56 protein-coding genes (1 of these 56 only partly in view) are annotated in these 57,300 nt (G+C 69.7%); 44 read left to right on the top strand and 12 right to left on the bottom strand.

Annotation, left to right across the window (positions count from 1 at the left end; genetic code table 11):
- Positions 1-151: 151 nt before the first annotated feature.
- On the top strand, positions 152-574 hold the full coding sequence (locus HNR30_RS18290; protein ID WP_181611036.1) for a MarR family winged helix-turn-helix transcriptional regulator: 423 nt from the start codon (positions 152-154) through the stop codon (positions 572-574).
- A gap of 790 nt (positions 575-1,364) precedes the next feature.
- Here HNR30_RS18290 and HNR30_RS18285 read toward each other — a convergent pair.
- The gene (locus HNR30_RS18285; protein WP_220133637.1) at positions 1,365-1,805 is read right to left on the bottom strand and encodes a pyridoxamine 5'-phosphate oxidase family protein; all 441 of its coding nucleotides are present in this window, start codon (positions 1,803-1,805) and stop codon (positions 1,365-1,367) included.
- 33 nt (positions 1,806-1,838) lie between these two features.
- Positions 1,839-2,423, bottom strand: a complete 585-nt coding sequence (locus HNR30_RS18280; RefSeq protein WP_181611035.1) for a helix-turn-helix domain-containing protein — start codon at positions 2,421-2,423, stop codon at positions 1,839-1,841.
- A gap of 440 nt (positions 2,424-2,863) precedes the next feature.
- Between HNR30_RS18280 and HNR30_RS18275 the strand changes: the two genes are divergently transcribed.
- Positions 2,864-2,989 carry an NAD(P)H-dependent oxidoreductase gene (locus HNR30_RS18275; RefSeq protein WP_181611034.1) on the top strand — a complete coding sequence of 42 codons (126 nt, stop codon included), beginning with the start codon at positions 2,864-2,866 and terminating at the stop codon, positions 2,987-2,989.
- A gap of 138 nt (positions 2,990-3,127) precedes the next feature.
- Positions 3,128-3,298 (top strand): hypothetical protein, encoded by a 171-nt coding sequence (locus HNR30_RS18270; protein WP_181611033.1) that lies wholly within the window; start codon positions 3,128-3,130, stop codon positions 3,296-3,298.
- A 148-nt stretch (positions 3,299-3,446) separates the two neighbouring features.
- Here the strand turns inward: HNR30_RS18270 and HNR30_RS18265 are convergent, their stop codons facing one another.
- The gene (locus HNR30_RS18265; RefSeq protein ID WP_312894478.1) at positions 3,447-4,337 is read right to left on the bottom strand and encodes an alpha/beta hydrolase; all 891 of its coding nucleotides are present in this window, start codon (positions 4,335-4,337) and stop codon (positions 3,447-3,449) included.
- Positions 4,338-4,734: 397 nt separating this feature from the next.
- On the opposite strand from HNR30_RS18265, the gene HNR30_RS18260 reads away from it, so the two are divergent.
- Both HNR30_RS18260 and HNR30_RS18255 read left to right on the top strand, forming a co-directional pair.
- Entirely contained in the window at positions 4,735-4,887 is a 153-nt protein-coding gene (locus HNR30_RS18260) for a hypothetical protein (RefSeq protein WP_181611032.1), read from the top strand.
- Positions 4,888-5,491: 604 nt separating this feature from the next.
- A complete protein-coding gene (locus tag HNR30_RS18255) occupies positions 5,492-8,269 on the top strand; it encodes an AfsR/SARP family transcriptional regulator (protein ID WP_220133636.1) in 2,778 nt (925 codons plus the stop codon).
- A 196-nt stretch (positions 8,270-8,465) separates the two neighbouring features.
- Here the strand turns inward: HNR30_RS18255 and HNR30_RS18250 are convergent, their stop codons facing one another.
- Positions 8,466-8,909 carry a hypothetical protein gene (locus tag HNR30_RS18250; RefSeq protein WP_181611030.1) on the bottom strand — a complete coding sequence of 148 codons (444 nt, stop codon included), beginning with the start codon at positions 8,907-8,909 and terminating at the stop codon, positions 8,466-8,468.
- Positions 8,910-9,070: 161 nt separating this feature from the next.
- A complete protein-coding gene (locus tag HNR30_RS18245; protein ID WP_181611029.1) occupies positions 9,071-10,273 on the bottom strand; it encodes an ROK family protein in 1,203 nt (400 codons plus the stop codon).
- An 89-nt stretch (positions 10,274-10,362) separates the two neighbouring features.
- Between HNR30_RS18245 and HNR30_RS18240 the strand changes: the two genes are divergently transcribed.
- From HNR30_RS18240 to HNR30_RS18130, 26 genes are all read left to right on the top strand, one after another.
- The gene (locus HNR30_RS18240; protein ID WP_181611028.1) at positions 10,363-11,637 is read left to right on the top strand and encodes an ABC transporter substrate-binding protein; all 1,275 of its coding nucleotides are present in this window, start codon (positions 10,363-10,365) and stop codon (positions 11,635-11,637) included.
- Positions 11,637-12,560: a carbohydrate ABC transporter permease gene (locus tag HNR30_RS18235; RefSeq protein ID WP_181611027.1), complete on the top strand. Its 924-nt coding sequence runs from the start codon at positions 11,637-11,639 to the stop codon at positions 12,558-12,560. Before HNR30_RS18240 ends, HNR30_RS18235 begins: the two co-directional genes overlap by 1 nt.
- Entirely contained in the window at positions 12,557-13,429 is an 873-nt protein-coding gene (locus tag HNR30_RS18230) for a carbohydrate ABC transporter permease (protein WP_181611026.1), read from the top strand. The genes HNR30_RS18235 and HNR30_RS18230 overlap by 4 nt, the downstream gene beginning before the upstream one ends.
- Before the next feature lie 23 nt (positions 13,430-13,452).
- The gene (locus HNR30_RS18225; protein ID WP_181611025.1) at positions 13,453-14,421 is read left to right on the top strand and encodes a Gfo/Idh/MocA family protein; all 969 of its coding nucleotides are present in this window, start codon (positions 13,453-13,455) and stop codon (positions 14,419-14,421) included.
- Positions 14,418-15,425, top strand: a complete 1,008-nt coding sequence (locus HNR30_RS18220) for a Gfo/Idh/MocA family protein (protein ID WP_181611024.1) — start codon at positions 14,418-14,420, stop codon at positions 15,423-15,425. Before HNR30_RS18225 ends, HNR30_RS18220 begins: the two co-directional genes overlap by 4 nt.
- Entirely contained in the window at positions 15,422-19,081 is a 3,660-nt protein-coding gene (locus HNR30_RS18215) for a carbohydrate-binding protein (RefSeq protein WP_181611023.1), read from the top strand. Before HNR30_RS18220 ends, HNR30_RS18215 begins: the two co-directional genes overlap by 4 nt.
- The gene (locus HNR30_RS18210; protein WP_181611022.1) at positions 19,078-20,892 is read left to right on the top strand and encodes a DUF5107 domain-containing protein; all 1,815 of its coding nucleotides are present in this window, start codon (positions 19,078-19,080) and stop codon (positions 20,890-20,892) included. The genes HNR30_RS18215 and HNR30_RS18210 overlap by 4 nt, the downstream gene beginning before the upstream one ends.
- Before the next feature lie 285 nt (positions 20,893-21,177).
- Positions 21,178-24,078 carry an ATP-binding protein gene (locus HNR30_RS18205; RefSeq protein ID WP_181611021.1) on the top strand — a complete coding sequence of 967 codons (2,901 nt, stop codon included), beginning with the start codon at positions 21,178-21,180 and terminating at the stop codon, positions 24,076-24,078.
- Between the two features lie 104 nt (positions 24,079-24,182).
- The gene (locus HNR30_RS18200; RefSeq protein WP_181611020.1) at positions 24,183-25,742 is read left to right on the top strand and encodes an AfsR/SARP family transcriptional regulator; all 1,560 of its coding nucleotides are present in this window, start codon (positions 24,183-24,185) and stop codon (positions 25,740-25,742) included.
- A gap of 23 nt (positions 25,743-25,765) precedes the next feature.
- Positions 25,766-26,587, top strand: coding sequence for a S8 family serine peptidase (locus HNR30_RS18195; RefSeq protein ID WP_181611019.1), 822 nt, complete (start codon positions 25,766-25,768; stop codon positions 26,585-26,587).
- A gap of 10 nt (positions 26,588-26,597) precedes the next feature.
- Positions 26,598-27,224 carry a GAF domain-containing protein gene (locus HNR30_RS18190; RefSeq protein ID WP_181611018.1) on the top strand — a complete coding sequence of 209 codons (627 nt, stop codon included), beginning with the start codon at positions 26,598-26,600 and terminating at the stop codon, positions 27,222-27,224.
- Positions 27,225-27,239: 15 nt separating this feature from the next.
- Complete coding sequence (locus HNR30_RS18185) at positions 27,240-27,425, top strand: aroma-sacti cluster domain-containing protein (protein WP_181611017.1); 186 nt, start codon at positions 27,240-27,242, stop codon at positions 27,423-27,425.
- Positions 27,425-30,295, top strand: coding sequence for an adenylate/guanylate cyclase domain-containing protein (locus HNR30_RS18180; RefSeq protein ID WP_181611016.1), 2,871 nt, complete (start codon positions 27,425-27,427; stop codon positions 30,293-30,295). The genes HNR30_RS18185 and HNR30_RS18180 overlap by 1 nt, the downstream gene beginning before the upstream one ends.
- Complete coding sequence (locus tag HNR30_RS18175; protein WP_181611015.1) at positions 30,292-31,308, top strand: ATP-grasp domain-containing protein; 1,017 nt, start codon at positions 30,292-30,294, stop codon at positions 31,306-31,308. The genes HNR30_RS18180 and HNR30_RS18175 overlap by 4 nt, the downstream gene beginning before the upstream one ends.
- Positions 31,309-31,353: 45 nt before the next feature.
- Positions 31,354-32,157 (top strand): thiopeptide-type bacteriocin biosynthesis protein, encoded by an 804-nt coding sequence (locus HNR30_RS18170; protein ID WP_181611014.1) that lies wholly within the window; start codon positions 31,354-31,356, stop codon positions 32,155-32,157.
- Positions 32,154-34,607: a lantibiotic dehydratase gene (locus tag HNR30_RS18165; protein WP_181611013.1), complete on the top strand. Its 2,454-nt coding sequence runs from the start codon at positions 32,154-32,156 to the stop codon at positions 34,605-34,607. Before HNR30_RS18170 ends, HNR30_RS18165 begins: the two co-directional genes overlap by 4 nt.
- Positions 34,608-34,624: 17 nt before the next feature.
- Positions 34,625-34,762, top strand: coding sequence for a hypothetical protein (locus HNR30_RS18160; RefSeq protein WP_181611012.1), 138 nt, complete (start codon positions 34,625-34,627; stop codon positions 34,760-34,762).
- Positions 34,763-34,775: 13 nt separating this feature from the next.
- Positions 34,776-34,904: a hypothetical protein gene (locus HNR30_RS49315; RefSeq protein WP_281389659.1), complete on the top strand. Its 129-nt coding sequence runs from the start codon at positions 34,776-34,778 to the stop codon at positions 34,902-34,904.
- Positions 34,905-34,950: 46 nt separating this feature from the next.
- Complete coding sequence (locus HNR30_RS49310; protein WP_281389658.1) at positions 34,951-35,085, top strand: hypothetical protein; 135 nt, start codon at positions 34,951-34,953, stop codon at positions 35,083-35,085.
- A gap of 19 nt (positions 35,086-35,104) precedes the next feature.
- Complete coding sequence (locus HNR30_RS49305) at positions 35,105-35,239, top strand: hypothetical protein (protein ID WP_281389657.1); 135 nt, start codon at positions 35,105-35,107, stop codon at positions 35,237-35,239.
- 16 nt (positions 35,240-35,255) lie between these two features.
- The gene (locus HNR30_RS18155; protein ID WP_181611011.1) at positions 35,256-35,402 is read left to right on the top strand and encodes a hypothetical protein; all 147 of its coding nucleotides are present in this window, start codon (positions 35,256-35,258) and stop codon (positions 35,400-35,402) included.
- A 119-nt stretch (positions 35,403-35,521) separates the two neighbouring features.
- Entirely contained in the window at positions 35,522-36,625 is a 1,104-nt protein-coding gene (locus tag HNR30_RS18150; RefSeq protein WP_181611010.1) for a lanthionine synthetase LanC family protein, read from the top strand.
- Positions 36,622-38,415, top strand: coding sequence for an ABC transporter ATP-binding protein (locus HNR30_RS18145; RefSeq protein ID WP_181611009.1), 1,794 nt, complete (start codon positions 36,622-36,624; stop codon positions 38,413-38,415). Before HNR30_RS18150 ends, HNR30_RS18145 begins: the two co-directional genes overlap by 4 nt.
- The gene (locus tag HNR30_RS18140) at positions 38,408-40,222 is read left to right on the top strand and encodes an ABC transporter ATP-binding protein (RefSeq protein ID WP_181611008.1); all 1,815 of its coding nucleotides are present in this window, start codon (positions 38,408-38,410) and stop codon (positions 40,220-40,222) included. The genes HNR30_RS18145 and HNR30_RS18140 overlap by 8 nt, the downstream gene beginning before the upstream one ends.
- 110 nt (positions 40,223-40,332) lie before the next feature.
- Positions 40,333-41,463, top strand: a complete 1,131-nt coding sequence (locus HNR30_RS18135; RefSeq protein ID WP_181611007.1) for a sensor histidine kinase — start codon at positions 40,333-40,335, stop codon at positions 41,461-41,463.
- On the top strand, positions 41,460-42,110 hold the full coding sequence (locus HNR30_RS18130) for a response regulator (protein ID WP_181611006.1): 651 nt from the start codon (positions 41,460-41,462) through the stop codon (positions 42,108-42,110). Before HNR30_RS18135 ends, HNR30_RS18130 begins: the two co-directional genes overlap by 4 nt.
- Here the strand turns inward: HNR30_RS18130 and HNR30_RS18125 are convergent.
- Positions 42,089-42,712 carry a DUF2306 domain-containing protein gene (locus HNR30_RS18125; RefSeq protein WP_181611005.1) on the bottom strand — a complete coding sequence of 208 codons (624 nt, stop codon included), beginning with the start codon at positions 42,710-42,712 and terminating at the stop codon, positions 42,089-42,091. The two genes, HNR30_RS18130 and HNR30_RS18125, sit on opposite strands and share 22 nt — an antisense overlap.
- Positions 42,713-43,007: 295 nt before the next feature.
- Here HNR30_RS18125 and HNR30_RS18120 point away from each other — a divergent pair, with 295 nt between their 5' ends.
- From HNR30_RS18120 to HNR30_RS18100, 5 genes are all read left to right on the top strand, one after another.
- On the top strand, positions 43,008-43,442 hold the full coding sequence (locus tag HNR30_RS18120; protein ID WP_181611004.1) for a hypothetical protein: 435 nt from the start codon (positions 43,008-43,010) through the stop codon (positions 43,440-43,442).
- Positions 43,443-43,701: 259 nt separating this feature from the next.
- Complete coding sequence (locus HNR30_RS18115; RefSeq protein WP_312894477.1) at positions 43,702-44,421, top strand: alpha/beta fold hydrolase; 720 nt, start codon at positions 43,702-43,704, stop codon at positions 44,419-44,421.
- A 114-nt stretch (positions 44,422-44,535) separates the two neighbouring features.
- Positions 44,536-44,985 carry a hypothetical protein gene (locus tag HNR30_RS18110; protein ID WP_181611002.1) on the top strand — a complete coding sequence of 150 codons (450 nt, stop codon included), beginning with the start codon at positions 44,536-44,538 and terminating at the stop codon, positions 44,983-44,985.
- A gap of 6 nt (positions 44,986-44,991) precedes the next feature.
- Positions 44,992-45,918, top strand: coding sequence for a hypothetical protein (locus HNR30_RS18105; RefSeq protein ID WP_181611001.1), 927 nt, complete (start codon positions 44,992-44,994; stop codon positions 45,916-45,918).
- A 227-nt stretch (positions 45,919-46,145) separates the two neighbouring features.
- Complete coding sequence (locus HNR30_RS18100) at positions 46,146-46,571, top strand: GNAT family N-acetyltransferase (RefSeq protein ID WP_181611000.1); 426 nt, start codon at positions 46,146-46,148, stop codon at positions 46,569-46,571.
- 141 nt (positions 46,572-46,712) lie between these two features.
- Here the strand turns inward: HNR30_RS18100 and HNR30_RS18095 are convergent, their stop codons facing one another.
- Entirely contained in the window at positions 46,713-47,192 is a 480-nt protein-coding gene (locus HNR30_RS18095; RefSeq protein WP_181610999.1) for a DUF6326 family protein, read from the bottom strand.
- A 127-nt stretch (positions 47,193-47,319) separates the two neighbouring features.
- On the opposite strand from HNR30_RS18095, the gene HNR30_RS18090 reads away from it, so the two are divergent.
- The 4 genes from HNR30_RS18090 (at position 47,320) to HNR30_RS18075 (ending at position 50,940) form a co-directional block, all read left to right on the top strand.
- A complete protein-coding gene (locus HNR30_RS18090) occupies positions 47,320-47,991 on the top strand; it encodes a TetR/AcrR family transcriptional regulator (protein ID WP_181610998.1) in 672 nt (223 codons plus the stop codon).
- A gap of 178 nt (positions 47,992-48,169) precedes the next feature.
- Entirely contained in the window at positions 48,170-49,015 is an 846-nt protein-coding gene (locus tag HNR30_RS18085) for a peptidoglycan-binding domain-containing protein (RefSeq protein ID WP_181610997.1), read from the top strand.
- Between the two features lie 42 nt (positions 49,016-49,057).
- Complete coding sequence (locus tag HNR30_RS18080) at positions 49,058-49,948, top strand: peptidase inhibitor family I36 protein (RefSeq protein ID WP_181610996.1); 891 nt, start codon at positions 49,058-49,060, stop codon at positions 49,946-49,948.
- Positions 49,949-49,995: 47 nt separating this feature from the next.
- Complete coding sequence (locus tag HNR30_RS18075) at positions 49,996-50,940, top strand: SpoIID/LytB domain-containing protein (RefSeq protein ID WP_220133634.1); 945 nt, start codon at positions 49,996-49,998, stop codon at positions 50,938-50,940.
- A 39-nt stretch (positions 50,941-50,979) separates the two neighbouring features.
- On the opposite strand, the gene HNR30_RS18070 is transcribed toward HNR30_RS18075, so the two are convergent.
- Both HNR30_RS18070 and HNR30_RS18065 read right to left on the bottom strand, forming a co-directional pair.
- Positions 50,980-51,759, bottom strand: a complete 780-nt coding sequence (locus tag HNR30_RS18070) for an NBR1-Ig-like domain-containing protein (protein WP_181610994.1) — start codon at positions 51,757-51,759, stop codon at positions 50,980-50,982.
- A 190-nt stretch (positions 51,760-51,949) separates the two neighbouring features.
- The gene (locus HNR30_RS18065; RefSeq protein ID WP_181610993.1) at positions 51,950-52,339 is read right to left on the bottom strand and encodes a nuclear transport factor 2 family protein; all 390 of its coding nucleotides are present in this window, start codon (positions 52,337-52,339) and stop codon (positions 51,950-51,952) included.
- Between the two features lie 334 nt (positions 52,340-52,673).
- Between HNR30_RS18065 and HNR30_RS18060 the strand changes: the two genes are divergently transcribed.
- Positions 52,674-53,213 carry a dihydrofolate reductase family protein gene (locus HNR30_RS18060; protein WP_181610992.1) on the top strand — a complete coding sequence of 180 codons (540 nt, stop codon included), beginning with the start codon at positions 52,674-52,676 and terminating at the stop codon, positions 53,211-53,213.
- Between the two features lie 12 nt (positions 53,214-53,225).
- On the opposite strand, the gene HNR30_RS18055 is transcribed toward HNR30_RS18060, so the two are convergent.
- On the bottom strand, positions 53,226-54,206 hold the full coding sequence (locus HNR30_RS18055) for an AraC family transcriptional regulator (RefSeq protein ID WP_181610991.1): 981 nt from the start codon (positions 54,204-54,206) through the stop codon (positions 53,226-53,228).
- Positions 54,207-54,332: 126 nt separating this feature from the next.
- On the opposite strand from HNR30_RS18055, the gene HNR30_RS18050 reads away from it, so the two are divergent.
- On the top strand, positions 54,333-55,175 hold the full coding sequence (locus HNR30_RS18050) for an alpha/beta fold hydrolase (protein ID WP_220133633.1): 843 nt from the start codon (positions 54,333-54,335) through the stop codon (positions 55,173-55,175).
- 20 nt (positions 55,176-55,195) lie between these two features.
- Here HNR30_RS18050 and HNR30_RS18045 read toward each other — a convergent pair whose 3' ends face one another.
- Complete coding sequence (locus tag HNR30_RS18045) at positions 55,196-55,846, bottom strand: nitroreductase family protein (RefSeq protein WP_181610990.1); 651 nt, start codon at positions 55,844-55,846, stop codon at positions 55,196-55,198.
- Positions 55,847-55,914: 68 nt separating this feature from the next.
- Here HNR30_RS18045 and HNR30_RS18040 point away from each other — a divergent pair, with 68 nt between their 5' ends.
- Both HNR30_RS18040 and HNR30_RS18035 read left to right on the top strand, forming a co-directional pair.
- Entirely contained in the window at positions 55,915-56,295 is a 381-nt protein-coding gene (locus HNR30_RS18040; RefSeq protein ID WP_181610989.1) for a winged helix-turn-helix transcriptional regulator, read from the top strand.
- A gap of 59 nt (positions 56,296-56,354) precedes the next feature.
- Positions 56,355-56,735 carry a carboxymuconolactone decarboxylase family protein gene (locus tag HNR30_RS18035; protein WP_181610988.1) on the top strand — a complete coding sequence of 127 codons (381 nt, stop codon included), beginning with the start codon at positions 56,355-56,357 and terminating at the stop codon, positions 56,733-56,735.
- Positions 56,736-56,775: 40 nt separating this feature from the next.
- Here the strand turns inward: HNR30_RS18035 and HNR30_RS18030 are convergent, their stop codons facing one another.
- Positions 56,776-57,300, bottom strand: partial view of an MFS transporter gene (locus tag HNR30_RS18030; RefSeq protein WP_181610987.1) — the 3' end only. The gene runs 684 nt beyond the window's last position; the window shows 525 of its 1,209 coding nt (coding positions 685-1,209); its start codon lies off the right edge, out of view — the gene reads right to left on this strand; its stop codon occupies positions 56,776-56,778.

Genomic DNA, 57,300 nt, shown 5'->3' with positions numbered 1-57,300 from the left:
AGTGGGATCTGGCGCAACGAGAGCTCGTCGACTCCACCGAATCGGTCGATCACAACCGCGTCCATCAGGCCTCCGAATTACTTGAGCGAATCAAGCATCATTGGACCATAAGTGTTTGAGGCAATCAAGTAACTCGTCTAGGCTGGACATCATGGCGCTGCCGAATGGGCCCGTGGCCACTTCATCCGAGGTCGAGGCCGTCTTGTTCGACCTGGTCGACGTCTATGACCGCGCCTACGAGGCGGCCGCAGCCGAGCTGTCACTAAGCCCGGCCCAAGCGTGCGTGCTCGGGCGGCTCGATGAGCGCCGCGGCATGGGCGCCCTGGCGGAGGAGCTCGGCTGCGATGCCTCCAACATCACCCAGATCGTCGTGCGGCTCGAAGCACTCGGCCTCGTAACCCGCGAGCCAGATCCCCGAGACCGCCGCGGGCGCCTGGTGGCGCGAACCACGCGAGGAGACGAGATCAACCAGCGGTTCGCAACAGCCTTCACCTTCGCCCGCACGGCGGTCGCACGGCTCTCGGCCGCCGAACAGGATCAGCTGACGGCGCTGCTGCGCAAGGCCCTGGGCTGACGCACCTTGTACCGCTTCAAACTCGTGCACGAGGTTTGAGCTGGTGCTTCTCAGGACGAGCTAGGCGGCTCGGTGGTACTCGTTGATGACTCCGCCAAGCACTCGCCGACGCCGAATCCGGCCTTCCAGCGGCACCACGACGCCCGCGTCTTGATCAGGCGGGCGTTGTCGGCGGACTGGTGCGGGCGATGCTTGTTGTAGTGACCCGGTGTACTCGCTCGGAATTGATCGAAGGTGGCGTTCGTCGTAGATCAGCATGTGGTCTGTGCATTCGGCTCGGACGGTGCGGATCCAGCGTCCGGCGTAGCAGTTGGCGCGGGGCGTTCGTGGTGGTGTCTTCATCACCGTGACGCCCTGGCTGGCGAAGATCTCGTCGAAGGCGGCGGTGAGCTTGGCGTCCCGGTCACGGATGAAGAACCGGGACGAGGTTGGCCCGGCGCTGGGTGGGCCAGGCACCGGTGGGATGAGCGGTGACGCGCAAGATGTGCACACGTCGGGTTTCCACCTCCATCACGACCAAACGCTTCAGATGTTCTGCGCTTCCGCCGAGCTGAGCTCATGCAGCGCAACTACTTCCACGCTCAGCGGTCGCGCACGTGCTCGTAGTGCCAGGCGGCGTGCGGCTCGCCCGGCAGGGGCGGGCTCATGGCCGCTCCCCGCGCAGCCGCGCGTTCTCCCGCTCGAGCTCACCGATGCGATCTCCCAGATGGTTCAGGGCGTGCTCGACGGCGTCGCGGGGAACAGGTGCGGGATGGCTGCGGGCAGTTCCAGTCGAAGCCCTCGACGTCGATCAGTACGGCTCGCTCCACCTTCGCACGGCAGCCGCCGGGGCCAGCGACTGGTCATCCTCCACCGCCCGGGCCCGACCCAGGATCTTCGGCCGGGTCTGGGTGGAGCAGTCCATAAGGAACTGCGAGACACGGTCGTCGTGGTCGAGGTTGCCTCGGGTGATGTACTGGCGGTTGCCCTGGACGTCGGCGAAGCCGAGGGTGTGCCCGTCCAGGACACGCAGGAAGCCGGCCGGTCCTTCGCGGTGCTGGATGTACGGCCAGCCGGTCTGGCTCACCGTGGCCAGATAGAAGCTGTCACGTTCGGCGACGAACGCCCTCTCATCCGGCCCGAGCCAGTCGGGCTCGGCGGGCTCGGCGGGCTCGGCGGGCATACGGCGGTAGGCGCGGTCGCTGCCGTGCGACTCATGGTGGTGCTCCTGGAGTGTCAGCGGTGCGATCAATAGCTACATGGCGATATAAGCGGGAGCAGGACATCATGATCTCCGGAGCAGTTCCGCTGTCCGGGCGTCGGCGGGCAACAGGGTCTTCAGCAGGTATCCCTTCCAGGAGGGTTCCGCCGCGGCGAGCGAAGTGATCACCGAGAGCAGCCTCAGCTCACCACGGAGGCTCCGCAGCCTCAGCGGGGCGCCGAATCCACGGCGGGCATCGGCGTCGCGGGATTCCAGGAGGCGGCACACAGAGCCGGGCTCCGACCCCTCAGTGAGCAAAACCACCGCCTCGTTGGCGGCGACCACTCCTCCATCCGGGTCGATGATCAGCGCCGGGGCGGGCAGATAGCCCTTGAGCACCGCCTCCAGCGCTTCGCGCTCAACCGGCGGGCCGCCCGTCTCCGGCTCCGGCTCCGGTGCCAGGCCGGCCGCCAGCAGCAACTCATCACGCTCGGCCGGACTCAGCCCGAGCTGTACGGCCAGCCGCAGCACCAGCGAACGCCCCGGCCGCGCCAACCCTCGCTCCAGGTAGCTGAGATGGCGCTGCCCGGTCCCGGCAAGGTCGGCCAGCGTCAGCTGGCTCATTCCGCGGCTGCGCCGCCGCCGGCGCAGCTCCGCCCCGAAGTTCACCGACCGCCCCCTACCACCGGCGAGGAGACGGCCGTGGCCTGAGCCGATGCAAGTGCTCTGTCGTGTGGCTGGGTCCTGGCGCTCAGGTCCGGTCCCCGGACGGCCCGGCGGCGGTGCCGCTCCCGATACAGCCTTCGTCCGCGAACGGCGTCGGCGTTCTCCTGGTCAGAGGTCTCGAAGGTCATGACGCCGATCGTGGGCGACGAGGTCGATACATCCACCATGCGTTCGCCATAGCCCGATCGGTGGCCTCGGAGAGCCCGCATAGCGTGCCCACTGCGGATGTATCGGTGGCGGGCCGCAGGATCCGCCTCGGAACCGAGGCTCCCTGCGATTGGACTTGCATGAAGATCCTTGGCATTTCAGCAGCCTGCGCACCGGCTCCCGCGACGCGGCCCCGCTGCGCGCGGCGCAAGGGTTGCGGCCAGCCGGCATGGAGGTTGAGCACCAGTGGCCCTCGCCGGCGGATCACCGGGGCCGGCAGGCTGCTGATCGCCGCCCCAAAGTTCAACTACTCCATCCCCGGCGCGCTCAAGAACGCGCTCGACCGGGCGAGCACCGACTGAGCCAAGACCACCGCCGCTGCGTCGGCCGTCAAGGTGCGGGGATGAGGGCTGGCTGGGCCGCGCTGGCGGCGACGACCGTCTCGTTCGGCCTGAACTTCTCGGCGGGGTGTTCTTCGCCCCGGCCGTCGGGTCTATGGGATGAGCGTCACTGTTCTGGCGGTGGCCGCCGCGCTCGGCACCGCGCTGACCGGGCTGGCGCAGCCGTACGTCGGGATCCTGCTGGACCGCGTCGGCGCTAGCCGGGTGCTGCTGCTCGGCCTGGTGCTGAGCTCGGCCGGTTACCTAGCGCACCTCCCGACACCCGGCTGACCCCGAGGCGACAGACCTGGTGTCGAGGTCGTCCAGAACTCGGCGTGGCCGGAGTAGTCAGCGAGAAGCGGCGATGTCGAAGTCCCTGGGCCCAGGCTGCCATGGATCCTCAGCCGCAGCGGGAGGACCTGCTCGGCGGCCATTCACGTCATTCCGCGATGTGGACACCCGACCGGATCGAGCCGCTCCACTTTTGGATGCGGTGGAGCAGGGTCGTGGCGGTAGGGGAGAGTTCGGCGGAAAGCACGCTGGCGTGGAAGGCGTGTGGCATGCCCTCATAGATGTCCAGGCGGACGATTCCCCCGGCAGCGGCAGCGGCCTCGGCGAAGCGCCGTGCGTCGTCGAGCATGACCTCCTTCGAACCGGCCACGATCAGCAGCGGCGGCAGCCCGGTGAGGTCGCCGTGCAACGGCGACTGGGGCGCCTGATCAGGCCGCGCTCCGCCGAGGTACTGCGTGCGGACATGGCCGAGCACGGCTCTGGTGACGACATCCTGGCCATCGTTGGTGTCGATGGAGGGGCTGGACAGGGTGAAGTCGGTCTGCGGGGAAACGGCCAGCGCCCCGCCTGGCAGGAGATCGCCCTCCCGCTTGAGGACGAGCAGCGCCGACAACACCAGCGTGGCCCCGGCGGACTCGCCTGCGAGGAGGATCCGGGAGGCGGGCATGCCCTGGTCGAGCAGGCTTCGGTAGACGGCCACCACGTCCTCGAGCGCGGCCGGGTACCGGTGCTCGGGGGCCAGCCGGTAGTCCACTGCCAGGACGGGACGCCCGGTCGCCTGGGAGAGGCGATAGGCCATGACCTGCTCCAGGTGGCGGTTGGTGTACTCGAACCCACCCCCGTGGACGTAGATGGTGACCCCGGTCTCCGGTTCGTGGGGAGCGTTGACCCAGGTGGTGGGAACGCCGCCGGTGTGCGGCAGCAGGGGCGTCAGGTCGGCCTCGGCCGGAAGGGCGGGCGGCTGAGAGACCATGGCCCTGATCTCGGCAAGGACGGCGGCGCTGTCATCAGGCGTGGCGGAAATGTGAGTGAGGTGCACGAAGTGGATCCTTTTCATGGGTTGCGAAACAAGCCTCTCGCGCAGCGTGGAATACACATGGGAAAGGCGAGAAAGCGCTCAGACCGATGGAATGCATCTGCCGTGAACGGTGTCAGGACCGGTAAGGCAGAGCGACACGGAGCGTCGCGGCGAAACTCAGATAAGGGTGATGGACTGCGAAGTCACGAGATCGAACCCCCTACTACGGTGCCTCCATGCCCTCGGCGTTCTCCTCGCCGATGTCACGCGACAGGCACATCATTTAAATCTTGTTCCGTTCGTCTGTCAAACACGACCTCGTCATTCCGTGCACGGAATTGCAACGCTCTTCCGGATCACAAAGAATGCCTGCCCTGTCCGGTCCGTACGGTCGGCCGTATCCGAGAGAAGGGCTGGCATGTCGGTTCGATCCCGAGTGCGCTGCGTTGTGATGGCGCTGACCGCGGTCGTCCACTCGTCGCCCGCGCAGGCCCACGCTTTTGAGCGGCTGCGTAACGGCGCCTTCGACGTCGATCTCGTCCCCTGGTGGAGCACCAGGCAGCCGCCGTGAGCGAGGCCAGGGCTATCCCACCCCGGACCTCCCCGGGAAGCGCGCCTGCTCTCGGGGCTCGACCAGCGACACGGCGCAGAAGGCGATAATGGGCCTCAACCGGTCCTACTGGACCCACCGGCCAACGCCACCCGGCCACTCCTGCGCCCGGTGCGAGGGCCGACGGCCCCCAACTCCGATGTCTCCCAGCAGCCGAAGGTGGATGCCGAGAAGTTCCTGCTCGTTGTGTCTCGGCCACGTGCCACGTCGACGACGTCAACATGTACTCGCCACCGAGGTCGCGATCAACTGGACCTTGACACTGGCGTGGCTGACGGCACCCGGAGTGGGTGCGCGAGCCGTACCGGAGCCGAATAATCACGTTGAGCCCAGCGCGGCCGACGGCTTCGGCGATCTCGCTGTAGGACAGCCGGGCCTCCCGGGCAGCCTTGAGGTTGGTGGCGATGCACGCCGTTAACGCGCGATGGTCGCCCCCTGCCGGGTACAGCCGCCTCGCTGGTGGACCTGGGACGCATTCTGCGGGTGGCCCTTGCTAGATTCCCCCTACGTTCGCCACGAGTGGTGGCATGGAGGGTGAATAGTGCGTTTCACACTTCTTGGCCCGGTGGGGCTGTCGGTGACCGAAGGGGTCACGTCACCGATGGCTCCGCGGCATCGGGCGGTCCTGGCCTACCTGCTGCTGCATGCCGGAACCGTGATCGGAGTCGAACGGTTGATCGGCGCGATGTGGGGCACCACGCCGCCGGACACGGCACGCGCGCAGATTCAGGCCTCGATCGCGGCGATCAGGAAACCGCTGCGTGAGGCGGGCGCCGACGCGATGCTGGCCACGCAGAGCGCCGGTTATGTGATCCGGCCCGAACCGGGACAGGTGGATCTGCAGGAGTTCATCGACCGGGTCGCCGCCGGGGAGATCCGCGGGGCGCTGACGCTGTGGCGGGGCCAGGCGCTGGCCGACGTGAACGCCGACTATGTCGCCCAAGCCCGGGAACGGCTCGAGGAACGGCGGCTGCGTGCGGTGGAGCAGCTGGCGGAAGCCGAGCTGGTCATGGGCCATCACGAGGTCCTCGTGGAGGAACTGCCTGCCGTACTCGACGCCCATCCGCTGCGCGAGCGGCTGATCAGGCAGTTGATGCTGGCGCTGCACCGCTGCGGGCGGCAGGCGGACGCGCTGGCGCTCGGACGCGACTTCCGCATCCGACTAGCCGATGAACAGGGTCTGGATCCCAGCCGGGCTTTCCTGGAGCTGGAGCGCTCCATCCTCCGCGACGACGCGGCTGCTGTCCCCGAACCGGCGAGGGTGAGGCCGCGGATCCTCTCCTTCCTGCCCCAGGACGTCCCGGACTTCGTCGGACGGATCGCAGGACTCGACCGACTAGCCGGCTCAGGGCCGGCGACGATCTCGACGATCGACGGCATGGCCGGGGTCGGCAAGACCGCTCTGGCCGTCCACGCCGCCCATCGCCTGGCCGACAGGTTCCCCGACGGGCAGCTCTTCGTCGATCTGCACGCCCACACCGCCGGGCATGCCCCGCTCGAGCCGAGCGCCGCGTTAGAGACCCTGCTGCGCCAGCTCGGCCTGCCACCCGAGCGGATCCCGGCCGGCGAGGCCGACCGGACCGCGCTGTGGCGGACCGAACTGGCCAACCGGCGGCTGCTGGTCGTGCTGGACAACATCGCCGACACCGACCATGTCCGGGCGCTGCTCCCCGGCACCACTCGCAGCCTCATGCTGATCACCAGCCGACGGCGGCTGGTGGACTTGGACGGCGCCTCCGCCATGTCCTTGGACGTGCTGTCCACCGCGGACGCGCTGGCCTTGTTCACCGCCATCGTGGGTGACCGGGTGCACGACGAGCCCGCGGCGGCTCTGGACGTGGTCCAGCTCTGCGGCGGTCTGCCGCTGGCAGTACGGATCGCCGCCGCCCGGTTGCGGCACCGGCCTCGATGGACGGTCCGCTATCTGGCCGACCGGCTGCGCGACCAGCGCAGGCAACTGGCCGGGCTGACCAGCACCGATCGCGGCGTCGCAGCCGCATTCAGCCTGTCCTACGAGCAGCTCGGCGCTGCCCAGCAACACCTGTTCAGCCTGCTCGGCCTGCACCCTGGCGTCGACATCGAGCCACACGCGGCTGCGGCGCTGGCACGCCTTCCACTCCAGCAGACGGAGACGCTGCTCGAAGACCTGCTTGACGCGAACATGCTCATCCAGCATGAACCCGGCCGATACACCCTCCATGACCTGCTCTGGCAGTACGCCCGCGACACCGTGGCCGCCCTGAAGCCGCCTGAGGACCGGCAGGCGGCGCTGACCCGGCTCTGCGAGCATTATGTGGAGGGCACGGGCGCTGCCCTGGCGGCCGCCTTCCCGCACTATGCGCAGAGCTGGCCCGCACCGCTGCCCACCTGGGAGCGGCTGGACAGCCCGGAAGCAGGGATCGCCTGGCTGGGCGCCGAACGCGCCAACCTCCTGGCCATCGCCCCGCACACCCAGGACATCGGCCCCCTGGCGCATCGCCTCCATCACTACCTCCATGAGCACGGGTACCTGGCCCAGGCCCTCGTCCTGCACGGCCGGGCGCTGGACTCGGCCCGAGCCGAAGGCGACCGCGAAGGGCAGGCCCTCGCGTTGTATCACCTGGCCGTGATCCATCGCAGCCTGGGCCACGTGGCTGAGTCCATGGATCATGTACGGCAGGCGTTGGATCTGTTCACGGAGCTCGGCGACCAGGCCGGGAAGGCACGCGCTCTCACCATGCTGGGCGCCGGCCTGTCCTTGCTGCGTGAGTTCGCCGAGGCGGCCGGCTGTTTCCAGCAGGCCCTGGACATCTGCCGCCGGGAGGGCCTGCGCATGGGAGAGGCCGTCAGCCTGGGCAACCTCGCCAACGTCCACGAGCAGCTGGGTGATGTCCAACTCGCCGCCGAACATTGTCGCCACGCCATCGAGCTGGGACAGGAGCTCGGGATCCCGAGCCTCAAAGCGCAGACGACGGGCATCCTCGGCGATCTTTTGGCGCGGAACGGAGACTACCGCGCGGCTGTTATCGCCTCCAGCCAGGCGCTGGCCTACTGGCGGGAAGCCGGAGACCGCTTCATGGAATGCTCTGCCCGCATCGGTCTGGGGAAGATTTTCCTGGCCGCGGGTGACCCGGCCCAGGCCGTGGATAGTCACCGTGATGCCCTCGCCATCGCGTTGGAGATCGGCAGCCTCCTCGCACAGGGCAGGGCCCACCAGGGCCTGGCTCATGCCCACCATGCTCTCGGCCGACCCGGCCAGGCTCGAACGCACGCCGTACAGGCCGTTGAGCTGTTCACCTCGCTCGGCGCCCCCGAAGCCGGGGAGATGCGCGCCTTTCGCTTGGGGGTTTGCCGTGACGATTGATCTGTGCTCCCTGCGACAGCAGTTCCCGGCCTCGACAGCCCAACCGTTCGGCTGACCGCCCGACAAGCGCGCAGTCCCATGGATCCGTGCTGGCAGCGGGGTGCACTAGCAGAGCGCCGCCACCGAAGACCTGGTCCAGGCACGCCGGCGGACGGCGGCGTGCCTGGGCGGCGAGCGGACGAGCTCGCCTCAAGGATCAGATGAGCGGTTCCAGGGTGGAGCCGAAAGTGAACCAGCCGCCACCGTTGTAGACATAGAGGCTCTTGCCCGTCAGATAAGCGGTGCCGTAATCGATGTAGTCATTCTTCAGGCTGGCCGTGAGCGAATAGTAGCCGTTGCGCTGGGTGATGCAATCTCGCCAGGTGTAGACGCCGGGCGCGATGTCGATGTCGCGCTGGTTGTTGTTCCAGTCGTGGCGCATGTTGTACTGGTGATCACCGCTCTTGGTGAATGCACGCCACCTGTAGGTGCCGCCCAGGCTGATGCTCTGCTCGACACAGGCGCTGCCGCCGCCTGCCTTGGGTCCTTCCTTCAGCCAGATGTAGCGAAGGTTGAACCGCGAGTAGTCGGCGTGGGCGGGAACGGCGGAAAGAGCGGTCAGGGCCAGGGCGGTGAGGATGATCGAGATCAATCTTTTCACGAGCGGAAAATATGTCGGTCTGCCGTCGGCCCTGCAATACCGGGCAAGGAATGAGGAGTGCGCCGAAGGCCTCGCCACCACGCTGCTTTGCTGCGGCGGCTTCCATGATCCGAGGGCATGCCAAGGTCTCCACCAAACTCGGAGCGATTCAAGGTGAGTCACTATCTTGATTCAGAAGTCCATTGCCAGGGTGGCACGTCCATGTCGGCGAGTGGCCGATCGCCGTCGGCCAGTGCGTAGAGCTGTTCCAGGACGGTGTTCGCCGCCAGCCCCGCCGCTCCGGTGATCGAGGCACGCTCCATCAGCGTCGAGGGGACGATGGGTGGCGCGGGCCGTACCGTGCACAGCCTTTCGACGTGGCGTCGCAGCGGCTCCAGGAACGTGTCGCCTGCGCGGACGTTCCCACCGCCGACCACCACGATCTCGGGGTCGACAGCCAGTACGAGCGCGGCGATACCGATGGCGATGACGCCGCTGAACCGGTCGACGGCCTGTACGGCGAGCGGGTCACCGGCTGCCGCCGCGGCGAACACTTCCGCTCGGTTCGCCCTCCGGCCATCGAGCAACTCCACATCGTGCAGGTGCTCCTGCGCGTTTTCCCAGCCGAGCTGCGGCAGTGCGCCGATCTCTCCGGCCGCGCCGTTGGCGCCACGCACGACCGTGTTGTTCAGCACGACCCCGGCTCCGGTGCGATTGCCCGAGTGCACGTATGTCATCGATGTGGCGGTGGTGGCGCTGCCCTGCCAAGCCTCGGCGAACGCGGCAAGGTTCGAGTCGTTCTCCACCGAGATCGGGCAGTCGAAGTGCGACTCCAGGGCGGCGCGCACGTTGAAGCCCTCCCAGCCCTCAGCTCCGCGCGTGACGACGTCACGGTAGACGACGGCCGGGATGGCCACACCGATCGACCACACCTCGGCCCTGGTCCGGCCCTGTGCGGCGAGCAGCCGGTCGACGACCTGGACGGCGTCCGCGACGAGCGCGCCGGGCGGATCGGTGAGCGATGGGGAGACTGAATCGCCGGCCAGGACCTCGCCGTTGAGGTCGGCGAGCTCTGCCCTGGTGGTGTGCGGGCCGATGTCGATGCCGACCACGACGGCGGCCTCGGCTCGGAACCGGTAACGGCTGGCCGGTCGGCCCGCACCGGTCGGCGCCAGGGGTTCGACCGCCTCCGCCCAGCCGAGCTCCACGAGGTTGGCGACCACGGAGTCCGCCGCCGTCTTCGACAGCCCGGTGACCTGGGCGATCATTGGGATGGTCAGGGCCTCCTGCCGGATCGTCTCGATGACGGCCAGGGAATTGAGGCGGCGCAGGCGGGATTGGCTCCCAGCCTGGCGCAGGGGGTTCGCCTCACGTCGGATCAGCACGCACGCCTTCCTTCCGTCGACCTCTTCCATTAAAACACAAAGTGTATTTATTATTGCGCATCCGCCCCCCACCACGAAGGGACCAGCACATGCGCACCTGGACCGCAGTTGTCGTAGCCGGCGCGCTCCTCGCCACCGGTGCCTGCGGCACGAAGCTGCAGGAGACCCCATCCAGTTCCGCCGCCCCAAAAACCCTCGTCTATTGGGGCAAATGGGCCAAAGGCACCCCCCAGGCCACGCTCTTCGAGAGCGTCATCGCGGACTACACCAAGCAGACCGGGGTCAAGGTCGACGTCCAGTGGCTGGCGCAGGGCCAGGAGGACCAGGTCAAGAACGCGATTGCCACCGGCCAGGGGCCTGACTTCTACGACACCGCGATCGACCACACCGCGGGCTTCCGTGCGGCCGGCGCGCTCGGCGACATGTCGGCGGTCTTCAAGACCAAGATCCCTGGCGAGGGCAAGACGATCGAGGAGGTCCTGCCCAAGAGCGTGCTGAAGGCGATTAGCGACGACAAGGGCTACGGATTCGTTCCGCACAGCGTCTTCTCGATCGGCCTCTGGTACGACTCCAGCCGCTACCCCGACTTCGCGCCCAAGACTTTCGACGACTTCCTGCAGCTCGCGGTCATGGAGAAGGCCGGAAAACGGCAGCCGATCGCTCAGGACGGCACGATCAACTCCTACAACGCCTTCTGGCTCTACCAGGTGCTGCTCACGACCGCCGGCCCCGGCACGCTCCGCCAGCTCGCCGAGGACCCTGCCGCCTGGGACCGGCCCGAGGTGAAGAAGGCCGTGACCTCGATCGAGGCGCTGGTGAAGGCCAAGCTCTTCCAGACCGACTACATGGCCACCAAGTTCCCCGCCGGGCAGAACGCCTGGGCGGCCGGTGACCACACGTTCAATCTGAACGGCAGCTGGCTCGGCAGTGAGACGGCCTCGCTGCGCGCCGCTTCGGTCAAGCCGCGCATCGTCCCGCTGCCCCCGGTCGACCCCGCCAAGGGCTCGGTGGTCACCGTCGGTGCCCTCGGCTGGGCGGTGAACCCGAACTCCAAGAACCCGCAGGCCGCCGCCGACTTCCTGGCATTCGCGATGCAGAAGAAGAACATCGACCGGATCGCCACCGACGCGGCCAACATCCCATCGCGCAGCGACTCCCCTGCCCCCGTCGAGCTCATCTCGATCCAGGAATCGATCCGCAACGCAACGGACGTCAGCCTCGACTTCGACGGCCTCGCCGCGGTGAACCCCAAGTGGTTCAACGACGTCTTCCTCCCGCTCGACGACAAGCTCATCGGCGGGAAGATCGACGCTGAGACGTTCCTGCGAGAGGGCAAGGCCCAGACCGGGGCAATGGTCGGCTAGTGGCCGCCTCGACGACCCCCGGCGGCGCGCTGCACGTCGCGCGCCGTCGGCTCTACCTCCCGATGTTGCTCCCAGCACTCCTCGCCTACCTGGTGTTCTTCGTGGTGCCATCGCTCTTCGGCGTGGTGCTCAGCTTCGGCGAATGGTCCGGGCTGGGCACCGAGTTCTCCTGGGTCGGCCTGGCCAACTACACAGGGCTCCTCACGAGCGAGCTCTTCGTCGCTTCGTTCCTCAACACGCTGCTCCTGACAGTGATCGTGGGAGGGGTTCTCTTCCTCATCGCGGCCGCCTCGATGGTCGTGCTCCGTACGGCTCGCGCCGGTGCGTTCATCCGCTCGGCGATCTTCCTGCCGTTCATGATCTCACCGATCGCGGTCGGGCTGGCCGTCTCCTTCCTCTTCAACCCGGAGGGCGTGATCAATACCGCGCTGGAGGTGACGGGGCTGTCCGAGCTGCGCAGGCCCTGGCTCGGACCTGACCTCATCTTCCAGGTCATTATGGCTGGAGTCGTGTGGAGCGCCGCCGGTTTCTACGTCGTCCTGGTGATGTCGGCCGTCGACGGGATCCCGCCGAGCCTGTTCGAGGTGGCCCGGATCGAGGGCGCCGGTCCGCTTCAGCAGTTCCGCTACATCACCCTGCCGCTGACGCGCGACATGCTGGGGATCGCGGCGGCGCTCTGGGCCATCGCGGGCATCAAGACCTTCGAGCTCATCATCGCCTTCGTCGGGACAGCGGGAACCCCACCGCCCGAGGCCAGGACGCTCGCGGTGGAGCAGTACCTCCGGGTCACCGGCGGGCGGGTGGGCGGCCTGGCTCAGCTCGGCGAGGCCGCCGCGATCGGCGTGCTCATGACGGCCATCACGGCCGTGCTGATCGTGTTGTCCCGTCGGATCCAGCGTCGCGACCGGCTGGAGTGGGCATGACGTCGCGATCCGACGCCTTCGGCTCGGCGGCCATCGCCCTGATCAAGGCCGGGTTGTGGATCTGGGTGCTCTTCAACGTCGGCATGGTCGTCTGGGTCGCCCTGAACTCCCTGAAGACCTCGAAGGAGATCTTCGACAACCCGCTGGGGGTGCCGGGCGCCTGGATGTGGGAGAACTTCGCCACGGCCTGGTCGACCTCGGGGCTCGGCGCCGCCACACTGAACTCGATCCTGCTGGTGACGGTCTCGGTCGTGCTCATCATGGCCCTCGCCATCCCCGCCGCCTACGCGGTGGCGCGGCTGGGGGGCCGGTCCAGCGGGCCAGTGGCGACCTTCTTCGCCATCGGCATGAGCATCCCGTTCCAGGCATTCGCCGTACCGATGGTGATCATCAGCATCGGCCTGTCCCGCTTCATGATCGACTGGATCACCGGCGTCTGGGATCCGCGGATCACCGTCGCGCTCTTCTACGTGGTGCTGAGCCTGCCGTTCAGCGTCTTCGTCCTCATCGGCTACTTCCGGTCGTTGCCGGGCGAGTTGGAGGAGGCGGCGGCCCTGGACGGCGCGACCCCCTTCCGCACGTTCAGGCAGATCATGATCCCCCTGGCCAAGCCAGGCATCACCACCGTGGCGGTGCTCAACGCGCTGAGCCTGTGGAACGAGACCGTGATCGTCCTGATGCTGGTGCCCAACCAGCGCATGCAGACGCTCAACGTCGCGCTCCTGAACTTCTACTCCAACATGCAATACACCTCGAACTGGGGTGGGCTCTTCGCCGGCGTCGTCATCGTGGTGCTCCCGATGATCGTGACCTATTTCTGGTTCGGTCGCCGCATCGTGAGCGGCATGACGCAGGGCATCGGCAAATGACCCACAGAACGGACGGTCACTCCATGCACGCAACGGTCGGACTCATCGGGGCCGGTGGCATCGCCAACGCGCACCTCCCGGCCTGGCTCGACCTCGGCTACGACGTCGCGGTCTACTCGACGGCCGACGACGCGGACGCGCTCATCGGCAGGCATGGTGGCGGGCGCGCCGTCCACAGCCTGGACGAGTTGTTCGACGCGGCGGACGTCGTCGACATCTGCACACCCACGCACACGCACTACGAGCTGGCGCTCGCAGCGCTCGGCCACGCCCTGCCGACGGTGTGCGAGAAGCCCCTGACCCGCACCCTCGACGAAGCCGAGGACCTGGTGGCCCGGTTCGCCGCCGCCGGGGTCCCGCTGTTCCCCGCCCACGTGGTGCGCTACTTCCCGGAGTATGTCGAACTGCGGCGCGCCGTCGCACGCGGAGACATCGGGCGGGTCGCCGTACAGCGTCACACCCGGCAGGGCCGCAGCCCGCGCAACGGCTGGTACCTCGACGAGCCGCTCTCGGGCGGGGTGCTGCTCGACCTGATGATCCACGACATCGACATCGCCCGATGGGTCGGGGGTGAAGTGGCGCGGGTATTCGCCCGCACGAACGTCGTGGACGGCAGCCAGAGCACGCAGGCCTTCCTGACTCACCTCGGGGGCTCCATCTCGGTGCTCACCGCGACCTGGACCACCGCGCCCATCGATTTCCGCACCTCCTTCGAGGTAGCGGGCTCCGACGGGCTCCTGCACGGCGACTCCGACGAGCGCCGCCCCTTCCGCTACCAGGGCAAGGCCGAGCCCGAAGCGGACATCCTGCCCGACTTCTCGCCGCTCACCAGCCCCTACCGGGCCGAGCTCGGGGACTTCCTCGACTCGATCGCGAGTGGCCTCGCCCCGCGTGTCACTGCCCGGGACGGCCTCGAAGCCATGCGCATCGCCGATGCCGTGGCCCGCTCGGCCGTCAGTGGCCTGCCGATCGACCTGGAGCTCACCTCATGAAGATCGCCGTTGTCTCCTTCGCTCACCTGCACGCGACCGAGTACGTCGCCGCCCTGAGGCGGTTCGGCGGCATCGAGATCGCGGCTTGCGACGCCGGATACGCCGGCCGCCCAGTCGCCGAGGAAGGCGGCCCCGAACTGGCCGCCAAACTCGGCATCGGCTACTTCGAGACCGAGGAGGAGTTGTGGGCGTGGCGGCCTGACGGTGTCGTGATCTGCGCCGAGAACGTCAGGCACCACGAACTCGGGTTGCGCGCCGCCGCAGAGGGCGTGCACGCCCTCTGCGAGAAGCCTCTTGCCACGAGTACGGCTCATGCCGCCGAGATGCGTGAGGCGGCGCGGGCCGCGGGCACCGTGCTGATGACGGCCTTCCCTGTCCGCTTCGCCCCCTCCTACGCCGATCTGCGGGCAGCCGTACGGCGGGGCGACCTCGGGCAGATCGTCTCCATCGCCGCCACCAACTGCGGAGGTGTGCCTACCAGCCGGGACTGGTTCGTGGACCCGGCGCGCAGTGGGGGCGGGGCCCTGACCGACCACGTCGTCCACGTGGCCGACCTGCTCGCCGACCTTCTGGAGGACGATCCCGTCGAGGTCTACGCGATCGCCAACACGATCCCCAACCCCGGCGTGGACGTCGAGACGGCCGGCCTGGTCTCGCTGCGCTACCGCGACGGAGTCATCGCCTCGATCGACTGCTCCTGGTCGCGTCCGCCCGGCCGGCCCAACTCGGGTGACCTGGTCACCCTCACCGTCATCGGCACCGAAGGCGTGGCCGAGATCGCTCCTTTCGCCGACGTCCTGACCGGCTGGAACCACCAGGGCGCGCTCGCCCACGGGTGGGGCGCGCCACTGGACGACCTGCTCATCCGCGCCTTCCTCGACGCTGTGCGCGCCGGTGAGTCGCGCCAGCCCGACGCCATGGCGGGTCACCGCACGACCGCGCTCGTCGAGGCGGCCTACCGATCGCTGGCCGACCAGGCCTCCTCTCCGTTGGAGATCCGATGATCCGCACCCTGCTGCTCGCCGCGACCTTACTCGTCGCGCCTACCACCACCACCACCGCCGCCGCCGATCCCACGTCCGGCCGTACGACCGTGACCTTCACCGACACCCATGAGGTGCTGAACGGCAACCCCCTCACCGGCACCGCCTTCGACATCAACTCGCCCAAGCCCAACGGCGAGCGTGGTCACACCTTTACCGACGACCCCGCGATCACGGCGGTGGTCGACGGCTCCAAGAAGATCCCCGACGACGCCGACATCGTCCGTCTGCAGATCGCCTGGGCCGACTTCGAGCCCGCCGACGACGACTTCACCTGGGACCGGCTCGACGCCTTCATGGCCCGCATGGTCGAGCAGGGCAAGACCGTCGAGTTCCAACTGCTGATGTCCGAGGCACCCGACATCCACAACGACCCCAGCGTCTTCGCCTACGAGTATCCGCCCGCCTGGTTGTTCGACGAGGCCGGAGCGAGCTTCCGCATGGCCCCCTACAACACCGTCTACAAGTCGCGGCAGCCGATCTACCACGACCCGATCTACCTGACCGAACTCAAGGAGGCGGTGGACGCCTTCGCCACCCGCTACGACGCCAACCCCGCGATGGCCTGGGTCGACCTGCGAGCCTTCGCCCTGTTCGGCGAATGGTCGGGCTGGAACGACGCGATGCACTTCCCGTGGCCCGACAACGCGACCCGCACGGCCACCCTCCGCAAGATCATCGACATCTACGCTGAGGCGTTCACCAAGACCATGGTCATGTTGCCGAACGCCGGCGCGGACGTGGTCACCACCGACCCCGACGCCGACACCCAGGCCAAGCGGCACACCGCCTTCGCCTTCGACTACGCCGCGCGCAACGAGAACTGGGGCCTGCGCTCCGACACCGTCAACAGCGCCTTCGCATGGATGAACTACGCCACCAGCAGCCAGAGCACGTGGAACAACCGCAAGCTGCGCCGCGACATGATCCAGGTGTCCGAAGGCGCGGGCTGGGACAGCTCGATCATGCTGAACAACCCGCGGCTCGTCGTGAAGAACGCGCTGGAGGGCTACCACACCAACCTCCAGGGCATCAACAACACCAGCTTCGGCCACTGGCAGGCGATGAAGGACGCCTATGGCGAGTGGTTCACCACGCTCGGCCGTTACTCCGGCTACCGCTTCCTCATGCCGAAGGCGGTCTACGACACCAAGGTCAAGCCCGGCGGCCGGTTCGCGATCTCCCAGACGTGGACCAACAACGGCGTGGGCTTCAGTCCCCGGCGCTACCCCGTGGAGGTGCGGTTCACCGACCGGGCCACCGGCACGGTGGTGTGGCGCGGCACCGACACCGCACTCGACCAGACCGGCCTGTTCAAGGGCGACGTGCGGGAGGTGGAGTCGATCTTCGCCATCCCGGCCGAGGTCCCGGCCGGAACCTATGACGTCGCGATCGCCATGCTCGGCGAGGACGGCAAGCCACGCATCGAACTGGCCATGCCGGACGGCAGCGGCAAGGTCTACCGCATCGGTACGGTCGAAGTCGCGGCGGACGCCGTACAGCCCGCAAAGCCCGGCTCGCCGCTCACCCAGTTCCTGGTCCAAGGCGAGGACTACACCGCAGCCCAGGGCGCCTACGGGGTGGAGGCCCCGCCGGAGGGCGGGTTCGGCGCGCTCTACCTGGACGAAGCGGGAGAGTGGGCCGAGTACGACAACGTCACCGTGCCCGCGAACGGTACCTACCGCCTGGAGCTGCGGCTCTCCTCCGAACAGGACAACCACTTCCGCATCCAGGTCGACGGCCAGGACGTGCTGGGCTCCTTCGCCGTCCCGGACTCCGGCGGCTACAACACCTATCGCACAGTCGAGCGCCGGCTCCAGCTCACCCAGGGCCGCCACACGATCCGCGTGATCCGGGACGACGGCCGCTGGTCCTTCCTGAACTGGATGCGCTTCACCCTTGAGCGTCCGGAATCGCTGACCATCCAGGCCGAGCAGCCCACCGCGCAGGAAGGGGTGTGGCTCGCGGCCAACGACGCCGTCAGCGACGACGGCACACCCGGCGTCTCCGTCGTCGACACCGGCGACTGGCTGCGCTACGACGACGTCAAGGTACCCGTGAGCGGCGACTACCTGCTGCAGATGCGCTACTCGACGGTCAACGCCGACCCGCTGAAGTTCAGGGTGGAAGTCGACGGCACCGACGTCTCCGGCCCGCTGAGCCTGCGCGAGAGCGGCGGGGTCGGCAAGATGCGGACCGAGGACTTCGTCCTCCCGCTGACCGCCGGCAACCGCTCGATCAAGGTGGTCTGGACCGAGGCCAAGTCGAGCATCGTGTGGAACTGGATGCGGCTCGACCTTCAGGGCTCCCACACGGCGACGACCGAGGCCGAGAACTACACCATGCAGTGGAACATCGGTCAGGAATGGTCCTGGCAAGGCGCCGACACCGGCGTGGTCACCGGCACGTACGGCTCAGCCAAGGCGGTGGGCAAGGTCGACGAAGGCGACTACCTGCGCTACGAGAACGTCTTCGTGCCACACACCGGCCTCTACCGGGTCTCCTTCACCGCCAAGTCCGACCAGACCACCTCCTTCCGGTTCGAGGTCGACGGCGACCGCCACCCGGTGCAGGTGCCGAAGACGGACTTCACGACGGTCACGACCTGGGTGAAGCTGGCGGCCGGGCTGCACACCTACCGGATCGTCGCCGACGGGCCCGGCCTGGTGCTCGACAAGTTCACCGTCACGGCCGCGACCGCCGCCATCAAGGGGCTCGCCGTCACCGGCGCCACCACGCTCGACGTCGGCGCGTCGGCCGACGTTTCCGCGGAGGCGGTGAACGCCGACGGCAGCCGCACTCCGGTCACCGAAGGCGTCGTCTTCGCCAGCTCCGACCCCACAGTCGCCACGGTCGACGCCGCCGGCCGGGTCAACGCCGTCGGATGGGGTTCGACCACCGTCACGGCGAGCTACGACGGCTTCTCCGGCTCCTACCGGCTGACGGTCACCGATCCCGGCATCCGGCTCACCTACGTCAACGACGACGACTCGCGAATCGTCTACTCCGGCTCGTGGGGTGTCTCGGCCAACCGCGGGCTGGGCGACCACGGCGACGACGTGCACTACTCCACGGGCAAGGGCGAGTACGCCGAGTTCACCTTCACCGGAACCGGGATCAGCTACCTCACCGAACGCTTCACCGACATGGGTGTCGTCGACGTCTACGTCGACGGGGTAAAGCGCGCGTCGGTCGACTGCTACGGCCCGGTCCGGCTCGGCGCGCAGCGGGTGTTCCGGCTGGGCGGCCTGCCGTACGGCGAGCACAAGATTCGCATCGTGAACACGCAGAACTTCGCCGACACCGGGAGGCTGGCCCTCGCCGACGCCTTCGTCGTCGAGACGCCTCGCCCGTGGACGACCGGTGCGGAGCTCTCCGCGACCAAGGTCACCAAGAAGTCCGTGACCCTCACCTGGCCCTCAGCCGAAGCGGCGGCCGGATACGCGGTCTTCGACGGCGACACCGAGGTCGAGCGGGTCAAGAAGAAGACGAAAGTGAAGATCGGCTCGCTCGCTCCTGGCTCGACGCACACCTTCACCGTGCGCGCGGTGACCTCCGGCGGCGAGGTGATCCCGGACGGGCTCTCCGTCCAGGCGACCACGAAGGAACGGCGATGACGGTCCTGCGGATCGAGGGGGCCGCCGACCCGGTCGACGGCCGCCTGCCGATCCTGTCCGGCCTGCCGCACTCCGCCGGGCACGACGGCGCGGAGGTCGACGACGAGATGCGGCACAACCTCGGCTACGGGCGACCCCGCACGCTGCTGCCGTACACCAGGCAGATGGGCTACTCCCGCGAGCGGAGCCAGCGGGAACTGCCCACGGTCGTGCTGGAGAACGAGGTTCTCACCGCGACCTTCCTACCCGGGTACGGCGGGCGGCTCTGGTCGCTGCTCCACCGGCCCACCGGACGGGAATTGCTGCACCGCAACCCGATCCTGCAGCCGGCCAACCTCGGCTTGCGGGACGCCTGGATCGCGGGCGGGGTGGAGTGGAACCTGGGCATGACCGGCCACTGGCCGCTGACGTGCGAGCCGCTGCACGCGGTGGCCGCGGAGACCGCCGACGGCACGCCGGTCCTGCGGATGTTCGAGTTCGAGCGGCTCCGGCGGCTGGTGCTGCGGATCGACGCCTGGCTACCGGCCGGGTCGCCCGTGCTGCTCGTGCGGGTGTCGGTGCACAACCCGGCCGACGAGGTCACCCCGGTCTACTGGTGGTCCAACATCGCGGTCCCGGAGAGCGAGGGAGTGCGGGTGGTCGGCCCCGCGGTGGGCGCCTACCACTTCGACTACCTGACGAACCTGCGCCGGGTGGGCTTTCCCGAGGTGGACGGTGCCGACCGCAGCTATCCGGCGACCGCGGACCGGGCCGCCGACTGGTTCCTCGACCTGCCCGACGGGCAGCGCCGGTGGATCGCGGCCCTGGACGAAGGCGGATCGGGGCTCGTTCACGCCTCCACGGAGCTGCTGCGGGGCCGCAAGCTCTTCCACTGGGGCACCTCCCAGGGCGGCCGACGCTGGCAGGAATGGTTGTCCGGGCCCGGCTCGGCCTACCTGGAGATCCAAGCGGGGCTGGCCCGTACCCAGTTGGAGCACCTGCCCATGCCGGGTGGCGCCACCTGGTCGTGGGTGGAGGCCTACGGACGGCTCGACGTCGACGCGGCGGCCGTGCACGGGAATTGGCCGACCGCGTGCTCGGCGGTCGAGGAGGCCCTGGCGCGGCTGGTGCCCGCGGCTCGGCTGGAGCAGGAACTGGAGACGGCGGTCACCGAGACCGGCGAGGTGTTCTGCGCCGGTTCGGGTTGGGGCGGACTGGAAGGGCTGCCGGGCTTCCCGGAACCCGGACCGGTGCAGCGGCCCTGGCAGGAGCTGCTGGTGACCAGCCGCCTGCCCGCCGTCGACCCGCCGGCGGCTCCGCTGACGGGAGCCCGCTGGCGGGCCCTGCTGGAGAGCAGCGCCGACGACTGGCACGCCTGGTACCACCTGGCGCTGATGAGACTGAGCGACGGTGACGTCGACGGTGCTCAGGACGCCTGCCTGCGTTCGGTGAACGACCGGGTGACCCCCTGGGCGATTCGTGTGCTGGGGTTCCTGACCGACTCGCCGCGGGAAGCAGCTGATCTGCTGTTTCTGGCGCACAGGCTGGACCCTGCGTCGCCGGAACTGGCCGCCGAGGCGCTGGAGGCGCTGGTCGCGGACGGTCGGACCGAGGTCGCGCTGGCCGTGATCGAGGGCCTGCCTTACCGGGATCTCGGCCGGTTCCGCCTGATCGCGGCGCGGGCCGGCGATGAGGGGTCGGCGCGCCAACTGCTGGCCGAGGGCATCGAGGTCGACGATCTGCGGGAAGGAGAGGACTCCCTCGACCGGCTCTGGCTCCGCCTCCACCCCGGCGAACCCGTTCCGGCCGTCTACGACTTCCGCATCGGGTGAGTGGGACGGCTACTCGGACGAGGAGGAGCCGTGGCAGTTGCCGCGCAGGGACAACCAACCCTGCGCGGCCCGGACGGCCGCCATGTCGGTCGTATCGGCGGATGGCCATGGCGAGGATGCGCGCTGGTTCAGTGAGGGGTCGGTCGCCCCGCTCGCCGTAATGGTCAACCGGCGCTCAAAGGACGATTTCGGGCCATCACCACCCACCCGCAGCAAAGCAGTACCCGATCGAAACCCGCCGCGCGGGTGATGATCTCCCGATCAAGCGATGCCTACCCTGACGCCATGCGCTTTCGCTCACCCCTGCTGATCGGCCGAGATCGGGAGAGCGCGCTTCTCACCGCGCACCTGCACGACGTACGGCAGGGGCGCGGCGGCGCCGTCTTCCTGATCGGGGATGCCGGGATCGGAAAGTCCAGGCTGGTCGCCGACTGCACTCTTCAAGCGTTGGACGACGGCATGGTCGTGCTGCGCGGCCGCGGTAGTGGCTCCAGCCGCGGGGTGTCGTACAAGCCGCTCAGGGAGGCCCTGTTCTCCTTCGCCAGAACCCATGGCCCCCCGGACGATCCCATGCTCGACGCCTACCTGCCCGCGCTGACCACGCTCTTGCCGGAGTGGCGGAGCACGGCGGGCCCCGAGCATCTCGAATCGCTCATCGTGCTGTCGGAGGCCGTGCTCCGGCTGCTGATCGCGATCGGCCGCGACCGGGGTGTGGTCCTGGTCCTGGAGGATCTGCACGACGCCGATGCCCAGACGCTCGCGGTGGTGGAGTATCTCGCCGACAACCTCGGCGACCTGCCGATCATGCTCCTGGCCAACCTGCGTGGGCACAGCAGCCAGGCGCAGCGGGTGGCCGACGACTGCGCCCGGCGACGGGCCGCCACCCTGATCGGGCTCGAACCGCTGACCGGCGCCGACCTGGGCGCTCTGGCCGCCGCCTGCCTGGGCTGCGATCCCGGCGAGTTGCCGCCCCGGCTGCTGCGCCATCTGGAGCGCACCGCCGACGGCAACCCGTTCGTGGTCGAGGAGCTGCTCAGCGCGATGGCCGGGAACGGCGCCCTGGAGCTGGAGACCGGGCGATGGCAGCTGACCAGCGATCCCGCCACCCAGGTGCCGGTCACGCTGATCGAGAGCATCGCCGTACGCGCCGAGCAGATCGGCCCGGCCGGCCAGAGGATCCTGCACGCTGCCGCGATCTTCGGGCGGCGTTTCCCGGTCGCGCCGCTGCAGGCGATCGTCGGGCTGTCGGATCGCGACATGCTGGCGTTCCTGCGCGCGGGGGTGGCCGCGCAGCTCATCAAGGCCGACGAAGCCGAGAGCGGCTGGTACACCTTCCGTCACACGCTCACCGCCGAGGCTCTGCTCGGCAACCTGATTCCGACCGAACGCACGATGATCGCCCGCCGGGCGGTGGCCGCGGTCACCGCGCTCCAGCCCGGCCTTCCCGGCGAGTGGTGCCAGGTGGTGGCCGCCCTGCACGTGGTGGCCGGCGAGCAGTCGGAGGCGGGACGGCTGCTGGCCGACGCCGGGATGCGGCTGCTGGAGATCGGCGCGGCCGGGGCGGCGATCAGCCTGCTGGAGAACGCCTACGAGCGGCTGCGGGACGACCTGCCCGAGGTGCGGGCGGAGGTGCTGGTCTCGCTGCTGCACGCGCTGTCCGAAGGCGGGCAGGCGGCGCGGGCCGTGGCCCTGGCCGACGAGGTCTCCGAACTGGACTGCTCGGGTGTCCCGTCGGCCTGCCGGATCGCCCTGCGCGTCAAGGCGGCCTGGGTCGCCGCCGAACTCGGCCGCTTCGACGAGGGGATGACCCACGTCGCCGCGGGACGGGAGCTGTTGGAAGCCCACTGGGACGAGGCGCCCGCCGCCGCCCTGGACGTGGTCGAAGCCCGTCTCCTGACGCGTCTGTGCGACCGGCAGCCGGAGCGGCTCGCCCGCCGCGCGGCGCAGACCGCGGCGCGGCTGCCCCTGCCCGAAGTGGCCTGCCAGGCGTGGGAGCTGCTGGCCCACCTGGTGCGGCCGCGGGGCCTGGCCGAGGCTGACCGGTACCTCGCCAAGGTGCTCGCCGCCGCCGAGGAGCACGGTCTGGGCCTGTGGCGGATCCGCGCGCTGTTCCGGCTGGCCGTCAACGCGAGCCTGCGCGACGGCGACACCTCGCAGGTGGAGCATGCGATACGGCAGGCGGTCACGGCCGGCGCGGTGACCACGGTGTACACCGCCCAGGCGACGCTGGCGATGTTGCACGCCATGCGTGGCGACTTCGCGGAGGCGGAGGCGCTGTCGGCGTCATGGGCCGAGACCAGCATCCGGCTCAGTCATGCTGACTACACCCACTACATGCTGCTCGCCCAGGCGACCTCCGCCGCGCACCAGGGCAGGCGCAGGGAGATGGACGAGGCTCTGGCCGCGTTCCGCAGGTGGGGCGGTGAGGACAGCGATTACGTGGCGCTGTCGCACGGCCTGTGCCAGGCGGTCTGCGCGCTGCTCGAAGAGGATCGCAAGGCCGCCGCCGACTCTCTGGGCCGCGCCAGGGAGTGGGAGGACGGGCGCCCGGGGTTCTATTCGTTGAGCGGCCGGTTCGGTCTGGCTCTGCTGCTCGACGCTCTGGCCGATCGGACGGATGCGGCCGAGTGCGCGGAGATCGGAGCGAGTCCGGCGGGGATGCTGAGGTGGAACCGGCACTTCGTGCTGCTGGCGGAGGCGGTGGCGCTGGGCAGGTCGGGGCGGGGAGAAGAGGCGCGCGCCCGGGTCGAAGAGGCCAGGGAGACCGCGAAGCCGTACCGGATGGCAACGAACCTGGGGTTGCGGCTGGTAGCGGAAGCGGCGCTCGCCGATGGGTGGGGTGACGCGCCCACCTGGTTGCGCACGGCCGAGGAGTACTTCTACGAGGCGGGCGTCCCGGCGGTGGCCGGAGCGTGCCGGACGTTGCTGCGCCAGGCCGGGGTGGGGGCGGCGCACCGGCGCAGCGGGCACGAGCGCATCCCCGAGGAGCTGCGGCGGCTGGGGGTGACCGTGCGGGAGCACGAGGTCTTCGCGCTGCTGGCCGAGCGGCGGGGGAACGTGGAGATCGCCAAGCTGCTGTTCATCTCGCCGCGAACCGTGGAGAAGCATGTGGCCAGCCTGTTGTTGAAGACCGGGTGCACCGATCGTGCCGGGCTGTGCAACCTGGCCGCCGAGCTGCCCCGCTGACGCTTTCTGGGGCACGATCCCCCATCCATGACAAAAACACGACAATTTATGGGGGGTTGGAGCGCCGATGTCTCCCCTCAGCGGGCGACCGCACAGTGGAAAACATGATCGAGATCCGCCTGCTCGGTGCCGTCGAGGCTTACCACGACGGACACCGCCTCGGGCTGGGGCCGCGCAAACAGCGCCTGACCCTGGCCATCCTGGCGCTGGAGGCCAACCGGCCGGTTCCAGTGGCCCGCCTCGTCGACCTCACCTGGCCGGAGTCGCCACCGCGTACGGCCGAGCACGCCATCCGGGTCGCCGTCTCCCAGCTCCGCACAGCCTTCAGGCAGATCGCCGAAGTCGACCTGGTCTCCCAAGGATCGGGCTACCTGCTGCGCACCGATCCACGCACGATCGACGTGCACCGCTTCCGCGAGCTGGTCCAGCAGGCCCGCCTCGCCGCCGACGACCACACCCGGGTGACCCTGCTGGAGACCGCGCTGGGCTTGTGGCGCGGACCGGCGCTGGCCGGGGCGGCCCTTCCGCAAGTGCAGGAACGCCTGGGCGGCGGCCTGGAGGAGGCTCGGCTGACCGCGCTGGAGGACAGACTCGACGCGGAGTTGCGTCTGGGCCGTCACCGCGACCTGCTGGAGGTGCTCACGGAGCTGACCCGCGCGCACCCCTTCCGCGAGCGGCTGACCTGCCAGCTGATGACCGCGTTCTACCGATGCGGCCAGCCCAACGCCGCCCTCGAAACGGCCAGGACGGCCCGGCGGGGTCTGGCCGAGGAGATGGGCCTCGATCCCGGCCCTGACTTCCAGCGGCTGGAACTGGCCATCCTGCGCAACGACCCGAACCTCCTGCCGGATCAGGCATCCCCGCCACGGGAGCGGCCGGAGACGCGCGTCCCCGCCCAGCTCCCCCCGAGCGTCTCCGCGTTCACCGGCCGCACCGGCCAGCTCCGCTGGCTCGACGACACGACCCGCGAGCTCTCGACGCCGCTCACCGTGGCACTCCTGGGCCCGGCGGGGACCGGCAAGACCGCGCTCGCGGTGCATTGGGCGCACCTGGCCCGCGACCGCTTCCCCGACGGGCAGCTCCACCTCGATCTGAACGAGTACGGCTCCCGCCGCGCTCTGTCCCGCCTGCTGCGCGCCCTGGACGCCGACGAGGACGACCGGGACCTTGACCTGGAGGAAGCCGCCGCGCTCTACCGCACCCAGATAGCCGATCGGCGCATGCTGATCCTGCTCGACAACGTGGTCACCTCCGAGCAGGTCAGGCCACTCCTGCCGGGCATCGGCGGCAGCCTCACCCTGATCACGAGCCGGGAGAGCCTGAGCGGGCTGATCGCGCTGGACGGCGCCCGCCCCCTGCGGCTGCCGCCGCTGTCCGCCGGCGAGGCGCGTGAGCTGCTGACCCGCCTCATCCGGCCCGACCGGGCACCCGCGCAGGCCGGGGACCTGGACCGGCTGGCCCGGCTCTGCGGCTACCTGCCCGCCGCGTTGCGCCTGGCGGCGGCCGAGGTGTCCGCCAGCCGGACGATCTCCGACCTGGTGACCGAACTCGAAGAGGAGCAGGACGAGCTCGTCCTGCACGCTGAGCCGCCGCCCAAGCCGCATGGACGGCTCAAGCTCGGCCTGGCCGGGCTGCACTGTAATCGGACTATGAGGCAACTCTGAACGTCGGCGCCGACCATGCCGGTATGACCGCCCAGATCTTCCGGATCGCCCACGTCTCGCGCGGGGCGGCCATGGACTCCTCCCGGCTCGCCCTGCCGTGCGAGATCACCCGCGAGTGGGCCTGGGGCTCGTCCAAGGGGTCCGGGGTCCGGGTCTGCCTGATCGACAGCGGGGTGGACGCCACGCATCCCGAGCTGGGCGGGCCGGTCACCCCGCTGACCGTGGCCGGCGAACCGGGCGACGACGGCGTCGAGCGCCTGCGCGTCGTACCCGACACCGAGGTGGACCAGGTAGGTCACGGCACCGCCTGCGCGGGCGTGATCCGGGCGGTCGCCCCCGACTGCGAGCTGACCAGCGTCAGGGTGCTCGGCAGCGGTCTGCGCGGCAGCGGCGAGGTGTTGCTGACCGCGCTGGGGTGGGCCATCGACCAAGGCTTCGATCTGGTCAACCTGAGCCTGTCCACCCGCCGCACCGAATACAAGGAAGCTCTGCACGACCTGGTGGACCGCGCCTGCTTCGCCGGGGTCACCATCGTCGCCTCCGCGCACAACCGGCCGGTGCGCAGCTATCCGTGGAACTTCGCCGGCGTCGTCTCGGTGGGATCGCACAACAAGCTGGACGGCGAATACCTGGAGGCCAACCCGGAGCCACCGGTCGAGTTCTTCGCCCGAGGAGTCGCCGTCGAGGTCCCCCAGCCGGGTGGTGGACGGTCACGCCTGTCCGGCAACAGCTTCGCGACTCCGCACATCACCGGAATGTGCGCCCGCATCCTGGGGCACCACCCCGGCCTGTCCACCGGCCAGCTCAAGTACGTCCTGGCCGCGATCGCCGACAACAGGATCTGAGGAGACCGACATGGGCCGAGAAATGCCCGACTCGCTGACTGCCTCGCTCGGCCGGGTGCTGCTGCCCGGCGCGCACACCGAGGTGATGCGGTCCACTGTACGGCTGGGCAGGCTGACCTTCTCAGCCGCTGCGGCCTCGATCTTCCTCTACGACGAGCGACGCGACCAGCTGATCTTCGAGGCCTCGTCGGGAGAGGGAGAGGACCGCCTGCAGGGCCTGGCCATTCCGCCCGGACACGGTGTCGCGGGCTGGGTGTTCCAGACCGGCGAGACCGTGGTCTGCGACGTGCGCGACAACCCCCGTTTCGACCGCGAGTTCGCCGCGCGCACCGGCTACGTGCCCGAGACGCTCATGACCGCCCCGCTGGAGCTCGACGATCACATCATCGGCGTGTTGCAGGTGCTCGACCCGGCGCTCGACCGTTTCGGCGAACTGGCCGCGATCGATCTGCTCACCGAGCTCGCCAACCAGCTCGCGATCACGCTCGCGCTGGTGACGGCCATCCGGGGACGTGAGGTCACCCCGCTGCACCGCCTGGAATCCGCGCTCAGCCGTACCGAAGCACCTGTCTCCGCCGTCGACGAGCTGCTCGACGCGCTTGGCAAGTTCGTGCTGACCAGTTCAGGCCGTGTGTAGAAAGGATCATCCATCATGCCCTTCGATGCCCTGACCGCCTTGCGCGAAGCCGGTCACCCGCTGGAGTTCCTCACCGACGGCCAGCGCGCCGTCTTCGCCTCGTTGAGCGAGCCCGAGGTCGAGGTGCTCAACTCGATCAAGGCCAAGCTGGAGGAGGCCGACGACACCGACGTGGAAGGCCATGAAGTCAAGGTGGTCTGATGTGCCCCGGCTGCCGGACGGAGACCACGCCGCAGGACCGCTTCTGCCGTCACTGCGGCGCCAGCTTGGCCGTCGTCCCCGAGCTGAGCAGCCGCAAGAACGTCGTGGTGCTCTTCATCGACCTGGTCGGCTCGACCACCCTGGCGGAGGGGATGGATCCCGAGCCCCTGCGCGTCCTGATGGACCGCTACTACAGGGTGTGCACCGAGGCCATCGGCGAGCACGGCGGCGTGATCGAGAAGTTCATCGGCGACGCCGTCATGGCGGTCTTCGGGATGCCGGTGGCACACGAGGATGACGCCGCCCGGGCGGTACGAGCCGCCCTGGAGGTGACGGCGGGCGTCCGTGGGCTGGGCGGCGGGCTGGACGTGCATTCGGGGATCTTCTCCGGCGAGGTGATCGCCACCGCGCTGCCCACCGGCGATCTGCGGGTGGTCGGGGATGCGGTCAACACCGCCGCCCGGCTGCAGTCGGCCGCCGGGGCCGGGGAGATCCTCATCGGTAAGAGCGTGGCGCAAGCCGTACGCGATCTCATGGAGTTGCGCCCGGTGCCGTCGCTGACGCTGAAGGGAAAGGCCAAGCCGGTGCCCGCGTGGCTGGTCATCGCGCCGAAAGCGGCGCCTGAGCGGGCTCGGGCGCCGTTCGTCGGCCGGGCAGGGGAACTGAAGGAGCTCGAGCAGGCGTTCCGGCGGGTGGTGCGAAAGCTGGAGTGCAGGGTGGTCACCGTGCTGGGCGTCCCGGGGCTGGGCAAGACGCGGCTGGTGCGCGAGTTCCTGGCCGCATTGCCGCCGCAGGCGGCGCGGGTGCTGACGGGGCACTGCCAGTCGTACGGCAAGGGCATCACCTATCAGCCGATCGTCGAACTCTTCGACGACCTGCCGGGCGGCGCGGAACTGGCCGCGTACCTGGCCGCCGACCGAGGGGTGGAGGAGATCGCCTGGGTGGTGCGCCGCCAGCTCGAGGAGCTGGCCGCGCGCATGCCGCTGATCGTGGTCTGCGAGGACCTGCACTGGGCCGAGCCCACCCTGCTGGACCTGCTGGAAGAACTGGCCGCCGGACTGTCCGGGCTACCGGTGCTGCTGATCTGCGTAGCCAGGCCCGAGCTGCTCGAAACACGTCCGGGCTGGGTCTCGGCGGCGACAGTGGATCTCGGCCCGCTCGCCCCCGACGAACTCGACCTGCTCCTGGCACACCTGGAGCCGGATGTCGTGGCGCATTCGACGGCCGGGACGCTGGAGCGGGTGGCGGAGGCCAGCGGCGGCAACCCGCTGTTCGCCGAGCTGATGATGGACATGCTGGCCGAAGGCGACGAGAACGCCATCCCGCCCACGATCCAGGCGCTGCTGACCGCCCGCATCGACCGGCTGCCACCCCGCGAACGCCAGGTACTGGCCCGCGCCTCCGCGTTCGGCCGCCACTTCAGCGGCGACGGGGTGGCCGCACTGCACGACGTGCCGGAGGAGGTGCCGGGCGCTCTCGCCCAGGTGCAGCGCCGCCGCCTGGTGGAGCGGGACGGGTCCGGCTTCCGCTTCGCGCAGGCGCTCACCCGTGATGTCGTGTACTCGATGAGCCCCAAGGCCGAGCGGCGCGGCTGGCATCTGCGGATCGCCGACCGGGTGAAGGGCCTGCCCGAGACGGCCTACCATCTCGAAGCCGCCTGCCTGCTGGCCAGAGAGGTGAGCCCGGCCGACCCCGCCAACGTGCCGCTCGCCCGGCGCGCCGCCGCCCACCTGGCCGAGGCGGGCGCCCAGGCGCTCACCCGCAAGGACCTGTCGGCCGCGGTCAACCTGCTGGAGCGGGCGCTGGTCCTGATGCCGGTCGAGGAGCCCGGTCATCGGGTGCTGGTCATCCGGTTGTGCGACGCGTACGTCCTGCTGGGCCGCCGGGAGGAGGCCGCTGCCCTGCTGGAGCGCAGCACGCCCGCGTTCGCCGACACGCGCGGGCGGCACCTCCTCGGCATTCAGCGGCATCTGCTCGCGCTGCGGTACGGCTCCGCCATGCCGTACCACGGGGCGGAACCCGAGGCGGGTGACCACTTCGGGTGGTGCCGTATGCAGCAGGTGCGGGCGCTGACGTGGCTCGCCGCCGGGCAGATCGGCAGGGCGGAACAGGCCATGCGGGCGGCGGTGGACCATGCGCGTGCGCTGGGCGATCTCTATGAGGAGAAGCGGCTGCTGATCGCGCGGTGCGAGCTGGCGCAGTGGTCACCCGCGCCGCTGGAGGAGGGCCTGGCGCTGTGCGCGGGGCTGGCGGAGCGGTTCGCCGGCGATCGGGCGCTGCTGGTGATGGTGCTCTTCACCGAGGCCAGGCTGCGGGCGCTGCGTGGTGAGATCGAGGCGGCCCACGGCCTGCTGGATCGCGCCGACGGCCACGCCCGCGACCTCAACCTGGGCCTTGCGGGGGCCGCGGTCACCCAGGCCCGCGCACTCGTCTGCTCGCTCGCCGGCGATCACATCCGGTCCGCCGACCTGTACGGCGAGGCCGCACGGGCCCTGCACGCGATGAGCCTGCCCGTGCCTGCCCGGACGTTACGTGTGTACGCGGCCCGCGAGCGCTTCCAGGCCGGAGCGGGCCTCGACGACGTGCCTCTCGACGGGCTGGAGCTCCGCGCCGAGCTGGTCGTCCGCTGCCTGCGCGCCCGCGCCGGCAGCATGGAGCATGCCGAGACCGCTCTCGCCCTGCTGGACGGCACCGACGATCCATGCCTGCGCGGCGACGTCCTGGCCGAGATCGCCCGCGCCTGGCACGAGCATGGCCGGGCAGCCGAGGCCACCGTCCTGGCCTGCCGCGCGCGGGATCACTACCTCGGACGTGGCGCCACGCTCCCAGCCGCTCGGGTGGCTGCCTGGCTGGAGAGCCCGGACCGGTGACCCAGCCACTGGAGTGGCAGCTCGGCGATCAATCGCGGATGATCGACCTGCGACCCTCCGCAGGGGGCGAACGAGCCGGCACGCCCGCCGTCCCGTGCCCGGTCTTCCTCGCCCGCGAACGCGACCCCGAAGTGGACGCGCTCCAGGCCGGGCTGTGGCGGCTGGGCATCCCTTCGCTGCGGGCCGGACTGGACACGCCGCTCCTGGTGGACGCGGACGGCTTGCTCTTCGACGGGGTACGGCCGACCGTGCTGTGGGTCAGGCACCTGTCGCCCCGTGCCGCGCCCGAGCATCCTGTGAGCGCGGTGCGCCGCTACCGCAACGACGCCTGGCGCGCCTTGCTGAGCCAGCTGGACGCCGTCGCCGCGGCGCCCGTGCTCGGCACCGGGCCGGGTCTGCTCCGCCAGCTCGCCGTCGCGCGAGACCTCGGCATCCGGGTTCCGGAGACGGTGGTCACCACGCGGCCCGGCACCGATGTCGTCCGGCTGCGCACGTCGCGGGTGGTGGCCAAGGCGCTGGACAGCCACGCCGTCGAAGCCGCCCCCGGTCTGCTGGCCGGCGCCTTCGCCCAGATCGTGCCACGAGACGAGGTGCTGGGCTGGACCTGCCAGGCGCCGCTGGTTCTGCAGGAGTACGTCTCCCATGACTGCGAGCTACGGGTCTACCACCTGCGGGGCGAGATCCACGCCTTCCGCGTGGTCAAGGGCATGCCTGAGTCGCTCTGGCTCGACGAGGACGCCGTCCAGGTGATCGCCTGCCCGGTGCCCGAGCCGGTCGTGAACGCCACCCGCAGGCTGGCGGAGGCGCTCGGGCTGGGGTACGCGGCCTTCGACTTCCTGATCAGGCAGGGCGAACCGGTCTTCCTGGAAGCCAACGTCACCGGGGACTGGCGCTGGTTCGAGCGCCGTGCCGACACGCGAGCGCTCACGCGCGGGGCGGTCAAGATGATCGCCCGCCTCCACCGCGCGGGCGGCGGAACACGGCAGCGCCCGCTGTCCTTCCTGGCGCTATGAGCGGACTATGAACCGGCTCTGAAGCGCCCGGCCGACATTACTCATGTGCGACTGATCGAACCGAAGGCCCCGCCGGAGCCCTGGATCCAGTACGGACTCAAGGCCCACCGCGACGTGTACGCGGACCTGGAGTCCCTCGCGCGCCCCGCGCTGGCCGAGGGGTCGGCTACCGAGTTCTTCTTCATGCGCAAGGCCCCCGGACTCCGCATCCGCTTCCAGGCTCCCGCCGGCTTCGGCGACCTGGTGACCGAGCGGCTGACCGGCTGGCAGCAGGAGGGCCTGATCGAGCAGTGGCGCCACGGCGTCTACGAGCCGGAGACCTACCTGTTCGGCGGCGAGTCCTCGATGCGCAGCGTGCACCGGGTCTTCACCGCCGACTCCCTGGCCTGGCTCGGCTTCCACCGCTTGACCTCGCCCGGACCGACCTGGGCGATGTCGCTACTGATGATCCAGTCGCTGCTGTCCACGCTGAAGGTGGTCGGCTGGGAGGACCTCGACGTCTGGGACCGGCTGAGGCGACACGGCCGAGCCGCACCCGGCGCGCTGGGCGATCCGCGTGTCCAGACCCTCGCCGCAGCCCTGCGCTCCGCCTGGCCGTCCAGGGAGAAACTGGCGGCCAAGCTCTCTCCCGAGGCGGTCGCGCTGGCCGACGAGTACGACGCCGCGGTGCGGACGGAGGGGCCCCGCTGGTTCGAGGAGTACTTCGAGAGCGGTCATGCCCTCATCGGCCCGCGCGAGGCGGCGGCCTTCGTGATCATCTTCCACTGGAACCGCGCGGGGCTCACCGGCGCCCGGCAGTCCCTCCTCACCGAGGCCTTGCTGATCCGCGGGGTGGAGGGGAACGTATGAGCGCCCTGCTCCGGATCGCCGGCCTGCCGATCAGGACGTGGCTGGCCGGCTCGGCCCCCGGCCTCTTCGAGCTGATCCGTCTCCTGGAGCAGGCCGACGCGCGCTACCGCGCTCAGGCCACCGCCCTCGCCGATCGCCTCGGCGAGCTCGTGCCCACCCTCCCCGTCGCAGAACGCCGCCTGGTCCTGTCCGTACGGCGAAGCCTCCACCAGGGCAAGCACCCCGCCACCACGGCTCTTCGCCCGATCGTCCCCGAAGCCCTGCGGCCCGCCCTCGACGAGCACGAACGCCTCTCCGGCCTGGTCCGCGACCTCGAACAGCAGGCCGGCCGCCACCTCGACACCGAGCACGAGCGTCTCCTGTCCCTGCCCTGGGACCTGATCGGCTCCAGCCTCACCCATGACCGCGAGAGCTTCGACATCGCCGCCGACATCCGCCGCCGCCTGGCCGCCGGCGAGCCCTGGACCTCCAAGCGGCTCCGCCGGAGCAGCGAATACCTCTGGCGCATGATCGCCCGCGGCACGGTCAAGACCACGCCGCGCGGCTGGCTCGGGCACGTCGCGCTGCTCCGCCTCGCCGACGTGGAGCTCCACGGGGCCGCCGGGATCTCGGTGACCGACGAGGCCGCCGTCGAGTGGACGCAGAACGTGCACACCCACCGGGTCGACCTCGCCGGCGCCGAACCGCTCGACCCCGAGCACCTGATCTCGCTCACCCCGCTGCACTGGCTCGACGACGGCCGCCTGGCCATCTGGACCCGCGACACCACCAAGCCCGGCTCGCGCGACATGATGACCTGCAAGGTCCGCCTGGCCGCCGGCCTGGACCGGATCGTCGAAGCCCTCGGCCCGCGCGCCCGCACCGTCGGCGACCTCACCCGCGAACTGCCCCAGGTGTCGCCCGCCTTCCTCGGCAAGCTCGCCCGGCGCGGCATCCTCGACGTGTCGGCTCCCCCGCACCGGCAACGCCGCCCGTGGCGGACGATCACCGAGCAGGAGACGCCGCGCGAGACCGGCTTCGTGGACGTGTACCGGCGGGCGAACGAGCCCCTGTCGGCCGACCTGGCGACGCTGCAGCACGCCTTCGAGCAGTGCCGGCGGATCCACGCGCTGATCAGGGCCGAGCATCCGCCGACGCCGCCCGCCTTCCTCGACCGCATCGGCGAACAGCCGCAGCCGCTCATGGACGTCTTCGTGGCGGAGGCCGCCGGTCAGGAGGCGCCGTCCACCCGAGGGCGGGGCAGGACAGGCTGGCCGGCCGCGAAGAGCCCCGGCTCCGCCTACGGCCGGCTGCTCGCGCTCATCGCCGCCGCCGACGGCCCCGTGGACATCGGGGCCGACACGCTCGACGAGCTGGGAACGCCGCAGGCGCCGCTCACCTGGCCCACCGACGTCATGGTCAGGCCGCTGGCCTCGGGCGGCTGGGTGCTCGACGGATCGGGCCCGGCCGGCGTGCTCGACGCCCGCTTCGTCGACGCCCTGCGCTGGCTGCACGGATCCGTACCCGCCGCCGACGACTATCGGGCCTTCCTCGACGAATTGGACCGGCTGACCGGGCTGCCCTCCGTCGAGGTGCTCTACCCGCCGCTGTCCGAACGCGCCGCGAACGCGGTCCGCCGCCCCCGTTACACCAAGCTGTGGACCGGGGACCCGTACTGCGGGCAGTACTGGCCCTCCTGGGACCCCGACGGCTTCCTCCCCCTGGGCGACCTCACCGTCCACCAGGCCGACGGCCGCGTCGTCATCTCCCACGCCGGCCGCCCCGTGCGCATCGTCCAGCACGTCACGCGCACCGCCACCGCGCCCTGGACCGTCCTGACCGAGATCCTCAACGCCGGCTCCCTGGCACGCGCCGCGCACACCCCGCGACTCGGCTTCTCGCTCGGCGCCCACCCCGGCCGCACCTTCGTCCCCCGGATCACCGTGGCGGGTACCCTCGTCGTCTCCCCCGCGCAGTGGTCCCTCGACCCCGCCCGGCTCTCCTTCCTCGGCGGTGGCGACCTGTCCGAACTGCGCGCCCTCGACCGGCTGCGCGCCGAACTCGGCCTGCCCCGCTGGGTCTTCCTCTCCTATCACCGGTACGGCACGCAGCCGGTCGGGTGCGACCTGGAGAGCGTCCGCGCCCCCCGCGTCCTCGACCAGATGCTCAAGGCCCTGGCCAAGTCCGACGACCCTCAGCGCCTGATCATCACCGAGATGATCCCCGCCCCCGACGAGCTCCCCGTCCGCGCCGCCACCGACCCGGTCGCCGCCGAGCTCATGATCCGCCTGCCGTACGACCTCTCCCCCCAGGCCCTGGCCGCCCGAGCCGTGTCAGCGCAATCGCCTAGGAGGCCTTTGATGCCCGAGCCCAACGAGGTCGACGACCTCATCGACGACCTGGAGCTGCACTCTTCCCCGGCCGTCGAGGAAGCCTCCATCCACTGCACCCAGATCTGCCCCTTCGGCTAGACGAAAGGACCCGCGTCATGTCAGACACCCCCGCACCCGAGCCCGAGGACCACGTCGACGAACTGATCGACGACCTCGAAGTCCACGCGGTCCGCGAGGGCGGATCACTGTCCGTCGACTGGTGCGTCACCATCCTGGGCTGCGAGCCGGGCTGAGAAGGGCGGAACCATGTCAGACAATCCCGAGCCCGGCACCGGGGTCGAGGAGCTCATCGACGACCTCGAGACCCACGCCGCCCTGCCCGTCGCGTCCGCCTTCACCGAGGACTGCACCGCCCTCACCTGGGACTGCGGCTAGCCACCCAAGCCACCCTCGACACCCCGCAACCGAAAGGAAACCTTTCATGTCCGAGAACACGACTCCCGAGCCCGGCCAGGACAAGGTCGAGGAGCTCATCGACGACCTCGAGGTCCACGCCGTCCGCGAGGGCGGCACGGTCACCGAGGACTGCAACCTCACCAGCACCTGCAACTGCTGAACACCGAAAGGAACCCGTTATGTCTGAGAACACCACTCCCGAGCCCGCCCAGGACCAGGTCGAGGAGCTCATCGACGACCTCGAGGTCCACGCCGTCCGCGAAGGCGGCACGGTCACCGAGGACTGCCAGGTCACCAACACCTGCAACTGCTGATCCGGCGAGGGCTCACGTGTCCGCGAACACCGTGCCCGAGCCGGGACAGGAACGTGTCGACGAGCTCGTCGACGACCTGGAGATCCACGCCGCGACGCCGGTGGAACCCGAGCTGGTGGTGGTGCGGAAGCAGTTGCCTCCGGACCGCGCCTCGCTGATCTGAGCAGCCGAGTTCACCCAAGGGACGCCACCCCCCTCTCCGTCCCTGATTCACCGGGAAAGGGATGGCGGCGCACGCCCTGTGCGCCGCCATCCTCTGGCGAAAGGCCCTCCATGCCCCACGTGAAGGAACGATCACCCAGCCTGGCGCGCCTCGGACGGCTGCTGGGCGAGCTCCCGCAGGCGGCCCCCGACGCGGCCATGGCGGTCGTCGCCGGAGCCCTGGACGGGCCGGACACCACTCGCGCCCTGACCTCCTGGTTGCGCGGGCTGAAGCAGGCACCCCGAGGGCTGGGCCTCTTCGGCGGCTCCGCCGAACGCCTGCTCGCCCTGCGGATCGCCGCGTCCACCTGGCCCAAGCTCACCGGACCCGTCGGCGCGCAACGCCAGGCGCTGATCGCGCAGCTGGCCGCCACGACCTGGCGGGACAGCGAGGTCGGCTGGCCGGACTACGACCTGATCGTGGGTCCGTCGGGCATCCTGGTCGCGCTGGCCGCCGATCCGGGGGTGCCCGCCACGGCCCGCGCGCCCTTGACCGGCCATCTGCTCCGGCTCTGCGCCACGCCGGACCTCGTACGGCTGCGGGTGGGCGAGCACCAGAACGATCACCCTCGCCGGTGGAACATCGGCCACGTCAACCTCGGCCTGGCCCACGGCCTGCCCGGGATCATGATCGCCCTGTGTGCCGCGGCCGAAGCCGACGGGCTGAGCGACGACCTGGCCACCACCCTGGCCCGCCTCGCCGGACGCCTCGTCGCCGAGTGCCGTCCCGACGGCCGCGGCGTCTATGCCTGGCCGCACGCCATCGGCGTCGAGCTCCCGAGCCGCCCGCTGCAGGCCTGGTGCTACGGCTGTCCGAGCAACGCCTGGGTGATGTGGGAGACGGCCCGCATCCTCGGCGATCCCGAACTGGCCGCCTTCGCGCTCGAAGCGGCGGCCTCCTTCGTCACCGCCTACGACGATCGGGACCTGCGGAATCTGGCTCTCTGCCACGGGGCCGCCGGCACCCTGCTGATCTTCGACGCCTTCGCCAGGCACACTCCGCTCGGCGGGGCGCAAGCACTCGCCACACACCTGACCGGCTACCTGCTCGACCGCCACGAGGAGGTCGCCGAGCTGGCGGCCACCGACTGGTCACTGATGAACGGCGCAGGCGGCGTGCTGGCCGCCCTGCTCACCGTGGAGGGGGGCGACCGGCGATGGCTGGCGACGCTGGGGCTGCGATGAGCTCCGAGACGACGAAGAACCACACCAGCGTGCTGGCCGTGGTCCGCGCGTTGCCCAAGGTGTCTCCGGGGCTGACCGCGGCGCTGTCGTTCCTGGTGGTGCTGGACGCGCTGCTGAGCGCGGGCTTCATGCTCGCGAGCGGTGCCGTCGTGGCCGAGCTGGCGGCACGATCGGGTGCGGTGGGCTGGTATCTGGCCGCCCTGACGACCCTGTTCGTCCTCCGGCTGGCCCTCGACCCCGTCGAGACCGCGCTCGGCAACTCGCTGGCCCGCCGCTTCACCGCGATGCTCACGCAGACCACGCTGGAAGGCACGCTCCGGCCGATCGGCATCGAGCATCTCACCGATCCGGTCGTCTCCGACCGCATCCAGCTCGCCCAGGGCCTGAACACCGGCTACCCGCCGGGCAACGCGGTGACCTCGCTGGCGCGGCTCGTCTCCAGCCGGCTGGGCGGGCTCGCCGCGGCGATCACCCTGGCCACGGTCGAATGGTGGTTGCCGCTCCCGCTGGCCGCCGTGTGGATCCTGCTGTCCCGATGGCGGCTGCGTGACCTGAAGAAGACGGTCGCCGCCAGCTCCGGGACGATGCCCGTCCTACGCCACGCCGCCTACGCCAGGGACCTGGCCATCGGTGACGCGGCCGCGAAGGAGATCCGGGTCTTCGGCTGGCAGGACTGGCTGCTCGACCGTTTCACCCGCGCCTGGCACGAGGGCACCGGGACCGCGGGCAGCATGGGCAGCACGCTCGTGAAAACGGTCAGCCTCGCGCTGGTCGGGGTCGCGCACGTCGCCGCCTTCCTGTACCTCGCCTTCGCGGTCACCGACGGCCGGCTCGGCGTCGAATCGATCGTCGTCGCGCTCCAGGCGATCACCGGGATCTCGCTGCTCGGCTTCCTGGGTGACGTGCAGTGGATGCTGACGCATGCCAGCACCGCTGTTCCCCACGCGGTCGCCGTCGGGCGGCTGGGGATCGAACCCGCGCACCGGCGGCCCGCCGTACCGCCTGCCGAAGGTCTTCCCGCGCAGGGCATCCGGCTGGAGAACATCAGCTTCGGCTACCCGGACCGTCAGGTGCTCCAGGGCCTCGACCTCGACATCCCCGCCGGCACGTCGCTGGCCATCGTCGGGGTCAACGGCGCGGGCAAGAGCACGATCGTCAAGCTGCTGTCCCGCCTGTACGAGCCGGACGGCGGCCGGATCACCGTCGACGGCGAGGACCTGCACGCGCTCGACGTCAGGGCGTGGCGCAGGCAGCTCGCGGTCGTCTTCCAGGAGTTCCTGCGCTACGAGCTGCCCCTGCGCGACAACGTCGGCTTCGGCCGGCTCGACGCCGATCGTTCCGACGCCGCGCTGGAGCGGGTGGCCGCCGTCTCCGGGCTCGACCAGGTGCTCCCCCGGCTGGCCGCCGGCTGGGACACGCCGCTGAGCCGCCGGTTCGAGGGCGGCACCGACCTGTCCGGCGGGCAGTGGCAGCGGGTCGCGCTCGCCCGCGCGCTCCTGGCGGTCGAGCACGGCGCCAAGGTGCTCATCCTCGACGAGCCCACCGCCAACCTCGACGTCCGGGCCGAGGCCGAGATCTATGAGCACTTCCTCGACCTGACTCGTGGCCTGACCACGATCCTCGTCTCCCACCGCTTCGCGACCGTACGGCTGGCCGACCGGATCTGCGTGCTCGACGGCGGCCGGGTGATCGAGTACGGCTCGCACGACGAGCTCATGGCGCTCGGCGGCCAGTACGCCCACATGTTCACCCTCCAGAGCGCACCGTTCCAGGAGACGCACCGTGTCTGAGCTGGTCGATGACCGCATGACCCCGCGCAAGCTGGGGCGGAGCACCGCCCTGCTCATCGCCGCCGCCTTCCGGGCCGACCCGCGCAAGGCTCTGCTCGTCCTCGTGCTCACCCCGGTGAGCGGGGCCACCGCCGCGGTGACCGCGATCGGGCTGCGCCTGATGGTGGACTCCGCGACCGCCGCCGACCTGGCCGGCATGATGAGTGCCGCCGCTCTGATGGCCGGCGCGCTGGTCGTCGCCTTCCTGGCCAGCACACTCGTGGCCGAGGCGCGCATCCAGTTGCAGCTGCGCGTCGGGCTCGTCCTCGACCAGCGCATCATGACTCTCTGCGGATCCCTGCCCCAGCTCGACCACCACGAGAACCCCGCCTACCAGGACCGGCTCGACCTGCTGCGCAACCATCGTCAGGGGCTCGGCGGCGCGTTCGGCATCATCGTGGAGAACGCGCGCACTCTCATCACCTTCGGCCTGACCGTCTCCCTGCTGATGAGTGTCCGCCCCGAACTGCTCTTCCTGGTGCTGCTCGCCCTGCCTACCGTCCTGGCGGTACGGCGGGGCGAGCGGGCCACGGCCCAGGCCGAGGAGACCACCACCGAGCCCAACCGGCTGCGCAAGTCCCTGTTCGCCCTCGTCACCTCGCCGCTGTCGGCCAAGGAGATCCGCGTCTACGGCCTTCAGGGCGAGCTCGCCGAACGCCACCGCGACCTCCAGGAACAGGTCGACGGCCCCAAGCGCCGCGCGGAGTGGCGAAGCACCCTGTGGACCAGCGGCGGCTGGACCCTCTTTGGCCTCGGTTTCGCCGGCGCCCTCTACCTGGTCGTCTCCGCCGCCCTCCAGGGCAAGGCCACCCCCGGCGACGTCGTCCTCACCCTGTCGCTGGGCTCCCAGCTCACCTCGAACGTCTCAGGCATGATCACCATGCTGTCGTTCCTGCAACGCTCCGTCCGCACGGTGGGCTACTACCTCTGGCTCGACGACCACGCCAAGGCCGTCGCCACCGCAGGGAACGGCTCGGCCGTCCCCCCGCCGCCCGGCCACGACCTCGTGCTCGACCGCCTCACCTTCCGTTATCCCGGCGCCGCGCGGCCCAACCTGGACAACCTGTCCCTGCGGCTGCCAGCCGGAAGCACCGTCGCCATCGTGGGCGAGAACGGCGCCGGCAAGACCACGCTGGTCAAGCTGCTGTGCCAGATGTACCAGCCCACCTCGGGGCGCATCACCTATGCCGGGCGGGACATCACCGACTACGACCTGCAGGCTTGGCGCAGCCGTACGACCGCGTGTTTCCAGGACTACCTGCGTCCCGAGTTCCTCCTGCACGAATCGGTCGGGCTCGGCGACCTGCCCCGGATCGACGACTTCCCCGCGGCCGAGCGCGCCCTCGACCGGGCCGGCGCCTCGGCGCTACCAGGGCTGCTCCCCCACGGCCTCCGCACCCAGCTCGGGGCCACCTTCCCCGGCGGCACCGACCTGTCCGGCGGTCAGTGGCAGAAGCTGGCGATGGCCAGGGCCGGGATGCGCGCCGCACCGCTGCTCCGCGTCCTGGACGAGCCGGCGGCCAACCTGGACCCGGCCGCCGAGTACGAGATCTTCAGGAGCTTTCAGGAGACGGCCGCCCAGTCGGACGAAGGCACGATCACGGTCTTCGTCTCCCATCGATTCGCCACCGTCCGGAGTGCCGACCTCATCGTGGTGCTTGACGACTGCCGGATCCGGGAGGTCGGGAGCCATGAGGAGCTGATGGCAGCGGGGGATCTTTACGCCACGTTGTACGCGTTGCACGCCAAGGGGTACCAGGACCAGTGATCCGGGGCGCCAAGCGGGTCGGCGACCGGCTCGGGGCCGGCGCCGGTGGGGAAACGGCGCCCTCACCGGCGACCCGTCGACGCTGAGCGGGCAAGTCGTACCATAAGGCCGTGCACGCCGTTCTTCGTTCCCTGTGGAACGAACCGCGTCCCCCCGATCCGCCCGCGCGAGTGCCGCGTGACTGGGTGCTCGTAGGCGTGCTCGTGCCGGTCGCGCTGCTCGAAGGCTTCCTCCGCCCCGACCTGCCCGACCGGGTCGTCGCCGTGACGCTCAGCGTCGCCCTGGTGCCCACGCTGCTGTGGCGGCGGACGCATCCGCTGCGGATGCTCCTGATCGTCTTCGCCGCCACGGCGCTGGCGCCGCTGCTGACCGGCGGCGCGCCCTCGCAGGCATACTCCCTGGTCTACCTGCTGATCCTCGTTTACGCGCTGGCTCGCTGGGGATCGGGACGCGAGATCGCGATCGGACTGGCCGCCATGATCACGGCGCTCGGGCTCTCGACCGCCTTCGGCCGTACAGCGCCTTCCGACGTGGTCGGCTCGCTCGCCGTGATGTCGGCGGCCACCACGCTCGGCATCGCCCTGCGATACCGGGCCAGAGCTCGATCGCGCGAGCTGGACCAGGTCAAGCTGCTCGAACGCGCCCAGCTCGCCCGCGACCTGCACGACACCGTGGCCCATCACGTCTCGGCCATGGCGATCCGCGCGCAGGCCGGGCTGGCCACCTCCGCGTCGCGGCCCGACGCCGCGACCGACGCGCTGAAGCTGATCGAGGAGGAGGCGGCTCGCGCGCTGGCCGAGATGAACAGCATGGTCCGCGTGCTGCGCCAGAACCAGCCGCCCGAGCTGGCGCCCGGGCGCGGGGTCGCCGATCTCGCGGAGCTGGCCACTCAGGGCTCCGCCGTACCGGCTGTGAGGGTGAACCTCTCCGGCGACCTCGGCGAGCTGCCGCCGTCGGTCGGGGCGGCGCTCTACCGGCTCGCGCAGGAGTCGGTCACCAACGCCAGGCGGCACGGACGCCACGTCGAGCTCATCGAGGTGAGCGTCAGAGCGGAGGAGGACTGCGTACGGCTGAGCGTGACCGACGACGGCGCACCCCCGTCCGCCCCCGGGCCCGGCTACGGCATCATCGGCATGATCGAACGCGCCGAGCTGCTCGGCGGCACCTGCCAGGCCGGCCCCGGCCCCGGGACCGGCTGGACGGTCACCGCCGTCCTCCCCCGGGCGGGGAGGCGGTCGTGAGCGTGCGGGTGCTCGTCGCCGACGACCAGGAGATCGTCCTGACCGGCCTCACCATGATCCTCGACGCCCAGCCCGGCATCGAGGTCATCGGCCAGGCGGGCGACGGCAGGCGCGCGGTCGAACTGGCCCGGCGCCTGCGCCCCGACGTCTGCCTGTTCGACATCCGCATGCCCGGACTCGACGGCATCCAGGCCACCCGCTGCCTGGCCGGGCCCGACGTCGCGGACCCGCTGGCCGTGGTCGTCATCACCACCTTCGACCTCGACGAGTACGTCTATGCCGCACTGCGGGCCGGGGCCAAGGGCTTCCTGCTCAAGAACGCGGGCGCGGCCCTGCTCTCGCAGGCCGTCCATGCCGCCGCCAGCGGCGAGGCGCTCATCGCGCCCAGCGTCACCGCGCGGCTGCTCGGCGCCTTCTCCCGCACCGGGCCCGCCTCTCCGCCCGTACGGCCGATCGAGACGCTGACCGAGCGGGAGGAGCAGATCTTGCTGACCGTGGCGCGCGGACGAACCAACGGCGAGATCGCCGACGACCTGCATATTTCGCTCAGCACGGTCAAATCACATATCGCCAGCCTCATGGCCAAACTCGGCGCCCGCAACCGCGTCGAGATCGCCATGTGGGCCTACGAGACCAACCGCCTGTAGGGCCGGCGGATGACCCACTCGGCGACCGCCAGATTGATCAGCCAGCCCGCAGCCGACAACAACGCCTTGGGAAGTTGTCCAGGCGTGCCGACGAGCACAAACCACGGCAGCAACGTGAACGCCTGCGTGCCCGCGCCCAGGCCGATCGCATAGGCGCGCATCATCCAGGCCCGGTGGGCGGCGATGTCGCGGCGCCGGATCGCGAGCAGGCCGAGGACCAGCGAGGCGGCCATGGCCGTACCGAAGATCACGCGAAAGACGCCCAGCAGCGTGCCGTCGGCCTCGGGCAGCGAGCTGAACAGCGTCATCCACATCCCGGCGAGCGCCGCGATCAGCCCCGCGGGCACCAGCACCCGCCCAGCGGCGCGATGCCAGCCGGCACGGCTGCGCCGCAGAGCGGGCGCGAACTGGAAAGCGCCGACGACGGTATAGACGGTCGCGCCCGCGATGTGCAGGCTCACCGGAAGCGGCGAGGCGAAGAAGCGCGCGTTGTCCGGCGTGATCGCCGCGCCCACGGACAGTTCGGTCATGCGGATCCCGCCCGCGACGATCGGAACGGCACTGAGCGCCAGCAGCGCGGCCGGAATGGTACGACTCCTCATGCCCTCGATCGTGGCGAGCCGAGCCGCTCCGGGCATCGCGCGCGAGGCTGCGTTCGAGACGTTCTATCGGCTGCCAATCAGGCGTACTTTCGGCCGATGAGCGGCGCGGGTGCCGTACTTACGCTGACGAAGGTGATGGGTGGTCGCGGGCTTGCCGCTTGGCACGGCAGCCGTGCGGACTTTCACAACCCAGCGTCTGACTAGCGCGCTCCGAGTTGTCCGATCGGGACATACCTCCGCTATACCGCGTCTCCGTATGGTCTCACCTCGACGGGAAATCAACGGAGGGAACCATATGAAGATCATGCGTGCCGCGGTCGTCGTCGGGGTCATGGGGGCTGTGGCCATGATGGGCGCGCCTACGTCCGCGTTGGCCTCGGCGTCCGCGCCGGCGGCGTCGGTGACCACGTCGGCAGACTCGGCCCTCGTCGCGACCTGTTCGAAGGGGTCCTACAAGCTGAAGGTGACCGTCACCTATGTCAACGGGTTGGGTGCGCACCGCTTCCGCAAGGTCTTCTGGACTGCCTCCGGCGGCCCCACCAACGTCAAGGTGAGCCTCGTCCAGGACCGGGGTGGCCTTCCGGACGTTGCGTTCAAGTCAGTCGTGATCACCGGCAATACCGGCCACAAGGACATTCCGGCGACCCGGCCGATGGCGGATCGGGTTTTCGTGAAGCTGGCCGGCAGGCAGGGCGTCACGAGCTGCGTCGGGCAGAGCGGCGTCATCTGACCCGGACCACTCGGCGCCCGCCGCCGCGAGAGGGGGAGCCACCACACCCCAGCCTCATGTCGGCCTGAACGGCCGGCGCCCAGACCGACGAGCGGCACGGTGCCGCGCAACCGTGCCACCATCGGGGACAACCGATCTTGCCAACGTCAGCGGCGATCGGATGCTCTCGGAGGTGGAAATGGTGGATCTGTGGTCCGTACTCCCGCTGCATGGCTGCGATCTCCACTACAGGGACGGCGGCGGCGATGGCGTGCCGGTCGTGTTCTCGCATGGCGCCGGAGCCGATCATGTGATGTTCGACGCTCAGAGCGAGTATCTGAGCGCTCGCGGGTTCCGGGTCATCACCTGGGACCTGCGCGGGCACGGACTGTCCCGCCCGGCAGGGGCCCGGTTCACCGCCGAGCAGGCGATCGTCGACCTGCACACGCTCATCCGGCACCTGGAACTGGACCGGCCGGTCCTGGTCGGGCAGTCTCTTGGCGGCAACCTCGGCCAGGCGCTCATCCGGCGACATCCAGACCTCGCCCGAGCGCTGATCGTCATCGGCTCGACGTGGAACACCGCACCGCTGACGTGGAAGGAACGCCTGCTGATCAAGGCGGCCACGCCCGGCCTGTTGATGATCCCCGCCAGGAGCCTGCCAAGGGTGATGGCGGAGGCCAGCGCGCAAACGCCGCAGGCGCGGGAGGACGCGCGACGAGCCTTCTCCCAGCTGACCAAGCAGGAGTTCGTACATGTGTGGCAGGCCACCGCCGACCTGCTGGACCCCGCCCCGCACTACCGCACACCCGTACCGCTGTGCCTGATCCGGGGCGAGGCGGACCGCACCGGCAACATCGCCACGGCCATGCCCCTGTGGGCCGAGATCGAAGGCGTCGAGGAGGTCGTCATCCCCGGAGCCGGCCACATCGCCAACCAGGACGCTCCGCACCTCGTCAACGCGGCGATGGAAGCGTTCCTGCAGAGCCTCCCCGGCTGATCTTCTTCTGCGCACATGATCATCGGCAATCGGGCAGCCCAGCGACATACCGGCGGCATACCGCAGCTCCCTACGCTCCTTCGATGAATGCAGCCAAGGAACGGAAAGGGCACCATGCGACTGGGTACCGTACTTAGACATACGGCGATCGTCGGAACCGCGAGCCTGATGTTGTCGATCATCGGCGCCGGCGGCGCTACCGCCTCCGTGTCGGCCGACAAGACTCTCAGCGGCAGCTGCTCGTCGGACCCCAAGGGTTTCAGCGGCTCGGCCCGCTACTACTTCAACGGCGTGGGGCGTGACGTCTTCACCAAGTTCACGTACACGATCGGCGGTCGCGCCGGATCGAAGACCGACGTGGCCATCGATGTCTACTCGGACAAGAACAACGCGCCCGACACCTGGTGGAGCGGCTGGAGCACCGACAAGGCCAAGGTGGGCACGAAGAGCGTGACCGTCAGTATCCCCGCCTCGTCGAAGGACAAGGTCTACGTCAAGTTCTGGGTGCGCTGGGACCTTCCGGGCCTCGACCCCACGTGCAGCTTCCAGACCAAGCGGATCTAACGGCGGATGAACCACCGCGCACTCATCGTGTCCCTGCTGGCGCTGGTGGCGGTCACGTCGTGTTCCATGCACGTTGAGCAGGAAAGTGCGCCGATCTTCGTCGCCGCCTCCTCGACGGGGGCGATTCTCTACGAACCGCAGACCGAATCGCACCTCGGGTACGCCTCGGACGGGCGGCGCGTGTGGACGGACAGGCAGGCCGCCGTCTGTGCGGCCCGGTGCCCGGAAGCAGCATTCTCCACCGCCACCCGGAAGGTGCTGAGCCAGCGGGGCGATGCGGACACGGTCGTCGCCGAGGGAGCTACGCTCCGGATCCAGCGTGCTGACGGCAAGAAGGAGAGCTTTCCGGTCGCCGATGTGGAGAACGTCCTTTGGCTGGAAAGCCCCGACAGGACGACCGCTCTGTTGCTCTACGCCGACCCCACGGTACGCGGCGGTGAGATCCTGCGCTTCCGGCGCGACGCTGACGGATGGCGGTCGACAGGGGAGCGCGTTCCTGCCGGGGGGTTCTGGGGTGGCTGCGTCGGCGGAGACTGGGCGATCCTGACCGGCGAGCGCGGTGGGATGCTCAGGGACGGGACCGTCGTTCCCCTTCAGGTCAGTCTCGACCAGCCGGGGGAATGCGTGGCCGGTACGCGAGGGGGCGCGGTGGTGTCCCGCTACGTTGACCAACGCGGAATCCATCACACCGAGGTTCGCGGCATCGACCCGAGCGGGCGGCAAACGTGGTCGCGCGACGTCGCCGCTCGGGCCGGCGTGATCGCCGATCCCTCCGGTACGGTGATCGGCCTGGTCCACGATGGCGAGCTGGAACTGCTCGATGTCAAAGGGCAGGTCCGCGAGCGGCGCGAGGGCGTCGTCGCGGCCAGATTCACCGAGACGGGCAGCCTGGTGACAGTGGACACCGATGGCAAGGTCATCTGGGCCGCATGAGTTCACTCACCCGCGTGACGAACGGACGCGGGCTGTGGTCTTGCCTGCGGGGACTCTGGCGGCGACCAGGCCGGAGCCGGTCGATGCGGAGGCAGCGAGCCTCGGCGGTGGCCTGTGGCTTGTCGCCCTCGATCTGGGCTTATGGTGGAGTCCTCCGAGCTGAGCCCGTGAATTGCCCGGGCTGGTCCGGATCATGCTTTCGCTGTTACGGCACCAGGAGCACGACCTTGAGTGGGCACCGCCCTCACCTACCGGACTATCAACTGCTGGATCGCGCCCCCACGATCGCCGAATACGAGCGGTTGTGCCGGGTCGTCGGGTGGCTCACCCAGGACTTCTCTGCTGCCCCGCGCGCGCTGGCCGCCTCCCTGGCGTGTGTGGTGATCGAGCACCGTGGACGTGCGGTGGCCATGGCCCGGCTGGTCGGCGACGGCGCGATGTACTTCTACGTGCAGGACTTTGTCGTCCACCCCGACCACCGCAGGCACGGCCTGGGCGACGCGATGATGCGCCGGCTGCTCGAGCATGTCCACGGCCAGTACGGCAAGCGAGCGTTCGTCGGACTGTTCGCCACGCCCGACGGGGCCGCGCTCTACGAGCGTCACGGCTTCGGCGCCGGCGAGCTGAAGGGGATGTGTCGCCTGATCGAGTGACTCACGGGCGCGATGTAGCGGCCGGCCAGTCGTTTGAACCTGGCACGGACACCGAGCCGTTCGTGAACGAGTTCTCCACGTAATTGGCCACGGTCGGCCCGGTGTTCGCTGCGGCACACCTCACGCCGTAGGAGCCAACGCCTACTGTCGAAGGCCGGTCATCGCGGGGTCGGCCGGGACGGCGACGGCGGTTCGGGGCCAGGTCCACGCGGAGCGCAGGATGAAGGCCAGGAGCAGCACCTCGATCCCGATGGAGAGGCCGTAGAAGAAGGCCCACTCCCAGGTCTCCCCCACCGCGTTGAACAACGAGAAGGGGATGTAGAGCGATGCGACGACGAGGTTCGTGGCGCGGTTCACCCGGGCGGGCAGCGTCATGGAGAGCAGCACCATCAGGATCGGGATCGCCAGGCACGCGGTGAAGATGGTCAGCAACATCGGGCTGACGTCGAACTCGAAGACGACGCCGGCCAGGATGCCGTCGACGGTGCCCGGCTTGTAGAGGTGGAAGTAGTCGACGTAGATGTAGAGGAACATGAAGCTGGTCCATGCGGCGGCGAGTTTGGCCTGCACGGGGATCGGCGGGGTGTCGAGCAGGTTCGGGGTCTTCGTTCGCACGGTCATCGGTTCTTCCTTCCTGAGGAGCGCGCTTTCGTACATCGTACTTCGTACGCCGTACTACGGATAGTACGCTGTACCATGACCGTGCGCTGGGCGATTGTCAAGCCGTCCGAGAGAGCGAGGAGACCCGTTGTCCGCGAGGGAACCACGCCAGGCCGCGTCAGACCCCGGGCTGAGCAAGGCGCGGGTGGTGGCCGAGGCGCTCCAGCTCGCCGACCGTGACGGGGTCGACGGGCTGAGCATGCGCGGGCTGGCTCGTGCGCTCGGCGCGGGCGCGATGTCGCTCTACTACTACGTGGCGAGCAAGGAAGAGCTGCTGGACGCCATGATCGACATCGTGTTCGAGGAGATCGAGCTCCCGCCCGACGAGACCGACTGGCAGTCGGCGATGCGACGGCGGGCGGTGTCCGCCCGGCAGGTTCTCGCACGTCACCCGTGGGCGATCGGCCTGATGGAGTCGCGGACATCGCCGGGGCCCGCGAACCTCCGCCACCGCGAAGCGGTCACCGCCTGCCTGCGGAAGGCCGGCTTCACGGTCGTGATGGCGGCGCACGCCAACTGGTTGCTCGACAGCTACGTCTACGGTTTCGCCCTGCAGGAAGCCAGTCTGCCGTTCGACACCGCCGGCGAGCTCGCGGACATGACCGAGGGCGTCTTCCTGCCCCAGCTTCCTCCTGACAAGTACCCGTACCTCAACGAGTCCGCCGCGGTGCTCGCCGCTGCCGGCTACGACCCGGCGGACGAGTTCGTCTTCGGCCTCGACCTCGTCCTCGCCGCTCTCGAGGCCTTGAGAGCGCCTTAGGACGTCAGCCGCTAGCCCCCGGTCCCTCAGGCTCCCAAACCCTGTCGGGCCGGTGTAAGCCCTGTTCAGCGCGTCAGCGAACGATGTGGGACAGCCTGACAACACCGATTCCTTGTGGACACCATGCCGAGCCGAAACCTTGGTTATCGCCGCCACAGGAATCACCTCAGGAGAACCCATGAAGCTGCCCGCATCCGCCGCCATCCTCGCGGGAGCCGTACTGACCGCTTCGTTGATCGGAGCGCCCGGGGCGGCGGCGGCGCGGGTGGGCGGCGCCGCGGCGCTGCCCGCGGTGAGCATGGCGGTCACCGTGAAGGCGGCGCAGATCGACCCGCGCCGGCTGGACGACACGCTCACGCCGGGCGCGAAGGCGAGCGTCCTGCTCGTCGAGCAGGCGCTGCGCGACCGGCGGTTGCTCGACGCCAAGTGGGTGGACGGCTACTTCGGCACGACCACCGTCACCGCCTACGCGAAGTACCAGAGGTCGCTGGGCCTGTCGGGGCTCGACGCCAACGGGCTGCCGGGCAGGAACTCGCTGACGAAGCTCGGCGCCGGCCGCTTCAGGGTGGTCGACGTGATCGAGCCGGGCGGCCGGGTGCCGATGGACGGCTACGTCGTCAACGCCAGGACGAAGGCCATGCTGACGGAGGCGGAGCGGCTGTTCGGGCGCGGGTTCACGCTGGACCAGGGTTCTTACAACCCGGGCGGTGATCCCACGTCCGTCGGCACCCACGACGGCGGCGGCGTGGTCGACATCTCGGTGCGCGGTCTCGATCCGGCCGCCCGCACCGCGGGGGTTCGCGCGTTGCGCAGGGCCGGGTTCGCCGCCTGGCTGCGCAATCCCCAGCAGGACGCCTGGCCGTGGCACATCCACGCCGTCGCCATCAGCGACCCGAGCCTGTCCACCCAGGCCCAACGCCAGGCCGGCGACTACTACCTCGGCATGAACGGGCTGTCGGGGCGTGGCCCCGACGACGGCCCCAAGGTGCCCATCCGCACATGGGAGGAGTATCAGCGCCGCTGATCTCCCCACCTCCCTCCATCCCTTCGTTCAAGGAGACACACCATGAGAGCGCGTACCAGCATCCTCATGTCCGCGACCGCCGCCTTAGCGCTGAGCGCCGCCGTGCTCGGCGCGGCCTCGCCAGTCTCGGCCGCGAGCCGCGACGGCGTCTGCGACACCGGCGAGTTCTGCTACTACTTCAACAGCAACAACCAGGGCTCGGTCTCCGACTTCACCAGCTCGGTCGCCGACTACGCCACGACCCAGCCGAGCTGCTACGACTTCAAGGGCCCCGGCGCCGGCAAGGGCCAGTGCATCAAGAACTCAGCCGCCTCCGTCTGGAACCGCAGCAGCAAGACCGTCCGCGTCTACTTCAACACCGGCCACGCCGGCCAGTACCAGGACTTCGGCCCAGGAAGCCGCGGCAACCTCAACGCCACCCTGAAGAACCAGAACGCCTCACACCAGTTCTCCCCTTCGACCTCGGCGCGCAGCAACCTGTCGTTCTCGCTCTACGCGGCGGCCGGCCGTATCACCTGCGGCTTCGACGGCTACACCAGCACCGCGGGCCGCCACGAGGGCATCGACTTCGCGTACGGAGTCGGCTCCAACGTGCGGTCGCTGGTGTCGGGCGAGCTCATCAACGTCCAGTACGGTGCCACCGGCCGAGCCGGCCTGTCGACGATCTCCATCTACCTCCGCTCCGTGAACAAGACGGTCGTCTACCTGCACACCGCCCCGCTCTCCTCGCTGCGGGTGGGTCAGCAGATCGCGAAGGGCCAGGTCATCGCCACCGAGTCGTGGCGCGGCGTGTCCACCAGGGCCTCCGCGCACACCCACGTCGAGATGCGCCCCGGCCGCCAGTTGCGTGCCGCGAAGAGCGTCGGCGACTCGCACCTGCAGAACCCGAACCCCACCTCCTTCTGGAACTCCCAGGGCTACACCGTCCGATGACCTCCGAGGCTCCGATGATCTCCGAGGCTCCGATGAGGAAGGCGAACGTGTCTCCACGATCTGTACGGCTGAGCGCCGGCGTCGCCGCCGCGATGATGTTCGGCGGCGCGCTCCTGGCGACGGCCGCCCCCGCCGCGGCGGCCGGTCGCGACGGCGTCTGCGACTCCGGCGAGTTCTGCTACTACTTCAACAGCAACAACCAGGGCTCGGTCTCCGACTTCACCAGCTCGGTCGCCGACTACGCCACAACCCAGCCGAGCTGCTACGACTTCAAGGGCCCCGGCGCCGGCAAGGGCCAGTGCATCAAGAACTCAGCCGCCTCCGTCTGGAACCGCAGCAGCAAGACCGTCCGCGTCTACTTCAACACCGGCCACGCCGGCCAGTATCAAGACTTCGGCCCAGGAAGCCGCGGCAACCTCAGCCCCACCCTGAAGAACCAGAACGCCTCACACCAGTTCGTGAGCGGCGGCGGTGGAAGCACACCGACCGGCTGCAAGACCGACGGCTCCGACACCAGGCTCCCGACGACGATCCTCGTCTACCGCAAGTCTCTCGGCCGGGTGGAGCGGGTGGACTTCAAGACGTACGTCAAGAATGTCCTGCCCAACGAGTGGGTGTCGAGCTGGCCCGCTGAGTCGCTCAAGGCCGGCGCCGTGGCGGTCAAGAACTTCGGCTGGTACTGGGCGCTGCACTCCAACAAGAAGACGCCGGGCGGCCAGTGCTTCGACGTCTACGACCACACGTCGAGCCAGGTCTACAAGCCCGGGTCCGCGAAGGCCGTGACCAGCGCGGCCGTCGACGCGATCTGGGGAACCAGGCTGACCCGGAACGGAAAGATCTTCCGCGCGCAGTACTGCTCGACCACGACCGCCTGCGGCAACTGGAGCGACGGCGACTGGATGTCGCAGTACGGCTCGCGCGACAAGGCGAGGGCGGGCTGGAGCTACGCCGCCATCCTGAGGCACTACTACAGGGGCATCGCCCTCGGCTGACCTCGATCTTCCCGCCGTGTGCGCACACGGCGGGGATCGTCATCCGCCGACGATGAGCTGGAAGTTGATCGGCCGGTTCCCGGGAAACACGACCGTCCCCGAAGCGTCGACCATCTTGAACCGCACGTAGCACAGGCCCGGCTTGCGCGGCGTGGTGACATCGGTGCGGATGTCGACCGTCTCGCCGGGCGGGGTGTCAGGGATCGGCACGTCGGAGATGGTCTGGCACTGGTCGGCCTGCTGCGCGGCATCGAGGCGGCGCAGCGAATAGCCCTTCCAGAGCACGGTGCCGGCGTTCTTGAGCTGCCAGACCTTCGTCATGGTCTCCCCCTGCCCTACCCGGGTGCAGTCGGGGAGTGTCACGTCCTTGATGAACATGGCCGCGTCGCCCTTGTGCAGGGGCGCGGCGGCGGGCGGGTTGGTGGAGCGCACCGGACAGTCCGCGGGAGAGAGCGCCGCCACCGATGCGGTGATCGCCGGCGCGTGGCCGCGCGCCTCGGGCTCGCCGCCGAGCCCGGCGAGCAGCGCGATCAGCGCCGCCGCCCCGCACGCGCCGATGCCCGCCGCGATCATGATCGGCTTGCTGAGCTGAAACCGTTTACCGACCGGCAGCGCGGGAGGCTCGGCGACCGGACGTTCCTCCGTCACCCCCGTCGACCTGACCGCCAGGCTCGCCGCCTCCCACCGCTCCCGGTAGTCGGCCGGGTCGGCGCCGCAGGCCTTGACGAACTCGACGGTCGTCTCCCAGCTCGGGAGCCGATTGCCCTTGGTGGCCTCGTGCAATGTCGTATGGGAGATCGCCCCGGACCGGCCGGACATCTCCCGGAAGGGTGGATTACCGACCGCGTCGCGTAACTCCCGAAGGACTGTCGCGAATTCCTCGATCGTCGCCGTCCGAGCCCGTCTGTCGTCCACCGTGCGAAGCTAACAGCACCCGTAGCCCGGCCTCAACCCGAACTGTCATCCTCGCCGGGGCCTGTCGTGCGGCCGGGATTGCGCCGCATGCCACTCACGCAGGACCGGCGTGAACGGCCAGGATCCGCCAGCCGTACTCGTCCGTGTGAACCCACGTGCGGGTGTAGGCCATCCGCCCGGCGAACGGCGTTCCGGCGTAGGTGCCCTCCAACGTGCCGAGGAAGCAGGTGACGCCCGTGCTCCCCGCGACGAGCACGGTGAGGTCCTCCTGGGCGACCTTCGTCATGACCTGGACACCTGAGCGGTGGTTGTGCAGATCGAGCTCCTTGGCATCGGGGTGACACCGGCCGTCCGGCGGACCGGTGAAGACGAGCCGGTCGTCGAGCAGCCGGTCGAGCTCTGCGACGTCTCCGGCGAGCTGGGCAGCCTGCAGGCGGCCCTCGGCCTTGCGCAGCTCGTCGACGAGGGTGGCGTGTTCGGCCATGTGAGAAGCCTTCCAATGATCGATTCGGGCACGGAGTGAGCATCATAGCCACGGCCCCGAGACGCGATCGCCCGTCAGCGGCCTGTTGTCGGCCTCACCGCGGGGAAGCTCGGCGATCCGCCGTCAGGCGATCACGTACGTCTCGGCCACGACGTCGGCGGCGCCCTCGGGGAAGAGCATCGCCGTACGGCATAGCCGAGGATCTGCTCGTAGGTGCGCCGGTACACCCCCTCGAACCGCGACGGGTCGTGTTGTTCACTCTTGAACCTCACGCGACGTAAGGCCCTAACCTCGCCATGCACAGAGATCGACACAACCAAGCAGAGGATCAACCATGCGCGAGGTCGTGCTGTATCACCTGATGTCGCTGGACGGCGTCGCCTACGAGGAGCCGGGCGACTGGCTGGCCGACGAGGGTGATCACCTGATCGACTGTCTCGGACAGGTCATCGCCACCCAGGACGACGTCCTGCTCGGGCGGGGAACCTACGACTACTGGGTCGGGCACTGGCCCGTCTCAGACTTCGAGCCTTTCGCCACCTTCATCAACAGCGTGCGCAAGCACGTCGTCACCTCCAGCGAGCTCACCTCGACGTGGACGAACACGGTCGTGGCCCACGCGCCTGCGGTCGACTACGTCACCGACCTGAAACAGCGGCCGGGCGGTGACATCGGCGTGCACGGCAGCCTCCACCTGGCACGATCGCTCATGGGCGCCGGACTCATCGACCGGATGCGGCTGGTCGTCGCGCCTGCCGTCGTGGGACAGGGCAGGCGCGTGTTCGAGGCGGAAGACGTCGTGCGGTCGTGGACGCTCTCGGGTGTCGAGCAGGGCCGGAGCGGAACGCTCTTTCTCGACTACGTCAGAAGGTAGGACGGGCAACGGTCACGTCGGCCGCTCGCGTACGGTGCGCGGCGAGCTGCCGTGCCAGCGCTGCGTGGCACGTCGCAGGGCTCGGGCGTCGCTGTAACCGACCCGATCGGCGACGGCGTCGACCGTGAGGCCGGTGTCCCGCAGCAGCCGCACCGCCCTGCCCTGCCGTACGGTCTCCAGCTCGGCCCGCCAGGTGGTGCCCTGCTCGGCCAGGCGGCGCTGCAGCGTGCGCGAGCTCAGGGTCAGGCGCGCGGCGACCGCCCGCAGCGAGCAGTCGCCGTCGCGCAGCGCGTCCGCGACGGCCGCGCGGAACCTGTCGTGCCAGGTCGACGCGGGCCGTACGGCACGCAGCACGAGGCCGGCATGCTGCCGCAGCACTCCGGCCAGGCCTGGCCTGACGTACGGCAGGGGCGCCGTGAGGTCGGCGGTGAGGAACGTCAGGCTGTCGGATTCGGCGCCGAAGGTGATGTTCCCGCTGCCGAACAGCTCGGCGAGGCCGTCGTGACGCCGGGGCGCGGCACGGCTGAACCCCGCGTGCACGGGGGTGACGGTTCTGCCGCCGGCACGCCGTACCTGTTCGAGCACCACCCCGAGCCCGAACTCGATGCGGGCGGCGGCCACCGCCGGGGCCAGGCGTGTCGTGGAGCTGTGGCGCACCGTGGTCAGCTCGCCGTCGTCGATCACCTCGATCGACTCCGTCGCCGGATCGGCGAGGACGGGGAGATAGGTGGCGGCGTCGCGCAAGCCGTCCAGGAGGTTCTCGCCCCCGCCGAACAGCTGGCTCCACAGCCCGACCCCCTGGCCGGGCAGGGCGCGGACGAGCTGCGGGGCGCCGACGTCAGCCAGCGCCTCCCAGAGCGAGTCGGTGACCGACGCCGGCACGCGCACCATGTCGTCGTGGAGCTCGTCGCCGAAGGCGGCCAGCTCGGCGTGCGCACCCGCGGCGCCGGCCAGCAACCGGGCCAGCTGGGTCGACACGGTCCCCTCGATCACACCCGCGAGCCTACGCGAATGGCACCTTTCGTCCGCTTTATGGCACGATCCGACCGCATCCTCCCTTCAAGGGCCGAATAGCGTAGGTGAAACCAGAATCCGCGGCATGTGTGAAGGAGCTTGAGCGTGCGTGAGGTGAAGGCGGCCGACGGCCGCACCCTGGCCGTCGAGGAGTGGGGCGAGCCCGATGGCAACCCCGTCGTGTACACCCACGGCACACCCATGAGCCGCCTCGCCCGCTACCCGTACCCCGAGCTGTTCACCGACCTGGGCATCCGGCTGATCACCTACGACCGGCCCGGCTTCGGCCACTCCACGCCGCACCGCGGACGCCGGGTGGTGGACGCCGCCGACGACATCCGCACGATCGCCGATGCCCTCGGCCTCGACCGCTTCCCCATTTTCGGCGTGTCAGGAGGCGGGCCGCACGCGCTCGCCTTCGCCGCCCGTCACCCCGGCCGCGTCACGCGCGCCGCGTCACTGGCGAGCCTGGCGCCCTGCGACGCGCAGGGGCTGGACTGGACGGCCGGCATGATGGAGAGCAACCGCCGCTCCTCCGACGCGGCGCTGATCGGCAGGGACGCCCTGGTCAAGCTGTTCGCCGAGGACGAGGAGAGCCAGAGCCCCGCCGCGCTGCTGCCGCCCGCCGAGCAGGCCGTCCTGGCCCAGCCCGAAGTCCAGGCCATGCTCCGTACGGCTTTCGCGGAAGCCGTACGGCCAGGCAAGGAGGGGTGGATCGACGACGAGTTCGCCCTGTACGGCCTGCCGTGGGGGTTCGACCCTGCGACGATCGGCGTGCCGGTGCGGATCTGGCACGGCTCCCTGGACACGGTCGTCCCGGCGACGCACGGACGCTGGCTGGCCGCCCACATCCCGTCCGCCACGCTCATCGAGGCAGACGACGCCGGTCACGCCGGACATTTCGCCGCCACACCCGCGATGCTGCGCTGGCTCCTGGGCGACGTCTAAGGTCTCAGGAGCAGCGGCCTTCACGGGCGCCCGTACAGCTCACGGAACACGTTGCGTTCCTGAGCCCGGCGGCCGGGGTGGCGACGCTCCTCCGCCGGATACCCGACGGACATCAGCAGCGCGATGGCCAGGTCGTTCCGGCCCTCGATGCCGATCGCCTTCTTCACCTTGACCTCGTCCCAGCCGTTCATCGGCGAAGTGGCAAGCCCCATCTCCATGGCGGCGAGCATCACGTAGGTGGCCGCGATCATCGCATCCTTGACCGCGTACTCCCGCAACAGGCCACGCTCCTCAAGATCCGCCTGGAAGGCTTGCGACGCCGCGGAGAACATCGCGATGAACTCGTCGTTCCACGCTCCATTGCGGCGAGCCTGCTCATACACGTCGCTGCGATCCTCGCGCCAGGACAGCGGCTCGGCGACGAAGACCAGCATGAGCGGCGCCTCCTGCGGCTGCGGCTGACCACCGGTGGCCCACGCCAGATTCGCACGCCCTTCGTCACTGGTGACGGCGACGATGGACCGGTCCTGGAGGTTCCAGCTGGTGGGCGCCTCGATGGCAAGAGCGAGGAGCGCGTCGAGCGTGCCCACGGGGATCGCATCGGGACGGTAGTGACGGACGGTGCGGCGGGTGCGGATGGCTTCGGCGACAGACATGATGTGAGGCGTCATGCCACTAACTATCGGAGAGTGACTCTCCATTCGAAAGAAGGCACTATTTAGTGCGTTACTCTCCCTCCATGGAAACCATCGTGGAGTCGTCCGGACTACCGGCCGACGCCTTCTCGGCGAAGTGCCCGACCCGCCAGGTGCTGGATCACATCGCAGGCAAATGGACCATCCTCGTCGTGGATGCCCTCCTCGAAGGCACCATGCGCTACACCGACCTGAGCCGACGCATCGAGGGCGTCTCACAGAAGATGCTCACCCAGACCCTGCGCAGCCTCGAAGGCGACGGCTTCATCACGCGCACCGTCCACCCCACCATCCCACCCCGGGTGGACTACGACCTCACCCCGCTCGGGCGCAGTCTCGCCGAACCCATCACCGCGCTCCGCCGGTGGACGGAAGACCACATCAACGAGATCGAACAGGCCCGGCATCGGAATAAGCAACCCTGATAACCGGTGCAGAAATCATCGTTGGAGATGGACCTTATCGGCAGAGCAGAATGCCCCCCATGACTGTGACGCCTTCTCCAGAAGCTTTCCGCGCGGCCAGAGCCGAGGGAAACGAACTCCTACGAAGCAGCGGGGCGCTTTTCGAATCCTTCTTCTCCTTGGACGGCGCAGCCTACGCGCCCGGCGCCCTGCCCGCCTCGGTCAAGGAACTGCTCGGCCTCGTGATATCCGTGATGAAAGACTGCGAGGAGTGCGTCTATTACCACCTGGAGCGATGCGACGAGGAGCGAGTCGCCCGCGAACAGGTGCTTGAGGCGCTGCAGGTCGCGCTTGTGGGAGGCGGATCGGTGGCCATTCCACTCCTTCGCCGGGCGGTCTCTTACATGGAGGACCTTCCGACCTTGGCACGTCAGCACCCCTGGACGGAAAGACGCGGTTGATCAGGAGGGGCCTGCGAGCCCCCAGCACCAGCGGCTGGTCTTATGACGGACCCATTGTGCGGATCAGCACGGGCAGCGCCACCAGCAAGGCGACCGCTCGCAATATCCCCGCCACCGGGTACGGCGCCCGCAAGCCGAATACGTGCGCCACCAGCCCCCCGGCCAGCGCCCCGAGCGGAATCAGCCCCCAGCCGAGCATCCTGTAAGCGCTGTTCACCCGGCCGAGCAGGTCGGATGGCACGATCCGCTGCCGGAGCCCGACGGTCACGATGCTCCACAGCGTGGTGACGAAGCCGTTGACAGCCAAGAGTGCGCCGAGCATGGTCACGTTCGGGCTCAGCCCGATCCCGACGAAGACGAGGGCGTTCGTGACAAGCGCGGCGACGAGCGGGCGCAACTCCCCCTGGCTCTTGACGAGACGCGCGCCGACCAGCCCACCGAGCAGACTGCCGACAGCGGCGCCGGCGAGCAGGAGCCCGTAACCACGCGTGTCCAGGCGCAGCGTGTGGGTCGCCAGCAGGATCAGGGTGGCGTTGCCGAGTTGGAAGCAGAAGGTGTTGACGCC

The organism is Nonomuraea soli (assembly GCF_013761175.1).
Lineage (GTDB): Bacteria > Actinomycetota > Actinomycetes > Streptosporangiales > Streptosporangiaceae > Nonomuraea > Nonomuraea soli.
Note: the sequence above shows the minus strand (reverse complement) of the source record. Positions and strands in the feature narration are given on the sequence as shown.

Coding starts and splice junctions, on each gene's coding strand:
- HNR30_RS18290 (WP_181611036.1), top strand. CDS start 152: ATGGCGCTGCCGAATGGGCCCGTGGCCACTTCATCCGAGGTCGAGGCC.
- HNR30_RS18270 (WP_181611033.1), top strand. CDS start 3,128: ATGAGCGTCACTGTTCTGGCGGTGGCCGCCGCGCTCGGCACCGCGCTG.
- HNR30_RS18260 (WP_181611032.1), top strand. CDS start 4,735: ATGTCGGTTCGATCCCGAGTGCGCTGCGTTGTGATGGCGCTGACCGCG.
- HNR30_RS18240 (WP_181611028.1), top strand. CDS start 10,363: ATGCGCACCTGGACCGCAGTTGTCGTAGCCGGCGCGCTCCTCGCCACC.
- HNR30_RS18230 (WP_181611026.1), top strand. CDS start 12,557: ATGACGTCGCGATCCGACGCCTTCGGCTCGGCGGCCATCGCCCTGATC.
- HNR30_RS18225 (WP_181611025.1), top strand. CDS start 13,453: ATGCACGCAACGGTCGGACTCATCGGGGCCGGTGGCATCGCCAACGCG.
- HNR30_RS18220 (WP_181611024.1), top strand. CDS start 14,418: ATGAAGATCGCCGTTGTCTCCTTCGCTCACCTGCACGCGACCGAGTAC.
- HNR30_RS18215 (WP_181611023.1), top strand. CDS start 15,422: ATGATCCGCACCCTGCTGCTCGCCGCGACCTTACTCGTCGCGCCTACC.
- HNR30_RS18210 (WP_181611022.1), top strand. CDS start 19,078: ATGACGGTCCTGCGGATCGAGGGGGCCGCCGACCCGGTCGACGGCCGC.
- HNR30_RS18205 (WP_181611021.1), top strand. CDS start 21,178: ATGCGCTTTCGCTCACCCCTGCTGATCGGCCGAGATCGGGAGAGCGCG.
- HNR30_RS18200 (WP_181611020.1), top strand. CDS start 24,183: ATGATCGAGATCCGCCTGCTCGGTGCCGTCGAGGCTTACCACGACGGA.
- HNR30_RS18195 (WP_181611019.1), top strand. CDS start 25,766: ATGACCGCCCAGATCTTCCGGATCGCCCACGTCTCGCGCGGGGCGGCC.
- HNR30_RS18190 (WP_181611018.1), top strand. CDS start 26,598: ATGGGCCGAGAAATGCCCGACTCGCTGACTGCCTCGCTCGGCCGGGTG.
- HNR30_RS18185 (WP_181611017.1), top strand. CDS start 27,240: ATGCCCTTCGATGCCCTGACCGCCTTGCGCGAAGCCGGTCACCCGCTG.
- HNR30_RS18180 (WP_181611016.1), top strand. CDS start 27,425: ATGTGCCCCGGCTGCCGGACGGAGACCACGCCGCAGGACCGCTTCTGC.
- HNR30_RS18165 (WP_181611013.1), top strand. CDS start 32,154: ATGAGCGCCCTGCTCCGGATCGCCGGCCTGCCGATCAGGACGTGGCTG.
- HNR30_RS18160 (WP_181611012.1), top strand. CDS start 34,625: ATGTCAGACACCCCCGCACCCGAGCCCGAGGACCACGTCGACGAACTG.
- HNR30_RS49315 (WP_281389659.1), top strand. CDS start 34,776: ATGTCAGACAATCCCGAGCCCGGCACCGGGGTCGAGGAGCTCATCGAC.
- HNR30_RS49310 (WP_281389658.1), top strand. CDS start 34,951: ATGTCCGAGAACACGACTCCCGAGCCCGGCCAGGACAAGGTCGAGGAG.
- HNR30_RS49305 (WP_281389657.1), top strand. CDS start 35,105: ATGTCTGAGAACACCACTCCCGAGCCCGCCCAGGACCAGGTCGAGGAG.
- HNR30_RS18145 (WP_181611009.1), top strand. CDS start 36,622: ATGAGCTCCGAGACGACGAAGAACCACACCAGCGTGCTGGCCGTGGTC.
- HNR30_RS18125 (WP_181611005.1), bottom strand. CDS start 42,712: ATGAGGAGTCGTACCATTCCGGCCGCGCTGCTGGCGCTCAGTGCCGTT.
- HNR30_RS18120 (WP_181611004.1), top strand. CDS start 43,008: ATGAAGATCATGCGTGCCGCGGTCGTCGTCGGGGTCATGGGGGCTGTG.
- HNR30_RS18110 (WP_181611002.1), top strand. CDS start 44,536: ATGCGACTGGGTACCGTACTTAGACATACGGCGATCGTCGGAACCGCG.
- HNR30_RS18105 (WP_181611001.1), top strand. CDS start 44,992: ATGAACCACCGCGCACTCATCGTGTCCCTGCTGGCGCTGGTGGCGGTC.
- HNR30_RS18095 (WP_181610999.1), bottom strand. CDS start 47,192: ATGACCGTGCGAACGAAGACCCCGAACCTGCTCGACACCCCGCCGATC.
- HNR30_RS18085 (WP_181610997.1), top strand. CDS start 48,170: ATGAAGCTGCCCGCATCCGCCGCCATCCTCGCGGGAGCCGTACTGACC.
- HNR30_RS18080 (WP_181610996.1), top strand. CDS start 49,058: ATGAGAGCGCGTACCAGCATCCTCATGTCCGCGACCGCCGCCTTAGCG.
- HNR30_RS18070 (WP_181610994.1), bottom strand. CDS start 51,759: ATGTCCGGCCGGTCCGGGGCGATCTCCCATACGACATTGCACGAGGCC.
- HNR30_RS18065 (WP_181610993.1), bottom strand. CDS start 52,339: ATGGCCGAACACGCCACCCTCGTCGACGAGCTGCGCAAGGCCGAGGGC.
- HNR30_RS18060 (WP_181610992.1), top strand. CDS start 52,674: ATGCGCGAGGTCGTGCTGTATCACCTGATGTCGCTGGACGGCGTCGCC.
- HNR30_RS18045 (WP_181610990.1), bottom strand. CDS start 55,846: ATGACGCCTCACATCATGTCTGTCGCCGAAGCCATCCGCACCCGCCGC.
- HNR30_RS18040 (WP_181610989.1), top strand. CDS start 55,915: ATGGAAACCATCGTGGAGTCGTCCGGACTACCGGCCGACGCCTTCTCG.
- HNR30_RS18035 (WP_181610988.1), top strand. CDS start 56,355: ATGACTGTGACGCCTTCTCCAGAAGCTTTCCGCGCGGCCAGAGCCGAG.